Annotated in this window: 51 protein-coding genes, 4 tRNA genes and 1 pseudogene (2 of these 56 cut by a window edge); 42 read left to right on the forward strand and 14 right to left on the reverse strand. The window is 71.6% G+C overall.

Annotation, left to right across the window (positions count from 1 at the left end; genetic code table 11):
- The 3 genes from ACE3UN_RS05740 to ACE3UN_RS05750 form a co-directional block, all read right to left on the reverse strand.
- On the reverse strand, nucleotides 1-1462 hold the 5' portion of the coding sequence (locus ACE3UN_RS05740; RefSeq protein WP_374673967.1) for a putative bifunctional diguanylate cyclase/phosphodiesterase. Its footprint begins 704 nt before the window's first position; the window shows 1462 of its 2166 coding nt (coding positions 1-1462); the start codon lies at nucleotides 1460-1462; its stop codon lies off the left edge, out of view.
- A 101-nt stretch (nucleotides 1463-1563) separates the two neighbouring features.
- Nucleotides 1564-1860 carry a DUF3567 domain-containing protein gene (locus ACE3UN_RS05745; protein WP_374673968.1) on the reverse strand — a complete coding sequence of 99 codons (297 nt, stop codon included), beginning with the start codon at nucleotides 1858-1860 and terminating at the stop codon, nucleotides 1564-1566.
- An 82-nt stretch (nucleotides 1861-1942) separates the two neighbouring features.
- Nucleotides 1943-3130, reverse strand: a complete 1188-nt coding sequence (locus tag ACE3UN_RS05750; RefSeq protein WP_374673969.1) for a DUF3108 domain-containing protein — start codon at nucleotides 3128-3130, stop codon at nucleotides 1943-1945.
- 58 nt (nucleotides 3131-3188) lie between these two features.
- Here ACE3UN_RS05750 and ACE3UN_RS05755 point away from each other — a divergent pair.
- The 9 genes and pseudogenes from ACE3UN_RS05755 to ACE3UN_RS05795 all read left to right on the forward strand — a co-directional run.
- Nucleotides 3189-3362 (forward strand): annotated as a pseudogene (locus tag ACE3UN_RS05755) (fumarylacetoacetate hydrolase); the annotation flags it as partial.
- A 38-nt stretch (nucleotides 3363-3400) separates the two neighbouring features.
- A complete protein-coding gene (locus tag ACE3UN_RS05760) occupies nucleotides 3401-4225 on the forward strand; it encodes a fumarylacetoacetate hydrolase family protein (protein ID WP_374673970.1) in 825 nt (274 codons plus the stop codon).
- The gene (locus ACE3UN_RS05765) at nucleotides 4222-5250 is read left to right on the forward strand and encodes a TraB/GumN family protein (protein ID WP_374673971.1); all 1029 of its coding nucleotides are present in this window, start codon (nucleotides 4222-4224) and stop codon (nucleotides 5248-5250) included. The genes ACE3UN_RS05760 and ACE3UN_RS05765 overlap by 4 nt, the downstream gene beginning before the upstream one ends.
- A 95-nt stretch (nucleotides 5251-5345) precedes the next feature.
- Nucleotides 5346-6095: a PhaM family polyhydroxyalkanoate granule multifunctional regulatory protein gene (locus ACE3UN_RS05770; protein ID WP_374673972.1), complete on the forward strand. Its 750-nt coding sequence runs from the start codon at nucleotides 5346-5348 to the stop codon at nucleotides 6093-6095.
- Nucleotides 6096-6176: 81 nt separating this feature from the next.
- Entirely contained in the window at nucleotides 6177-7685 is a 1509-nt protein-coding gene (locus tag ACE3UN_RS05775) for an FAD-linked oxidase C-terminal domain-containing protein (RefSeq protein ID WP_374673973.1), read from the forward strand.
- A gap of 5 nt (nucleotides 7686-7690) precedes the next feature.
- Entirely contained in the window at nucleotides 7691-8818 is a 1128-nt protein-coding gene (gene glcE / locus ACE3UN_RS05780; protein WP_374674144.1) for a glycolate oxidase subunit GlcE, read from the forward strand.
- 35 nt (nucleotides 8819-8853) lie between these two features.
- The gene (locus tag ACE3UN_RS05785; protein ID WP_374673974.1) at nucleotides 8854-9492 is read left to right on the forward strand and encodes a class I SAM-dependent methyltransferase; all 639 of its coding nucleotides are present in this window, start codon (nucleotides 8854-8856) and stop codon (nucleotides 9490-9492) included.
- Between the two features lie 4 nt (nucleotides 9493-9496).
- Nucleotides 9497-10756, forward strand: a complete 1260-nt coding sequence (gene glcF / locus ACE3UN_RS05790; RefSeq protein WP_374673975.1) for a glycolate oxidase subunit GlcF — start codon at nucleotides 9497-9499, stop codon at nucleotides 10754-10756.
- A 42-nt stretch (nucleotides 10757-10798) separates the two neighbouring features.
- Nucleotides 10799-11506 carry an expansin EXLX1 family cellulose-binding protein gene (locus tag ACE3UN_RS05795; protein WP_374673976.1) on the forward strand — a complete coding sequence of 236 codons (708 nt, stop codon included), beginning with the start codon at nucleotides 10799-10801 and terminating at the stop codon, nucleotides 11504-11506.
- A 33-nt stretch (nucleotides 11507-11539) separates the two neighbouring features.
- Here ACE3UN_RS05795 and ACE3UN_RS05800 read toward each other — a convergent pair whose 3' ends face one another.
- Both ACE3UN_RS05800 and ACE3UN_RS05805 read right to left on the reverse strand, forming a co-directional pair.
- The gene (locus ACE3UN_RS05800) at nucleotides 11540-12295 is read right to left on the reverse strand and encodes a 5'-methylthioadenosine/adenosylhomocysteine nucleosidase (RefSeq protein WP_374673977.1); all 756 of its coding nucleotides are present in this window, start codon (nucleotides 12293-12295) and stop codon (nucleotides 11540-11542) included.
- Between the two features lie 35 nt (nucleotides 12296-12330).
- Nucleotides 12331-13605 carry an alanine racemase gene (locus ACE3UN_RS05805; RefSeq protein WP_374673978.1) on the reverse strand — a complete coding sequence of 425 codons (1275 nt, stop codon included), beginning with the start codon at nucleotides 13603-13605 and terminating at the stop codon, nucleotides 12331-12333.
- A gap of 71 nt (nucleotides 13606-13676) precedes the next feature.
- Between ACE3UN_RS05805 and ACE3UN_RS05810 the strand changes: the two genes are divergently transcribed.
- Nucleotides 13677-15269 carry a diguanylate cyclase gene (locus ACE3UN_RS05810; RefSeq protein WP_374673979.1) on the forward strand — a complete coding sequence of 531 codons (1593 nt, stop codon included), beginning with the start codon at nucleotides 13677-13679 and terminating at the stop codon, nucleotides 15267-15269.
- Here ACE3UN_RS05810 and ACE3UN_RS05815 read toward each other — a convergent pair.
- From ACE3UN_RS05815 to ACE3UN_RS05825, 3 genes are all read right to left on the reverse strand, one after another.
- Nucleotides 15257-16225, reverse strand: a complete 969-nt coding sequence (locus ACE3UN_RS05815) for a DMT family transporter (RefSeq protein ID WP_374673980.1) — start codon at nucleotides 16223-16225, stop codon at nucleotides 15257-15259. The genes ACE3UN_RS05810 and ACE3UN_RS05815 overlap by 13 nt on opposite strands.
- A gap of 97 nt (nucleotides 16226-16322) precedes the next feature.
- Entirely contained in the window at nucleotides 16323-17177 is an 855-nt protein-coding gene (locus ACE3UN_RS05820) for an AraC family ligand binding domain-containing protein (RefSeq protein WP_374673981.1), read from the reverse strand.
- A gap of 23 nt (nucleotides 17178-17200) precedes the next feature.
- Nucleotides 17201-19954, reverse strand: coding sequence for a TonB-dependent receptor (locus ACE3UN_RS05825; protein WP_374673982.1), 2754 nt, complete (start codon nucleotides 19952-19954; stop codon nucleotides 17201-17203).
- A 208-nt stretch (nucleotides 19955-20162) separates the two neighbouring features.
- On the opposite strand from ACE3UN_RS05825, the gene ACE3UN_RS05830 reads away from it, so the two are divergent.
- The 7 genes from ACE3UN_RS05830 (at nucleotide 20163) to ACE3UN_RS05860 (ending at nucleotide 26505) form a co-directional block, all read left to right on the forward strand.
- The gene (locus ACE3UN_RS05830; protein ID WP_374673983.1) at nucleotides 20163-21539 is read left to right on the forward strand and encodes a cyanophycinase; all 1377 of its coding nucleotides are present in this window, start codon (nucleotides 20163-20165) and stop codon (nucleotides 21537-21539) included.
- Nucleotides 21540-21575: 36 nt separating this feature from the next.
- Nucleotides 21576-22379: an ABC transporter substrate-binding protein gene (locus tag ACE3UN_RS05835; protein ID WP_374673984.1), complete on the forward strand. Its 804-nt coding sequence runs from the start codon at nucleotides 21576-21578 to the stop codon at nucleotides 22377-22379.
- Between the two features lie 23 nt (nucleotides 22380-22402).
- Nucleotides 22403-23092 (forward strand): ABC transporter permease, encoded by a 690-nt coding sequence (locus ACE3UN_RS05840; protein ID WP_374673985.1) that lies wholly within the window; start codon nucleotides 22403-22405, stop codon nucleotides 23090-23092.
- Between the two features lie 7 nt (nucleotides 23093-23099).
- Nucleotides 23100-23798 (forward strand): ABC transporter permease, encoded by a 699-nt coding sequence (locus ACE3UN_RS05845; protein ID WP_374673986.1) that lies wholly within the window; start codon nucleotides 23100-23102, stop codon nucleotides 23796-23798.
- A gap of 32 nt (nucleotides 23799-23830) precedes the next feature.
- Nucleotides 23831-24955, forward strand: coding sequence for a succinylglutamate desuccinylase/aspartoacylase family protein (locus ACE3UN_RS05850; protein ID WP_374673987.1), 1125 nt, complete (start codon nucleotides 23831-23833; stop codon nucleotides 24953-24955).
- Between the two features lie 111 nt (nucleotides 24956-25066).
- On the forward strand, nucleotides 25067-25858 hold the full coding sequence (locus ACE3UN_RS05855) for an ABC transporter ATP-binding protein (protein ID WP_374673988.1): 792 nt from the start codon (nucleotides 25067-25069) through the stop codon (nucleotides 25856-25858).
- A gap of 17 nt (nucleotides 25859-25875) precedes the next feature.
- A complete protein-coding gene (locus ACE3UN_RS05860; RefSeq protein WP_374673989.1) occupies nucleotides 25876-26505 on the forward strand; it encodes a hypothetical protein in 630 nt (209 codons plus the stop codon).
- 88 nt (nucleotides 26506-26593) lie between these two features.
- On the opposite strand, the gene ACE3UN_RS05865 is transcribed toward ACE3UN_RS05860, so the two are convergent.
- Nucleotides 26594-27832, reverse strand: coding sequence for a murein transglycosylase A (locus ACE3UN_RS05865; RefSeq protein WP_374673990.1), 1239 nt, complete (start codon nucleotides 27830-27832; stop codon nucleotides 26594-26596).
- Between ACE3UN_RS05865 and ACE3UN_RS05870 the strand changes: the two genes are divergently transcribed.
- Nucleotides 27831-27977 (forward strand): hypothetical protein, encoded by a 147-nt coding sequence (locus ACE3UN_RS05870; protein ID WP_374673991.1) that lies wholly within the window; start codon nucleotides 27831-27833, stop codon nucleotides 27975-27977. The two genes, ACE3UN_RS05865 and ACE3UN_RS05870, sit on opposite strands and share 2 nt — an antisense overlap.
- On the opposite strand, the gene ACE3UN_RS05875 is transcribed toward ACE3UN_RS05870, so the two are convergent.
- Together ACE3UN_RS05875 and apaG are read right to left on the reverse strand one after the other, a co-directional pair.
- The gene (locus ACE3UN_RS05875; RefSeq protein ID WP_374673992.1) at nucleotides 27978-30089 is read right to left on the reverse strand and encodes a site-specific recombinase; all 2112 of its coding nucleotides are present in this window, start codon (nucleotides 30087-30089) and stop codon (nucleotides 27978-27980) included. It abuts the gene before it with no gap.
- On the reverse strand, nucleotides 30089-30463 hold the full coding sequence (gene apaG / locus ACE3UN_RS05880; protein ID WP_374673993.1) for a Co2+/Mg2+ efflux protein ApaG: 375 nt from the start codon (nucleotides 30461-30463) through the stop codon (nucleotides 30089-30091). The genes ACE3UN_RS05875 and apaG overlap by 1 nt, the downstream gene beginning before the upstream one ends.
- 87 nt (nucleotides 30464-30550) lie before the next feature.
- Between apaG and rpe the strand changes: the two genes are divergently transcribed.
- A complete protein-coding gene (rpe, locus tag ACE3UN_RS05885) occupies nucleotides 30551-31231 on the forward strand; it encodes a ribulose-phosphate 3-epimerase (RefSeq protein WP_374674145.1) in 681 nt (226 codons plus the stop codon).
- On the forward strand, nucleotides 31228-31908 hold the full coding sequence (gene gph, locus ACE3UN_RS05890; RefSeq protein WP_374673994.1) for a phosphoglycolate phosphatase: 681 nt from the start codon (nucleotides 31228-31230) through the stop codon (nucleotides 31906-31908). The genes rpe and gph overlap by 4 nt, the downstream gene beginning before the upstream one ends.
- A gap of 6 nt (nucleotides 31909-31914) precedes the next feature.
- Here the strand turns inward: gph and ACE3UN_RS05895 are convergent, their stop codons facing one another.
- A complete protein-coding gene (locus ACE3UN_RS05895) occupies nucleotides 31915-32682 on the reverse strand; it encodes a TonB family protein (protein WP_374673995.1) in 768 nt (255 codons plus the stop codon).
- A 168-nt stretch (nucleotides 32683-32850) separates the two neighbouring features.
- Entirely contained in the window at nucleotides 32851-33471 is a 621-nt protein-coding gene (locus ACE3UN_RS05900) for a chalcone isomerase family protein (RefSeq protein WP_374673996.1), read from the reverse strand.
- A 393-nt stretch (nucleotides 33472-33864) separates the two neighbouring features.
- Here ACE3UN_RS05900 and trpE point away from each other — a divergent pair, with 393 nt between their 5' ends.
- The 19 genes from trpE (at nucleotide 33865) to rpoC (ending at nucleotide 53882) form a co-directional block, all read left to right on the forward strand.
- Nucleotides 33865-35352, forward strand: a complete 1488-nt coding sequence (gene trpE, locus ACE3UN_RS05905; RefSeq protein WP_374673997.1) for an anthranilate synthase component I — start codon at nucleotides 33865-33867, stop codon at nucleotides 35350-35352.
- An 18-nt stretch (nucleotides 35353-35370) separates the two neighbouring features.
- Nucleotides 35371-35970 (forward strand): aminodeoxychorismate/anthranilate synthase component II, encoded by a 600-nt coding sequence (locus tag ACE3UN_RS05910; protein ID WP_374673998.1) that lies wholly within the window; start codon nucleotides 35371-35373, stop codon nucleotides 35968-35970.
- Nucleotides 35967-37028, forward strand: coding sequence for a low-specificity L-threonine aldolase (gene ltaE / locus ACE3UN_RS05915; protein WP_374673999.1), 1062 nt, complete (start codon nucleotides 35967-35969; stop codon nucleotides 37026-37028). Before ACE3UN_RS05910 ends, ltaE begins: the two co-directional genes overlap by 4 nt.
- Nucleotides 37029-37056: 28 nt before the next feature.
- The gene (gene trpD / locus ACE3UN_RS05920; protein WP_374674000.1) at nucleotides 37057-38094 is read left to right on the forward strand and encodes an anthranilate phosphoribosyltransferase; all 1038 of its coding nucleotides are present in this window, start codon (nucleotides 37057-37059) and stop codon (nucleotides 38092-38094) included.
- Nucleotides 38095-38107: 13 nt separating this feature from the next.
- Complete coding sequence (trpC, locus tag ACE3UN_RS05925; RefSeq protein ID WP_374674146.1) at nucleotides 38108-38896, forward strand: indole-3-glycerol phosphate synthase TrpC; 789 nt, start codon at nucleotides 38108-38110, stop codon at nucleotides 38894-38896.
- Nucleotides 38896-39648: a uracil-DNA glycosylase gene (locus ACE3UN_RS05930; RefSeq protein WP_374674001.1), complete on the forward strand. Its 753-nt coding sequence runs from the start codon at nucleotides 38896-38898 to the stop codon at nucleotides 39646-39648. Before trpC ends, ACE3UN_RS05930 begins: the two co-directional genes overlap by 1 nt.
- 86 nt (nucleotides 39649-39734) lie before the next feature.
- Nucleotides 39735-39820 (forward strand) — tRNA-Tyr (locus ACE3UN_RS05935).
- A 53-nt stretch (nucleotides 39821-39873) separates the two neighbouring features.
- Nucleotides 39874-39947, forward strand: a tRNA-Gly gene (locus ACE3UN_RS05940).
- Between the two features lie 99 nt (nucleotides 39948-40046).
- Nucleotides 40047-40121, forward strand: a tRNA-Thr gene (locus tag ACE3UN_RS05945).
- Between the two features lie 55 nt (nucleotides 40122-40176).
- Nucleotides 40177-41367, forward strand: coding sequence for an elongation factor Tu (gene tuf, locus ACE3UN_RS05950; RefSeq protein ID WP_374674002.1), 1191 nt, complete (start codon nucleotides 40177-40179; stop codon nucleotides 41365-41367).
- Nucleotides 41368-41401: 34 nt separating this feature from the next.
- A tRNA-Trp gene (locus tag ACE3UN_RS05955) sits at nucleotides 41402-41477 on the forward strand.
- 215 nt (nucleotides 41478-41692) lie between these two features.
- Complete coding sequence (gene secE, locus ACE3UN_RS05960) at nucleotides 41693-42079, forward strand: preprotein translocase subunit SecE (protein ID WP_374674003.1); 387 nt, start codon at nucleotides 41693-41695, stop codon at nucleotides 42077-42079.
- 44 nt (nucleotides 42080-42123) lie between these two features.
- Entirely contained in the window at nucleotides 42124-42702 is a 579-nt protein-coding gene (gene nusG, locus ACE3UN_RS05965) for a transcription termination/antitermination protein NusG (protein WP_374674004.1), read from the forward strand.
- 116 nt (nucleotides 42703-42818) lie between these two features.
- Nucleotides 42819-43250, forward strand: coding sequence for a 50S ribosomal protein L11 (gene rplK, locus ACE3UN_RS05970; RefSeq protein WP_374674005.1), 432 nt, complete (start codon nucleotides 42819-42821; stop codon nucleotides 43248-43250).
- Nucleotides 43251-43961 carry a 50S ribosomal protein L1 gene (gene rplA, locus ACE3UN_RS05975; protein WP_374674006.1) on the forward strand — a complete coding sequence of 237 codons (711 nt, stop codon included), beginning with the start codon at nucleotides 43251-43253 and terminating at the stop codon, nucleotides 43959-43961.
- A 323-nt stretch (nucleotides 43962-44284) separates the two neighbouring features.
- Nucleotides 44285-44809, forward strand: a complete 525-nt coding sequence (gene rplJ / locus ACE3UN_RS05980) for a 50S ribosomal protein L10 (protein WP_374674007.1) — start codon at nucleotides 44285-44287, stop codon at nucleotides 44807-44809.
- A gap of 47 nt (nucleotides 44810-44856) precedes the next feature.
- Entirely contained in the window at nucleotides 44857-45234 is a 378-nt protein-coding gene (gene rplL, locus ACE3UN_RS05985; RefSeq protein ID WP_374674008.1) for a 50S ribosomal protein L7/L12, read from the forward strand.
- A gap of 290 nt (nucleotides 45235-45524) precedes the next feature.
- Nucleotides 45525-49646: a DNA-directed RNA polymerase subunit beta gene (gene rpoB / locus ACE3UN_RS05990; RefSeq protein ID WP_374674009.1), complete on the forward strand. Its 4122-nt coding sequence runs from the start codon at nucleotides 45525-45527 to the stop codon at nucleotides 49644-49646.
- 12 nt (nucleotides 49647-49658) lie between these two features.
- Nucleotides 49659-53882, forward strand: coding sequence for a DNA-directed RNA polymerase subunit beta' (gene rpoC, locus ACE3UN_RS05995; RefSeq protein WP_374674010.1), 4224 nt, complete (start codon nucleotides 49659-49661; stop codon nucleotides 53880-53882).
- Nucleotides 53883-53959: 77 nt separating this feature from the next.
- Here rpoC and ACE3UN_RS06000 read toward each other — a convergent pair whose 3' ends face one another.
- Nucleotides 53960-54385, reverse strand: a complete 426-nt coding sequence (locus ACE3UN_RS06000) for a putative toxin-antitoxin system toxin component, PIN family (RefSeq protein ID WP_374674011.1) — start codon at nucleotides 54383-54385, stop codon at nucleotides 53960-53962.
- 220 nt (nucleotides 54386-54605) lie between these two features.
- Here ACE3UN_RS06000 and rpsL point away from each other — a divergent pair, with 220 nt between their 5' ends.
- From rpsL to fusA, 3 genes are all read left to right on the forward strand, one after another.
- The gene (gene rpsL, locus ACE3UN_RS06005) at nucleotides 54606-54983 is read left to right on the forward strand and encodes a 30S ribosomal protein S12 (RefSeq protein WP_058088974.1); all 378 of its coding nucleotides are present in this window, start codon (nucleotides 54606-54608) and stop codon (nucleotides 54981-54983) included.
- A gap of 186 nt (nucleotides 54984-55169) precedes the next feature.
- Nucleotides 55170-55640: a 30S ribosomal protein S7 gene (gene rpsG / locus ACE3UN_RS06010; protein WP_374674012.1), complete on the forward strand. Its 471-nt coding sequence runs from the start codon at nucleotides 55170-55172 to the stop codon at nucleotides 55638-55640.
- A 71-nt stretch (nucleotides 55641-55711) separates the two neighbouring features.
- A protein-coding gene (gene fusA / locus ACE3UN_RS06015) for an elongation factor G (RefSeq protein WP_374674013.1) crosses the window boundary here: on the forward strand, nucleotides 55712-55782 show its 5' end (the start). It continues 2032 nt past the right edge of the window; only the first 71 of its 2103 coding nucleotides appear in the window; it begins with the start codon at nucleotides 55712-55714; its stop codon lies beyond the right edge, outside the window.

A 55782-nucleotide genomic window follows, 5' to 3' on the forward strand; every position in this document is an offset into this window, starting at 1 on the left:
CCAGCGCCTCCACGCCGGTGATCTGGCCGGAGCGGCCATCCACCTTGGGCTGGTAGTACAGCGCCAGCTCGCCCCGCTCGATGGCGCCCCGCAGTTCATGCTGCATCTCCAGCTGGGTGCGGCTGTCGTGCTCCATGCCCGGCTCGAACACCGCGAAGCCCGCGCCGCCCGCGCGCTTGGCGGCGTACATGGCCGCGTCGGCACGGGCCAGCAGCTTGGGCGCCGGGCCATGCTGCGGGTACAGCACGATGCCCACCGAGCCGGAAAGCCGCACTTCCGTGCCATCGGGCAGGTGGCAGGGCTGGGCCAGCGCCTGGATCACGCGCTGGGCCAGCATGCCCGCGCCCACGGCGCCCCCGGGCTGCTCGGCCAGCAGCACGAACTCGTCGCCACCGACGCGCGCCACGACGTCGCCCTGGCGGGTGAGGCCCTGCAGGCGCAGGCCGATCTCGCGCAGCACCGCATCACCGGCGTGGTGGCCGAAGGAGTCGTTCACCGGCTTGAAGCCGTCGAGGTCGACGAACATCACCGCGAGATGGCGGTCCGACGGGCCGGCGGGGTCGTCGACGAGGTCGAGCGCCTCGGCGAGCTTTTCCTCGAACAGCAGCCGGTTGGGCAGGCGGGTGAGCGGGTCGGTGAGCGCCTGCTGGCGCAGGCGGCGGTTGGCCTCGTTGAGGGAGTCGGTCAGCAGGCGGTGACGGTGGGCGGCGCGCGAGTCGATGAGCACGCCGAACAGCCCGAGCATCAGCGCCACCGCCGCGGCGCCGCCCACCCACGGCAAGGCCAGCGGGCCCAGGCGGGCGAGGGCGGCGGGCTGCGCCACCTCGACGAAGCCCAGCGAACCGAGGCTGGTCGCCTGGGCCACGCCGGACACGAGGCCGCAGGCGACGGCGGCCGCGGCCAGGCGGTGGCCGAAGCGCCCCCGGTCGGCCCAGCGTGGTGCGAACAGGAAGAGCAGGGCGGCGACCGACACGGCGGCCATCAGCCCCAGCGGCAGCAGCGACCAGCCGGTGCCGAGCCGGCTCTCCACGGGCGGGTCGGCCAGGCTCACCAGCGCCAGGCGCTGCACCAGCGCCCACAGCACACCCATGCCCAGGCCCTGCACCACCAGGCGCGGCGTGTCGGCCCAGGGCAGGCGCGCCGTGGCCAGCACCGCCGCCAGCCCGGTGGCCGCCACCAGCGCGCTGGCGGCGAGCGGCCAGGTGCGGGCCTGCAGCTCCCAGGGCAGCCTCAGGCTCGTCAGCCCGGCGACGTGCACCGCCCACAGCCCGGCGCCGCCGGCCACGGCGCCCGCCGCCCACCAGCCGAGTGCCGTGAGGGTGTCGGTGGAGCGCAGCTTGCGCAGCCCGTGGCCGAACAGCCCGAACAACAGGGCGGCCACCACGGCGGCCAGCGCGAGCGTGGGGCCGTGCAGGGCGGGCTCGCTGAAGGCGGGCAGGGGGGTGGCGAGGGGCGATGGCATGCGGGTGCGGCGGCGGCCGGCGGATTATTCGCCGCCAGCCGCCACAGCGCCATGCCACTTTCGTGGGGACACCCCGCCCCCGCGCGATCGGCGCAGGCCGTTCAGTGCAGGCCCAGGGGCTGCTGCGCCAGGGCGGTGTAGCCGGCGATGTAGGCGTCGATCTCCTCGACGCTCGGCTCGTGGTCGCGGGCCAGCGCCTGCACCCCTTCGCGGAAGTGCCGGGCCATGGGACCGGCCAGGTAGATGCCGCGGCGGGCGAACTTGTCGACGATCTCGTAGCCGCCGTGCGACTGCGGCGCGTCGGTGGAGGCCACATCGGTGGCCGGCGCGGTGCTCGCCTCGCCGTCGAGCGAGATCTGCACGACGGCGTAGCTGTCGGAGTTGTAGACCAGGTTCATGGGGCGTGGGATGCAGGCAGTGACAGGGGCCGCGGGGCGGGCCCGATGCCCTGCACATGGGGCCCGGGGCCGCACTTTCAAGCTAGCGCGACGGGCGCGGCGCCGGCAGGCGGCCGTGCAGCCAGTAGGCCTCCGACACTCGGCCCGGCACCGTGGTCAGCCGCAGGCCCACCGGCAGGTGGCCCGCCTCGGCCGCGAGCCACACCTCCACGCGCTGGTCGTAGGGCACCTCCGGCTCGCGCACCAGGTGCACGGTCGGGATCGCGTGGCCGGCCGGCTCGATCACCGGGCGCCCGGCGACCGTGAATGCCCACTCCGTTGCCAGGCCCCGAGTGCCGGCCACCTGCACACGCACCGACTGGCCCGCCGAGAGCGGCTGCGGCTGGCCCTGGGCGATCGCCATGAGCTGCAGCATCAGGCTGACCCGGTCCTGCGCGCCGGGAAACAGGGCCAGCGCGCGGGGCGAGCTGGAGAACGTGATCACGCCCTTGTCGCGCTGGAAGTTGATGGCCTTGCTGCCGCGGCCGCGCACGCGCTCGACCAGGCGCTCGGGGGCGAAGCCGCCGGGGTCGAAGCCGCCGTGCGACTCCCAGTCGTGCAGAGGGCGTTCGGCGCCGCCATCGGCCGGCCGCACGATGCCGACGAAACGCGCGCGGTAGCGGCCGCCTTCCAGCGGCTCGAAGGCCAGCATGCCGCGGCCGCCGTCGTCGCCGCGTTCGAGCCGGTAGTCCACGCGCACCGGCTCGCTCGGCAGCTGCGTGGTGTACAGCGGCGGCCGCCCCCCGGTGGCCGCCGAGACGCTGGCCACGGTCTGCGGCGCGGGCAGCTCGGGCCCCGGCGCGTCCTCCGGCGGGGGCTCCAGGCCCGACACGACGTCCGGCGGCCGCGGGCCGGCGAACGGGTCCACGGGACCTTCGGGCAGGGTGTCCTCGGCCCGCAACGGTTCCGTCGCCGGCGCGGCGTCCGGCGGCGGCTCCTTCGTCGGCGCGGGGGCGGCCACGGCGGGCGTGTCGTCGGCCGCCGCCGGCGGCGCCAGGGCCGGCACCGCCGGTTCCGCCGGCGGGGCGGCCGTCTCCACCGCCAGGCCGAGCACCTGCACGACCGGCGGCCGGGCGGGTGGCACGCCGGCGTGCTGCCCGCGGGGCGCGATGAGCCAGGCATGGCCGACCAGCACCATGAGCACCACGCCCGCCAGGCGCCAGCGGCGCGAGGACGCCCCATCGCCCGCCGGGAAGGCGGGTGGGGTCGGAATGCGAAGAGGCCGGGCCATCGGACAATGGTGCCATCTCCTCACGGCCTGCCCGGCGCCACCGGCAGCGCCTTACCGCATGAAACTCGCCACCTACCGCGACGGTTCACGCGACGGCCAGCTCGTGGTCGTGTCGCGTGACCTGGCCACCGCCCATTACGCCACCGGCATCGCCACCCGGCTGCAGCAGGTGCTGGACGACTGGAACTTCCTCTCGCCCCAGCTGGAAGACCTGTCCACGGCGCTCAACCAGGACAAGGCGCGCCACGCATTTCCCTTCGACCCGGCGATGTGCATGGCGCCGCTGCCCCGCCCCACGGGCCGCCTGACGGCGCTGGCCTGTCCGGCCGTGCTGGAGCGCCGCCTGCAGGCCCAGGGGCAGCCGGGGCCCGCGGGCGCGGGTGGCACGCCGCTGCTGCGGGCGGCGGGGGCCGGGGCGGGCCCCGCCGCGGGGCCCCGCCCGAGCGGGTCACCGGCGCGGCCGACGACCTGGCGCTGGCCCACCCGGCGGGCGAGCTGGACATGGAAGCCGGCCTGGCCGTGCTCACCGGCGACCTGCCGGCTGGCGCGCCGCCGGCCCGTGCGCTGGAATCGGTGCGGCTGCTGCTGCTGGCCGGCGACGCGGTGCTGCGCGCGCTGGAGGCGGCCGAGGCGGCGGAGGCGGCCACCTGCGCAGGTGCCGCGGGCACGGTGCTGGCCCGCCTGGGCACCCACTGCAGCCCCGTGGCCGTGACGCCGGACGAGCTGGGCGCCGCCTGGCAGGGCGGGCGGGTGCAGCTGCCGCTGGCCATGGCGCGCGGCGGGCGCGCGGTCGGCCCGATGACCCTGGCCGAGGGGCGATTCCACGTCGGCCAGCTGCTGGCCCAGGCCGCCCGCACCCGGGCGCTGGGGGCGGGCACCCTGGTCTTCTGCGGCCCGGCCGGCGCCTCGGACACGGCGGGTGGCGCCGCCAGCCTGGCGGACCAGCGCGCCGCGGAGACCCTGGCCGACGGACAGGCGCGCACCACGTGGCTGCAGCCGGGCGACCGCCTGCGCGTGGAGGCCAAGGGCGCGGACGGCCGCAGCGTGTGGGGCGCCATCGACTTCACCGTGGTGGCCGCGGAGGCGGACGCATGACCGCCCGCGTGGGGACATGGCATGCCTGGCGCCGCACGCTCGGCGCGTGGGCGCTGGCATGGGCGGGCGTGGTGGCCGGCGGGCCGGCGCAGGCCCAGGCGCAGGAACACGCGCAGGGACAGGCGCAGGAACAGGCGCAGGAACAGGCGCCCGTCTGCCCGCCACCTCCGGCACCGCTGACCGCGGCCGAGCTGGCGGGCGCCCAGGCGGCACCCGACCGGGGGTTCCTGTGGCACCTGCGGCGCAACGGGCGCAGCGCCTGGCTCTACGGCACGGTGCATGTGGGCCAGCGCGACACCTGGGCACCGGGGCCGCGCGTGCGCGCCGCCCTGGCGCGCGCCGATGCGCTGGCGCTCGAGATCGACCTCACCGACCCGGCGATCGGCGAGCGGATGGTCCGCGGGCTGGCCACGATGCCCGCCGCGGCCCCGCTGCCCGAGGCGCTGCGTCAGCGCTTGCACACCCAGGCGCGCGCCGTCTGCGCCGGCCCCGAGCTGGCGCAGCTGCGCCCCGAGATGCAGGCCGTGACGCTGGGCGTGCTGCTCGGCCGGCAGCTGGGCTACGAGCCCGCCTTCGGCATCGACCTGCATCTGGCGCTGCACGCGCGCCGCATCGGCAAGCCGGTGCTGTCGCTGGAGAGCCCGGAGTCGCAGCTGGACGCCCTGCTGCAGCCCACCCCGCAGGCCACGGCCGCCTTCGTGGAGCGCACCGTCACCGACATGGAATCGGGGCGTGCGGGGCCGATGCTGCGGCGCCTGGTGTCGTCCTGGACGCGCGGCGACTGGGACGACATGTCGCGCTTCGCGCAGTGGTGCGACTGCCTGGAGACGGCCGAGGACCGCGCCTTCATGCGCCGCCTGATGGAGGACCGCAACCTCACCCTCGCGGCCGAGATCGACCGCCGTCACGCGGCCGGTGCGGCACTGTTCGTGGCCGTCGGCGCCCTGCACATGGTGGGCCCGGAAGGGCTGCCCGCGCTGCTGGCCGCGCGCGGCTTCGAGGTGGAGCGCCAGGGCGCCCGTTGAACCCCCATGGCCGTGGCCGGGCGGCCGGGCTACCATGGCCCGGTCCACGGCAACGGCAGGGGAACACGATGGCGGATGCAGCGGGTTTTGCGAAGATGGTCCCGGGGTTCGAATTCCTCCAGGGCCTGGTCAAGAACGCCGGCGCGGCCCTGCCCAACATGGGGCAGTGGGTGGCCCCCACGCTGAACCCGGAGGAGCTGGAGAAGCGCATCGAGGAGCTGCGCACGGTGCAGTTCTGGCTGGAGCAGAACGCGCGCATGCTGGGCGCCACCATCCAGGCACTCGAGGTGCAGCGCATGACGCTGTCCACGCTCAAGACCATGAACGTGCAGATGGGTGAGCTGCGCGACGCGATGAAGATCCCCATGCCGGAGATGCCCATGCCCAGGGCGCCGGCCGCGGCCGACGAGGCAGACGAGGCCGACGAGGCCGACGCACCGCAGGTACACGCCGCCGCGCCCGGTCGGTCGCGCCGGAAGTCCGCTGCGGCCCCCGGCGTGCCGCCCGCGGGCGCCGTCGACCCGATGCAGTGGTGGGGCGCGCTCACCAAGCAGTTCACCACCCTGGCCGCCACGGCCATGAAGGACAGCGCCACCGACGCGGCGCGCAACCTGGCCGGCAGCATGGTCAAGCAGAGCTTCGACGCGGCCGGCGAGACGCTGAAGAAGGCCGTCGAGCTGGGCACCCAGCCGGTCAAGATGGCCGGCAAGGTGGCCGCCACCGCCGCCGAGGGCGCCAAGGGGGCAGCCCGGGCGGCCGCGGGGGCCCGCCAGGCCGCCCGGCCATCGACCAAGCCGGCCACCAAGGCGCCGCGGCGCGCAGCCGCCCCACGCAAGCGCAGCTGAGCGACGCAAGGCCCCTCCCCCGGGCCAGGGTCCGGCCCGGTTCAGGCCGGGTTCAGGACCCCGCAGTACAGTGGGCGGGCCATGCCCGAGACCCTTGCCGCCCCCCCGGCCCCTGCGGCCGCCGTGTCCCGGCCGGTGCGCCAGGCCGATGTCGTGGCCGCCTTGCGCGCCGTGCTGCCTGCGCACGCGGTGCTGTGGCAGCCCGAGGACACCACGCCGTACGAATGCGACGGCCTCACCGCCTACCGCCAGCGCCCGCTCGCCGTGGCGCTGCCCGAGACCGAGGAGCAGGTGGCCGGCGTGCTGCGCGCCTGCCATGCCCTGGGCGTGCCGGTGGTGGCCCGCGGGGCCGGCACCGGCCTGTCCGGCGGGGCCATGCCCCATGCGCACGGTGTCACGCTGGGGCTGGCGCGCTTCAATCGCATCCTGCAGCTCGACGCCTTCAGCCGCACGGCCGTGGTGCAGTGCGGGGTGCGCAACCTGGCCATCAGCGAGGCGGCGGCGGCCCATGGGCTGTACTACGCGCCCGACCCCTCCAGCCAGATCGCCTGCACCATCGGCGGCAACGTGGCCGAGAACTCCGGCGGCGTGCACTGCCTGAAGTACGGGCTGACGCTGCACAACGTGGTGAAGCTGCGCGGCTTCACCGTGGAGGGTGAACCGGTCAGCTTCGGCGCCGACGCGCCCGACGCGCCGGGCCTGGACCTGCTGCCGCTGGTGGTGGGCAGCGAGGGCATGCTGGCGGTGGTCACCGAGGTGACCGTCAAGCTCACGCCCAAGCCGCAGGTGGCGCGCTGCATCATGGCCAGCTTCGACGACATCCGCCGCGCGGGCGACGCGGTGGCCGCCATCATCGCCGCGGGCATCATCCCGGCCGGGCTGGAGATGATGGACAAGCCCATGACGGCGGCGGTGGAGGATTTCGTCCACGCCGGCTACGACCTCTCGGCCGCCGCCATCCTGCTGTGCGAGAGCGACGGCACGCCGGAGGAGGTGGCCGAGGAGATCGACCGCATGATGGCCGTGCTGGCCGGCTGCGGCGCCACGCGCATGGAGGTGAGCGCCGACGAGGCGCAGCGCCTGCGCTTCTGGAGCGGCCGCAAGAACGCCTTCCCGGCGTCCGGGCGCATCAGCCCCGACTACATGTGCATGGACTCCACCATCCCGCGCAAGCGCCTGGCCGACATCCTGGTGGCGATCGCCGAGATGGAGGTGAAGTACGGCCTGCGCTGCTGCAACGTGTTCCATGCGGGCGACGGCAACCTGCACCCGCTGATCCTCTTCGATGCCAACGACGCGGACCAGCTGCACCGTGCCGAGGCCTTCGGCGCCGAGATCCTGGAAACCAGCGTCGCCATGGGCGGCACGGTCACCGGCGAGCACGGCGTGGGCATCGAGAAGATCGGCTCCATGTGCGTGCAGTTCAGCCCCGCCGAGATCACCCAGATGCAGGCCCTGAAGACCGCCTTCGACCCGGCCGGCGGCCTGAACCCCGGCAAGATGCTGCCCACCCTGAACCGCTGCGCCGAGTACGGCCGCATGCTGGTGCGGCGCGGGCTGCTGGCCTTTCCCGAACTGGAGCGGTTTTGAGCGACGTGCTGGACAAGGACACGCCGGCCGAGGCGGCTGCGTCGGCACTCACGGCGGTGCCGGCGGCCCGCCACCTGGTCGAACGCGTGCGCGAGGCCGCGGCGGCGCGCACGCCACTGCGCATCGTCGGCGGCGGCAGCAAGGATTTCTACGGTGGCGCGCTGCAGGGCGAGCCGCTGGACGTGCGGCCGCTGGCGGGCGTGCGCGACTACGAGCCGAGCGAGCTGGTGGTCACCGTGCTGGCCGGCACGCCGCTGGCCGAGCTGGAGGCCGCGCTGGCCGTGCAGGGCCAGTGCCTGCCCTTCGAGCCGCCGCGCCTGGGCGCCGGGGGCACCGTGGGTGGCATGGTGGCCGCCGGCCTGGCCGGCCCGGCGCGCCCGGCCGCCGGTGGCGTGCGCGACTACGTGCTGGGCGCCACGCTCATCAACGGCCGCGGCGAGCTGCTCAGCTTCGGTGGCCAGGTGATGAAGAACGTGGCAGGCTACGACGTCTCGCGTGCCCTGGCCGGCTCGCTGGGCCGCCTGGGTGTGGTGCTCGAGGTCTCGCTCAAGGTGCTGCCGGCGCCCCCGGCGCGGGCCACGCTGCGCTTCGACATGGACCAGGCCAACGCTCTGCGCCATCTCAACGAATGGGCCGGCCAGCCGCTGCCGCTGGCGGCCAGCGCCTGGTGGGACGGCGCGCTCATCCTGCGCCTGCAGGGGGCGCACGCCGCCGTGGCGGCAGCGGCGCAGCGCCTCGGCGGCGATCCGGTGCCGCCGTCGCTGGCCGACGCCTTCTGGGACGGCCTGCGCGACCAGCGCGACGAGTTCTTCGCCCAGGCGGCCCAGGCCGTGGCGCAGGGTGCCCGGCTCTGGCGCCTGGCCGTGGCGCCCACGGCTCCGCGCATCGACCTGCCGTGCGACCAGCTGGTCGAGTGGCATGGCGGCCAGCGCTGGCTGGTCACCGAGGCACCCACCGACCAAGTACGGGCCCTCGCCGAAGAGGCGCGCGGCCATGCCACGGTGTTCCGCGGCGACAAGGCCGCCGGCGTGTTCCACCCCCTGCCCCCCGTCCAGCAGCGCCTGCAGCGCGCGGTGGCGGCCGCCTTCGACCCCCACGGCCTGTTCAACCCGGGCCGGCTGGACTGCCTGTGACGCGCGCCGCGGCAGACCCCGCCACGCCGGCCAGCATGGCCGCGTACTACGCGCGCCGTGCGGCGGAGTACGAGCAGGTCTATGCCAAGCCCGAACGCCAGGCCGACATCCGTGCGCTGGAGGCGGCCCTGCCCCCGCTGTTCGACGGCCGGCATGGGCTGGAAGTGGCGTGCGGCACTGGCTGGTGGACCCCGCACGCGGCCGCCCGTGCCGCTAACTGGCTGGCCACGGACCTGAACCCCGAGACGCTGGCGCTGGCGCGAACGAAGCCGATGCCGCCGGCGGTGCGCCTGCGGGTGGTCGATGCCTACACCTGGGCCGGGCTGGCGCCGGGTGAGCGGTTCGACGCGGCGTTCGCGGGGTTCTGGTGGTCCCATGTGCCGCTGGAGCAGCTGGGCGCGTGGCTCACCCGCCTGCACGACCGGCTCCTGCCGGGCGCGCGCGTCGCCTTCTGCGACAACCGCGAGGTGCCTGGCAGCACCACCCCGGTGTCGCGCCGGGACGCCCATGGCAACACCTACCAGCAGCGCCGCCTGGCCGACGGCAGTGCGCACGAGGTGCTGAAGAACTTCCCCACGCGCCCAGAGGCCGAGGCGCTGCTCGGGCCCCGGGCCACAGGCGTGCAGTGGATCGAATCGACCCACTACTGGCTGCTGACCTACGAATTGAACTGACCGCATGCAGACCACCCTGTCCCCGGAATTCCGCGGCACGCCCGATGGCGACGCCGCCGAGGCCATCCTGCGTGCGTGCGTGCACTGCGGCTTCTGCACGGCCACCTGCCCCACCTACCAGCTGCTGGGCGACGAGCTGGACGGCCCGCGGGGCCGCATCTACCTCATCAAGCAGGTGCTAGAAGGCGCCCAGCCCACGCGCGCCACCCAGCTGCACCTGGACCGCTGCCTGACCTGCCGCAACTGCGAGAGCACCTGCCCGAGCGGCGTGCGTTATGGCGAGCTGGTGGAGATCGGCCGCCGTGTGGTGGACGCCAAGGTGCCTCGCCCGCGCGCGGAGCAGGCCAAGCGCTGGCTGCTGCGCGAAGGCCTCACCTCGTCCGCCTTCGCGCCCGCGATGAAGCTCGGCCAGTGGCTGCGCCCCCTGCTGCCCGGCCCGCTGAAGGCCAAGGTGCCGGCGGCCGCGCCCTCCGCCCCGCACCGCTGGCCCACGCAGAGTCACCAGCGCAAGGTGCTCATGCTGATGGGCTGCGTGCAGCCGGCGATGATGCCCAACATCAACTCGGCCACCGCACGCGTGCTCGACGCCGCCGGCATCCAGACCCTGGTGGCCGACGGCGCCGGCTGCTGCGGCGCCATCCGTGCGCACCTCGGCGACCATGACGGCGGCCTGGCCGACGCCCGCCGCAACATCGACGCCTGGTGGCCGCTGGTGGAGGGCCTCACCGACGCCGGCCGCGTGGAGGCCATCGTCGTCAATGCCTCGGGCTGCGGCCTGCAGGTCAAGGAATACGGCCACGCGCTGGCACACGACGCGGCCTATGCCGACAAGGCGCGCCGCATCAGCGAGCTGGCACGCGACCTGAGCGAGCTGCTGCCCGACCTGGTGCCGGCGCTGGCGCCCCGCCTGGCGCAGCGCCGCCCGGCCGGCGCACCGCCCACCCCGCTGGCCTACCACCCGCCCTGCACCCTGCAGCATGGCCAGAAGCTGCGCGGCGGCGTGGAGACCCACCTCGCCGCGCTCGGCTTCGATGTGCGCCTGGCCCCGGTGGAAAGCCACCTGTGCTGCGGCTCGGCGGGCACCTACTCGGTGCTGCAGCCCGAGCTGTCCACGGCGCTGCGTGACCGCAAGCTCAAGGCGCTGGGCCATGTGAGCGCGGACACGGTGGTCTCGGCCAACATCGGCTGCATCCAGCACCTGGGCGCCGCCAGCGGCCGGCCCGTGCGGCACTGGGTGGAGGTGGTGGACGAGGCGCTCGGGTGACCGCGTAGGATCACGGCAGCGCCACCGGTGCCGAGGTCCACGATGACACTTCTCGCTCTCATGCGCGCTGCCCGGCTGGGGCTCGCGCCCGCTGCCCTGGCCGCCGGCCTGCTCGCGACGACCCCCCCCGCCTTGGCCCAGGGCGGCTACGACCGCGTCCACAGCGGCGATGCCACCTTCTACAGCTATTCGGGTGGCGGCAACTGCAGCCTGCCCGTGCCGGCCATGCCCACGGCGGCGCTGAACGCGGCCGACTACAACGGCGCGCAGGCCTGCGGCGCCTGCCTGCGGGTGACCAACCCCGCCAACGGCAAGGCGGTGGACGTGCGGGTGGACGACAGCTGCCCCGAGTGCGCCGTGGGTGACGTGGACCTGGACGACGATGCCTTCGCCGCGATCGCCGAGCCGTGGCTGGGCCGCATCCCCGTGACCTGGCAGTACATCGCGTGCCCGGCGCCGCGCCTGTCGATCTTCTTCCGCCCCGAGTCCAACCCCTGGTGGACACAGGTGCAGGTGCGCGACCACCGCTACCCGGTGAAGACGTTCGCCTGGCGGCCGGCGGGCACGCAAGCGGCCTTCACCCGGCTGCCGCGCGAGAGCTACAACTACTTCACCGCCGCCAGCGGCCTGGGCAGCGGCGCGGTGGACCTCAAGCTCACCGACGTCTACGGCCAGGTGGTGCGCGTCAACGGCGTGGTGCCCGAGCCGGGGTCCACGGTGCCCACCAAGAAGCAGTTCCCCTTGCGTTGATGGCCCGCGCCTGGGCGCCGCCGCGGCGGCGCGTCAGGCCTGCATGACGCGCTGCACGATCTCCCGGCCCAGCGGCCCCGCCACCTGGCGCAGGAAGGCCGGGAAGTCGAGGTGGGCGGCGTCGTCGGCGCGGTCGCTGATGCTGCGCACCACCGCCAGCGGCACCCCGAATGCATGGCAGACCTGGGCGACGGCGGCGCCCTCCATCTCCACGGCCAGGGCATCGGGCAGGCGTTCGCGCAGGGCGGTGCCTTCGGCGGCGGTGGCCACGAAGCGGTCGCCGCTGAGCACCAGGCCGCGGTGCACACGCGGCGTGCGGCCGACGAAGGCGGCCACCTCCTGGTGGGCCTGCAGCGTGGCGATGCTGGCGCGCTGCACGGCGTCGGTGAAGCCCGCATCCGCGGGAAAGCGCGACAGGCCCGTCAGCGGCACCTCGTGGCGCGGGAACAGCGGCGAGGCGTCCATGTCGTGCTGCAGCAGGGCGTCGGCCACGACGATGTCGCCCACCTGCACGCCCGCGCCGATGCCGCCGGCCACGCCCACGAACAGCACGCGCGCGGCACCGAAGTGGCTGACGAGCAAGGTGGTGGTCAACGCGGCAGCCACCTTGCCGATGCCCGACAGCACGGCCAGCACCGGCTGACCGGCCAGCGTGCCGCGCCAGAACGTGCGGCCGGCCAGGGACTCGGGGCGGGCCGCTTCCAGCGTGGACAGCAGGGCATCGAGCTCCTCGGGCAGGGCGGCGATGAGTGCGGTGACGGGCGCAGGGGCGCGGGCGGCGGGGGTCATGCGCGGATTGTGGTGTCTCGCCGGCCGGCTGGCGCTCAGAACCAGGTCACGATGGCATCGACGACCGCCAGCGTCTCATCCACCACCGGCATCCAGCGCCACTTGTCGAAGGTCGTGCACGGGTGCGAGATGCCCAGCGCAAGGCGGTCGCCCACGCGGGGCGCTGTCGAACCGTCGGCCACGCGCAGGTAGGCGTGCTGGTCGTTGAGCTTCTCGACGGTCCAGCCCGGCGGGCAGGCCAGCGGCGACTCGGCGCCGGCCGGGGCCCAGGCCACCGGCACGGGCAGGCCCCAGTCCGTGGAGACGTCGCGCTTGCCGGCGTTCAGCACGGCCAGGCCCGGCTCGGGGCAGGACTGCACGAGGCACCACACCTGCAGGGCCGCCTGCAGGCCGGCGGCCTCGGCGCAGCCCAGCCGGCGGTTCACCACACTGGCGTAGCGCTGGTAGGCGCCGTCGTCGTGGGTGACGTAGCAGCCCGACCGCAGCAGCGCCAGGCGCTGCCCCTGCGACGCCAGGGTGCCCAGGCCGGCGGCCACCAGGTCGAACACCGCCGAGCCGCCGGCGCTCACCAGGGGGCGGTCGGTCTCGAACAGCGCCTGCGCCTGCGCGGTGCGCAGGAAGGCGTCGAGCCGGCCCAGCACCGCGTCCACGAGCTGGCGGTCGGTGTCGTCGTCGCCGGTGGCCCACAGGCCCTCGTAGGCTTCCACGCCCACCAGCCGCACGGCGGGGCTGGCGCGCAGGCGGCGGGCCAGGGCCAGCGCCTCGGCGTCGTCGCGCACGCCGGTGCGGCCGCCGGGCAGGCCGAGCTCCACCAGCACCTCGAACACGGCGCCCGCCTGCGCGTGCTCGATGGCGGCGAGCTGCGCGGGCGAATCCACCAGGAACGGGGCGCGCAGGTCGGGATGGGCCCGCTGCAGCGCCGCCAGGGCGTGCAGGTCGGCGGCCTGCAGCACCTGGTTGGCGATCAGCGCCCGCCGCACGCCGCTGGCCACGCCGATGGCCAGCTGCGACACGCTGGCGAAGGTGATGCCCCAGGCCCCGGCCGCCAGCTGCGCCTGGAACAGCGCAGGCGCCATGGTGGTCTTGCCGTGCGGCGCGAGCGACACACCGGCCCGCTCGGCCAGCGTCTGCATCCAGCCCAGGTTGCGGGCCAGCCGACCCCGGTGCAACACGGCCAGCGGCAAGGGAAGCCCGCCCCCCAGCACGCGCCAGCCGCGGCCGGCCACCTCGCTGCGCAGGCACGGCGGCGCCTGCAGGGGCCAGCCCTTCAGCCAGGGGCCGAGCTCGGGGTTGTGCAGGTCAGGCGTCATGGGGCCGATTCTGGACCCGCCGACTCGGCAGTCAGCCCCATGCAACCGCCGCGCTGGCAGACTCCGGCCCCATGAGCACGCCGGCCGCTTCACCCACCGACGACATCGAGCAGCAGGTGCGCCGCCTCGTGGGGGCGGGCCGCATCGACGAGGCGCTGGCCCTGGCCGGCGAGGCCACGCGTGGCGCCGAGGGGCACGAGCGCGCCCAGGCGCTGCGTGCGCTGGCGTCGGCCGCCCTCAGTGCCGGCCGCTTCACCGACTGCCTGCGCGCGGCGATCACCGCCGAGGCGCTGTGCCGGGAGTCGCAGGACGCCGTGGGGGCCGACGAGGCCCTGGTGCTGTGTGCCGGCGCGCTGCGCGCTGCCGGTGACCACGCCGCGGCGCTCGAGATGCTGGAACGCGTGGAAATCTCCGCCCGGGCCCAGGGCGAGCCGCTGCGCCTGCTGCGCGTGCTGCGGCAGATCGGCGTGGCCGCCTCGCTGCTGGGCCGGCACCAGCATGCCTTGTCGTGCCTGGGCGAGGCGGCGGCGCTGGGTGCGGGTCGCGCCCTGGGCGAGGAGGCCCTCAGCCTGCGCCTGTCCTGGCTGAACGCACGCAACCGCCATGCCGAATCCTTGCCCGCCGGCGACCCCGCCCGCCAGGCCACCCATGTGGCGCTGCTCGGCGACTGGCAGGCCCTGGCCGCCGACTGCCGGGCCCAGGGCGCGGCCCGCCTGCAGGCCATGGCCGAGGGCAACCACGCCATCACGCTGCACCTGGTGGGGCGCGACGAGGAAGCGGCCGCCGCGCTGCGCGCGCTGCTGCCGGTGTACCAGCGGCTGGGCATGGCGCCCAATGCCGGCCTGTGCCTCACCGAGGAGGCACGCTGCCTCGCGGCCCTGGGCCGCCACGCGGAGGCCGCCGAGCGCCACGGGCAGGCGCTGCAGGTGCTGCAGACCCACGGCACGCTGGAGGACCGCTGTGCGGCCCTCGAAGGCCTGGCCGATGCGCGCGAGCGGCTGGGCGACGCGGCGGGGGCGCTGGACGCCCTGAAGCGGCTGCGGGCCCTGGAACGCGAGAGCACCGCCGAGCGGGCGCAGGCGGCCGTGCGGCATCGCGAGCTGCGCCTGGAGCTGGCGCGCCTGACCCACCAATGGGCCCGCGAGGCCACCGAGGACGCGCTGACCGGCCTGGGCAATCGCCGCGCGCTGCAGGCCTGGCTACACGAGCACCTGCCCGGCGACGAGGTGCACGGCGACGGGCTGGCGCTGGTGCTGGTGGACCTGGACCACTTCAAGCAGGTGAACGACCGCCATGGCCACGGCGTGGGCGACGAGGTGCTGCGCCGCGTGGGCCGCCTGCTGGCCGCCAACTGCCGCGCCCGCGACCGGGCGGTGCGCTATGGCGGCGAGGAGTTCGTGCTGGGCCTGGCCGGCGCCACCCGCCAGTCCGCCGCCGACGTGGCCGAGCGCCTGCGCCAGGCCATCGCCGCCCAGCCCTGGCCCGAGGTGTCGCCTGGCCTGCGGGTGACCGCCAGCCTGGGTGTGGCCGACGCCAGCGAGGCCGCCGGCGCCCAGGCGCTGCTCACGCTGGCCGACCAGCGCCTGTACGCCGCCAAGCTGGGCGGGCGGGACCGGGTGGTGGCCGCGGAGCCGGCCCCGGCCGAGGCCGCTCAGGCCGGGTGAGCGTCCGCCGCCGCGGGCTCGGGCTCCACGCGCAGCGCCCAGGCGACGCCGGCCACCAGCAGGGCGATGCCGGCCAGCGTGGCGGGCCCTGGCCACTGGCCGCGCAGCAGGAACGCGTAGGCCAGGGCCGAGAGCGTCTCGAAGACGATGAGCTGGCCGCTCAGGTGCGTGGGCAGGCGCTGGCTGGCCTCGTTCCAGCACAGCGTGCCCAGCCACGACGACAGCAGGCCGATGGCCAGCATCAGGCCCACGTAGGCGGCAGGGCGCGGGCCGAAGGGCATGTCCCACGGGGCGCCCGTGGCACCGAACCAGGCCCAGGTGGCCGCGAAGCCCACGGCCGCCAGCGGCAGCGTCGCCACGCCCTGCGCGGTGGCCCAGCCGCGCGGGCTGCGGTCGGGGTGGGCGCGCAGCCAGTCCGCGTTGCGCAGCGGGTACCAGGTCCAGCAGACCACCGCGCCCACCGCCAGCAGCGCGCCCAGGGCGTAGCGCGCCAGGTCGGCTTCCGGGTCGGCGCGCATCGCGGCCCATTCGGCCTGGTTCACCAGGCCGATGCCCAGCGCGATGAGGCCCAGCGACGGCGCCAGGCGCCGCCAGGGCAGCCGGCCGTCGCGGGCCGCGTTGCGCCAGTTGGCGCAGGTGGCGATCACCACGGGCAGCGTGCCGATGACCATGGTGGGCAGTGGGGCGCCGGCGCGCTGGATGGCGGATGACAGGAACAGGTAATAGACGACGTTTCCCACCAGGGCGAGCTTCAGTGCCTCGATCCAGTCGGCCCGCGTCAGGCGGCGCAGGTGCGCGCGGTCCCACCAGGCCAGGGGCAGCGCGATCAGGCCGAAGGCCAGGTAGCGGCCGAACGACAGCATCACCGCCGGGTAGTCGGCCAGCATCAGCGGTCCCACGAACACCAGGCCCCACATCAGCCCCGCGGCCAGCGCGAACATCACTCCGATTCCCATGCGGCCATGATGCCGGTCGCGGCTGACCCGGTCTTGAACGGTGTTGCGGTGGCGGCGCTGGGACGGCGGCGCTGGGGCGGCGGACGGCCCGGCGCGCTCAGGCGGCGCGCAGCCCGCGCTGGTAGCGCGCAGGGGTGATGCCGTACATGCCGGCGAAGCGGCGGGTGAGGTGCGCCTGGTCGGCCAGGCCGACGGCCGCCGCCACCGCCGCGGGGGGCTCGCCGCGCGCCAGCAGCCGCTTGGCCTCGGCCAGGCGCAGTGCCATGCGCCACTGGTGGGCGCTGACGCCGTGCGCCGCCTGGAAGGCCCGCTGGAAGTGGAACGGGCTCAGGCCGGCGAGCGCGGCCAGCTCGGCCAGGCGCCAGTCGCGCGGCAGGTCCGCGTGCAGCGCGTCCACCACCGAGGCGAAGGGGCGCGCGTCGGCCGGGAGGGCGGCGGTGCGGTCGGTCGGGCGGGAGGTCAACGGCGCGAGCGCGGCCAGGGCGTCGGCCAGGGCGGCGTCGGCCGCGAGCGATTCGCCCGCGTCGACGGCGTCCCACAGGCGGGCCAGCGTGGCGGCGAGGTCGCGCGCGCGGGCCGGCTCCTCGTGCACGGCGCGCTCGAACACCCAGTCGCCCGGCGCGCCGTCCCCGAGCTGGGCGCGCAGGGTCGGGGCGTCGAGGTAGAGCATGCGGTAGCGCCAGCCGCCCGGCGCCGCGGGGCCACCGGTGTGCAGCTCGCCCGGCTGCATGAGCACGATGGCGCCCGCCGCAGCCAGGTGCTCGCGGCCGCGGTAGCGGAAGCGCTCCGCGCCGGCCTCCACCACGCCCAGCCCGTAGCCATCGTGCAGGTGGGGCGCGAAGTGGTGGTGGACGATGTGCGCCCGGTACAGCTCCACGCCCGGCCAGCCCGCCGGGCGGCGGAACGCCGCGCGGTCGGGGGCCTGGTCGAAGTGGTCGGGCACGCCGTGCATGCCCGCCAGCATACGGGGCGCGCTTACTTGAACTTGTAGTTCAGGCTGGCGTAGAAGAAGCGGCCGCGCGGGTCGGTGTAGCTGGGGTCGTAGCCGGAGATGAAGAAGTAGGCCTGGTTGGAGAACGGCGGGGCGGTGTCGAAGAGGTTCTTCACGCCGGCGCGCACGGTGAGCTGCGTGTCCACCGCCCAGGCGCCGGACAGGCCCCACAGCGAGTACGCCTTCACCCGGTTGGGGGCGGTGTACTCGCCCGAGTTGGGGTCGGGGGCGAGGTTCTGGTCCTCGTAGGCGGACAGGTAGGTGTTGTCCACGGTCACCGACCACGGGCCGTGCTCCCAGTCGACCGCCAGGTTGTGCCGCCAGCGCTGCACCACCCCGTCGGTGACGAAGCGGCCCAGGTTGCTCACGAAGGGATCGCCGTCGCCTGTCTGCTTCTCGGACTGCAGCATCCACGTGCCCACCAGGCGGGCGCCGAAGCGGCCCCACGCGCCGGGGCGGCCCTGCCAGTCGAGCACCACGTCGAGGCCGGCCGCCCGCTCCGCGCCGCGGTTCTCCTTGTGCATCTCGATGTAGCAGATCGCCGGATCCTCGGGGTCGTAGTCGCACAGCCCCTCGTCCTCGTTGTAGCGGTGGATGAGGTGCTCGTACTTCTCGTGGTTTGCCAGGATCACGTCGTCGCCGAGCTCGCTGATGAGGTTGGACTTGCGGATCTGCCAGTAGTCGAGGCTGATGTTCCACTGGGGACTGGGCGCGAGCACCATGCCCAGCGAGAACTGGCGGGACTTCTCCGGCTTCAGGTCGGGGTTGCTGTAGCGCTGGGTGGTCCAGAAGTCGGAGCAGTCCCAGACGTTGTAGTCGTCCTGCTCCAGGCACACCGGGTCCAGGAGGATGGACGTGGAGCCGGCCTGCGGCGGGCGGTACAGGTCGGACAGGGAGGGGGCGCGGAAACCCGTGCCGGCCGATCCCCGCAGCGTGACGCCGGGGAGGGCGGTGTACTTGGCGCCCACCTTCGGGTTGGTGGAGCCGCCCACCCCCTGGTAGTGGTCGTGCCGCAGGGCCGCCTGCAGCTCGAGCGCCTTGGTGACGGGGGCCTGCACCTCGGCAAAGACGGCGGCCACCTTGCGGGAATCGTCGGTGGCGCGCGCATCGAAGGGGGTGCTTTCGCCCAGGATGTTGTCCGTCAGCAGCAGGGCAGACGGGCGGAATTCGGCGCGCTCCCGGCGCAGCTCGGCACCGAGCGCGAGTCCCATGTCGCCACCGTCCAGCCGCATCAGCGGGCGCGAGAGCTTCAGGTCCGCGGAATCCATGGTGCCGCGGGCGCGGCGCACGGTGTCGGTCACCTGGAAGCTGTCCAGCAGGGCCCGCGCATCGGCGTCGTTGTCGCGCAGCACGCTGATGCGCCCGTCCTCGATCGCCCCCAGCAGCTCGTTGTAGAGCAGGTAGCCATCGACCACCTTGTCCTTCACGGTGTTGACGCTGTGGTTGTAGGCCGCGTCGTAGTCCCAGCCAGCGACCAGGCCCTGCACCCCCAGCACGTAGCGCTCACCCGTGCTGGTGAGTTCGCTCTTGCGTCGCCCGGCCTCGAGCAGCCGGGCGCGCACGGTGATGGTGTCGTCGTCGGCCAGGCCATAGCCCTGCAGCTCGGGGATCAATGGCACCGGCACCTCGGCGTCGATCCGGTTGGACGTGCCCACGTACCAGGTCTTCGCGTCGGCGTAGGTGACTTCGGCGAACAGCTGATGGTCGCCGCCGAGCTGCCAGGTGCCACGGCCCAGGAAGCTGGTCTTCTCGGAGGCCGGGTAGAGCTCCAGGTCGCGCATGAAGTCGTAGGTGCAGGCCTGGTCGCTCACGCCCTGCTCGAGGAACAGCGAGTGCGGCGGGTTGCACTCAGGCGCCGCCAGACTGATGGTGCGGTTGTCCACCACCCGACCATTGACCATGAAGCCGTTCTCCGCCAGGGTGTCCAGCTGCGAGCCGGACAGCCGCAGGTTGCCCGGCCATGGGGCGCTGGACAGCAGGTGCGGCAGGCGCTCGGGGATGCGCAGGTCGCTGATGAACTGGCGCTGGTTGGTGGACAGGCGCTCCGTGCGCTGCAGGTCCACCACGCCGAAGACGTTGAAGCCGTTGTCGGCCATGCTGCCCCATCCCGCCGCGATGGACGCGCCCGACTTGCCGCCCCCGCCCTCCTCGGTCATGCCGCCGTGCACGCTGACCTCCACCCCGCTCCAGTCACGGCGGGTGATGAAGTTGATCACGCCGCCGATGGCGTCCGTGCCGTAGATGGCGGAGGCGCCGTCCAGCAGGATCTCCACCTTGTCGATGGCGGCGGCCGGGATGTTGTTGAGGTCCACGCCAGCGTCGTCGCCGGGCGAGGCGAAGTTCGCCATGCGGCGACCGTTCAGCAGGACCAGGGTGGACGACACCCCGATGCCGCGCAGGTTGGCGCCGTTGAAGCCAGTCTGGTCGTGGAAGCCGCCGGTCTGGATGCTGCCGCCGTCGGTGAGGTTGTTGGCGGTGGCCGCCACCCGGGACAGCAGTTCCGCGGCGGTCGTCACGCCGACCTTCTGGATCTCCTCGCGCGTGATCGTTTGCAGTGGCAGCGCGGAGTCGCCGTCCACGCGCTTGATGGCCGTGCCCGTCACCTCCACCCGCTGCACCTTCACGGGCTCCTCGGGGGTGGGAGCGGTCTGGGCGCGGGCGGCGGGGCTCGCGGCCAGGGCCAGCAGGGCGGCCTGGGCGAGCCAGTGGAGGGCAGGGCGGCGGCAGGGGCGTGTCATCGGGTGCGCTTTCTGTGGGTGGACGAGGGCGGGGAACACGACACCCCGGGCGAACAGCCATGCCCGGCATGCGGTCGGCAGGTATCCTCAGGGCTTCGCCAGTCTAGGGAGGCTGGCCGGCTTAGGAAACTTGCACGCTACATTCGCGTCGCATGGCAGCAACTTTGCATGCACCGTGCCGGCCTGCGGCCAGGCCCCTTGTCCCGGAATGACACAGATTCGAACCGCGCCCTCCCTTGTCGCCTGCCTGGCCTTCTGCGTCGCGGCTGCCACGCTGGCCCTGACGCCTGCGTCGCGGGCCGCGCCGGCCGCGTCGGCCCCGGCGGCCAGCACCCCGGTGGTGCAGGTCACGGCCCCCTCCGGTGCATCGAACCGCGCTGCCATCGCCCGTGCGCCCAAGGTGGGCGAGCCGGTCAAGGGCTACGCCGTGATCATCGGCGGTGCACTCAAGGCCGACAACGACGAGATCTGGGAGCGCATGGTCACGCTGGCCGGCGGCAAGGGCTCGCGCTGGGTCGTCTTCGGCACCGCCTCGCAGACGCCCGACCGCACCTCGCGCCGCGTGGTGCAGCTGCTGGAGCAGCGCGGCGCCGTGGCGGAGGCCATGCCGGTGGCGCCGCAGCTGCGCTGGGTCGACCTGGGCAAGGCCGTGCGCGACCCGCAATTGCTGGAGGCCGTGCGCAACGCCGACGGGGTGTTCTTCACCGGCGGCGCCCAGGAGCGCATCGTCGACACCTTCAAGCCGGGCGGCCAGAACACGCCCATGCTCGACGTCATCTGGGACGTCTACCGCCGCGGCGGCGTGGTGGCGGGCACCTCCGCGGGCGCTGCCATCATGAGCAGCGTGATGTTCCGTGACGCGCCCAGCGTGCTGGGCGTCATGAAGGGCGCGCTGCGCCCCGGCAAGGAGGTCGACAGCGGCCTGGGTTTCGTCGGCCCCAACCTCTTCGTCGACCAGCACTTCCTCAAGCGCGGGCGCTTCGGCCGCATGCTGCCCCTGATGATGGCAAAGGGCTACAAGCTGGGCCTGGGCATCGAGGAGAACAGCGCCGCCATCGTGCAGGGCGACTATGTCGAGGTCGTGGGCGGCAAGGGCGCGCTCATGGTGGACCTCAACGACGTGGTCACCGACCCCAAGGTGCCGGCGTTCAACCTCACCGGCGCGCGGCTCACCTACCTGGACCGCGGCGACCGCTACGACCTGGGCCTGCGCCGCATCGAGCCGTCCGAGCGCAAGCAGCGCGGCCAGCTGCTCGACCCCAACTCGCCCGGCTTCAAGCCCGAGTACACCACCGAGCCGTTCTACATCGACATGCTGGGCGACTCGACCATCTCCAACGCCATGGGCTTCCTGATCGACAGCAACCAGAAGGAAGTGCGCGGCCTCAGCTTCGACCCCCGCGCGCCCGAGAAGGACCCGCTGGCCGACCTGGGCTTCTCCTTCCGGCTGTACAAGGGGCCGGACAGCATGGGCTGGTACTCTGACGAGTCCGGTGGCGAGGAGTACTCCGTCGCCAACATCTACCTCGACGTGCAGCCGGTGCGCATCAGCCGGCCACTGTTCACCCCCTGGCGCGGCCGCTGACCGCACCGTTTCCATCCCCTCCACCGCATCGCCACCATGACCACCACCCGCCGTACCCTGGCCGCCGCGATCGCCGGCCTGCTCACCAGCGTGCTCACCCTGGCTGCCGTGCCGGCCCATGCGCAGGCGCCGGACTGGAAGAAGGTCCGCATCGCCGTGGAGGGCGCCTACCCCCCGTTCTCCGAGATCGGCCCCGACGGCAAGATCAAGGGCTTCGACATCGACATCGCCAATGCGCTGTGCGCCGAGATGAAGGCCGAGTGCACGCTGGTGCAGGCCGAGTGGGACGGCATGATTCCCGCGCTGCAGGCGCGCAAGTTCGACGCCATCGTGGCGCAGATGTCCATCACCGAGGAGCGCAAGCGTTCGGTGGCCTTCTCGGACAAGTACGCCAACACGCCCGCCTGGCTGGTGGCCAAGGCCGGCGCCCCGGCGGCGCAGACGGCCGAGGCCTGGAAGGGCAAGCGCATCGGCGTGCAGCGCACCACCACCCATGACCGCTACGCCACGGCCCACTTCAAGCACAGCGAGATCATCCGCTATGCGAAGCAGGACGAGCTCTACCTCGACCTGGCCGCCGGCCGCATCGACGCGCTGCTGGCCGACTCGGTGGCGGTGGACCTGGGCTTCCTGAAGACGCCGGCCGGCAAGGGCTTCGCGCAGGTGGGGGCGGCGATCGACGACCCGGTGATCTTCGGCATCGGTGCCGGCATCGCGGTGCGCAAGGCTGACACGGCCCTGGTGCAGAAGCTCAATGCGGCCATCAAGGCCATCCGCGCCAACGGCACCTACAAGAAGATCCAGGACAAGTACTTCAGCTTCGACATCTACGGCGGCTGACCGCTCGCCCGCCCGACCGACCGATGCTGCACGGCTACGGCCCCAGCCTGCTCGAAGGCGCCCTGCTGACGCTGGGCGTGGCGCTCGCGTCGCTGGCCATCGCCCTGGTGCTGGGCCTGGCCGGCGCCGTGGCCAAGCTCTCGAGCGTGCGGCCCCTGCGCTGGCTGGCGCAGGGCTACACCACGCTCATCCGCGCGGTGCCCGACCTGGTGATGATGCTGCTCATCTTCTACGGCGGGCAGGTGCTGGTGAACCACGTGGGCGACCGCACCGGCTGGTGGGGCTACGTCGACGTCGACCCCTTCGTCGCCGGCGTGCTGACGATCGGCTTCATCTTCGGCGCCTACTTCACCGAGGTGCTGCGCGGCGCCTTTCTCGCCGTGCCGGCGGGCCAGAAGGAAGCGGCGCTCGCCTTCGGCATGACGTCGGCGCAGGTGCTGCGCCGCGTCACCGGGCCGCTCATGCTGCGCCACGCGCTGCCCGGCCTGTCCAACAACTGGCTGGTGATGATCAAGAGCACCGCCATCGTCTCGGTGATCGGCCTGTCCGACCTGATGAACCGCAGCGCCCAGGCCGCCGGCGCCACGCGCGAGCCCTTCGTGTTCTATCTCGCCGCCTGCGGCGTGTACCTGGTGTTCACGACGCTGTCCGAGCTGGCCTTCGCCTGGCTGCAGCGCCGGCTGGCCATCGGCGTGCGGCGCGTGGCGCTCTGACCGACGCATGGACTTCGAGGTCATTGCCGAGAACCTGCCGCTGTATGGCCAGGGCCTGCTCGTCACGCTGGCGCTGCTCGTGCTGTCGCTGGCCTTCGGCATGCTGTTCGCCCTGCCGCTGGCCATGCTGCGCAGCATGCCGTCCGCCTGGGCGTGGCGGCCGGTGTGGCTGTTCACCTACGTCATCCGCGGCACGCCGCTGCTGGCGCAGCTGTTCCTGCTGTACTACGGCCTGGCGCAGTTCGAGGCCGTGCGCGAGAGCCTTCTCTGGCCCTACCTGCGCTCGGCCTGGTTCTGCGCGGTGGCGGCCTTCACGATCAACACCTGCGCCTACACCACCGAGATCCTGCACGGCGCCATGCGGGCGCTGCCGGCCGGCGAGATCGAGGCGGCGCAGTCGCTGGGCATGTCGCGCTGGGTCATCCTGCGCCGCATCGTGCTGCCGCACGCGTTCCGCCGCGCGCTGCCCGCCTATGGCAACGAGGTGGTGCTGATGCTGCACGCCACCTCCCTGGCCAGCGTGGTCACGCTGTACGACCTCACTGGCGCCGCGCGCGAGATCCACTCGCGCTACTACATGCCCTTCGAGGCCTTCATCACCGCCGGCGTGGGCTACGTGCTCATCACCGTGGTGCTGGTGGCGCTGTTCCGCGCCGCCGAGCGGCGCTGGCTGGCGCCGCTCATGGCCCATGGCGCGCGCGGCTGAGCGTGCCGTCCGCCTTCCCGACCTGCCTGCCCATGCGCACCGAACACCACGTCCTGCTGCCGGCCCACCCCGGTCAGCGCCACGAGCTCGTCAGCCTGCACCACGGCACGCCGGGCGCTGGCCCCAAGGTGGTCATCCAGGCCTCGCTGCACGCCGACGAGACACCGGGCATGCTCGTGGCCCATCACCTGCGCAGCCGGCTGGCCGAGCTCGACGCGGCCGGCCGCGTCACCGGCGAGGTGGTGCTGGTGCCGGCGGCCAACCCCCTGGGGCTGGGGCAATGGTCGCTGCGCACGCACCAGGGCCGGTTCGACCAGGCCGGCGGCGAGAACTTCAACCGCCACTTCGCCGACCTCACCGAGGCGGTGCTTGAGCGGGTGGGCGAGGCGCTGGGCGGCGACGCCGCCGCCAACACCGCCATGGTGCGCCGGGCGCTGCGCGAGGCGGCCGCGGCGCAGCCGGCCAGCACCCCGCTGGAGGACCTGCGCCGCACCCTGCTGGGCCTGGCGATCGACGCCGACACGGTGATCGACCTGCACTGCGACGGCCAGGCCCTGCTGCACCTGTACACGACGCCCGCCACCTGGTCGCCCGCGGGCGAGCTGCTGGCGCGCTGCCTGGGCGTGGAGGTGGCGCTGCTGGCCGACCGCTCCGGTGGCGACCCCTTCGACGAGGCCTGCTCGATGGTGTGGGTGGACCTGGCCGCGCGGCTGGGCCCGGCCAGGCCGCTGCCGCCGGCCTGCCTGGCCGTCACGGTGGAACTGCGCGGCGAGCACGACGTGACGCACGAGCTGGCCACGCGCGATGCCGACGCGATCATCACCTACCTGCACCACCGCGGCGTGCTGCAGCTGCCCGATCCGCCGGCGCTGCCGTCGCGCTGCTGCGAGCCCACGCCGCTGGCCGGCTCCATGCCCATGCATGCGCCGCACGGCGGCGTGCTGGTGTTCCTGCGCGACCTGGGCGACGTGGTGCGCCGCGGCGAGCCCATCGCCGAGCTGATCGACCCCATCACCGGCCGCGCGAGCGTGGTCGCCAGTCCGGCCGACGGCCTGTTCTTCGCCCGTGAATGGCGCCGCTTCGCCTACGCCGGCATGGCCATCGGCAAGGTGGCCGGCCGCGATGCCGTGCGCAGCGGCGCCCTGCTGTCTCCCTGAAGGAAGAGCCATGTCGTTTGACGCGCCGCGTGACGAGCGCCGGGCCGCTCCCAAGCCGGCCCGTATTCCCTGGGAGGATCGGCCGATGTACCCATCGGACGAAGGGCTCGCATGACCCATCCACCGCATCCCACGGCCCATGTCGGGCTGTCCGTCGACAACCTGCACAAGCGCTTCGGTGACCGCGAGGTGCTGCGCGGCGTGTCCCTGGCCGCCAAGCCGGGCGACGTGGTGGCGCTGATCGGCGCCAGCGGTTCGGGCAAGAGCACCCTGCTGCGCTGCCTGAACCTGCTGGAGCAGCCGCACGAGGGCACGCTGCGCCTGGGCCCCGAGACGCTGCAGCTCAAGCGCGACCGCGATGGCAGCCTGACGGCGGCCGACACCACGCAGCTGCGCCACTGGCGCACGCGGCTGGCCTTCGTCTTCCAGAGCTTCAACCTGTGGCAGCACCGCACGGCCATCGACAACGTGACGGAGGCGCCCATCCACGTGCTGGGCCGCCCGCCGGCCGAGGCGCGCGAGCGGGCGCGCGAGCTGCTCGCCCGCGTGGGCCTGTCGCACCGCGAGAACACCTACCCGGCCCAGCTGTCCGGCGGCGAGCAGCAGCGGGTGGCCATTGCCCGCGCGCTGGCAGTCGACCCCGAGGTGATGCTGTTCGACGAGCCCACCTCGGCGCTCGACCCCGAGCTCGTGGGCGAGGTGCTCAAGGTCATGCGCGGGCTGGCCGAAGAAGGTCGCACCATGCTCGTCGTCACCCATGAGATCGGCTTCGCCCGGGAAGTCGCCAGCCAGGCGATCTTCCTGCACCAGGGCGTGATCGAGGAGCAGGGCGCGCCGCGGGAGGTGCTGGTGCGTCCCCGCAGCGAGCGCCTCACCCAGTTCCTGTCCGGCGGGCTGAAGTGAGGTCCTGCCGCCGCGCCGTGGCCACGGCCCTGCTGGGGCTGGTGGTGTGCGCGGCGGACGCCGGGGCGGCCGGGTCGGCGGCGGCAGCGCCGCGCGCTGCCGAGCCGCTGCCGGCGGTGAACCTGCTGGTGCAGTGGCGGCTGCAGCCCTGGCCCGGGCCGGCGCTGGCCGCCCACGCGCCGGGCAGCGTCGTCGTGGGCACCGCCACCGGCAGCAGCCCTGCCGCCGCCGCAGGGCCGGACGGCGTGGTCGTGCGCACGGCGCCAGCGGCGGACCCGCCCTCCGCCGTGCGCGTGCGCAACGGCGGCCAGGCCCACTGGCGGCTGCTGCGCGACGAGCCCGAGGCGGGCGTGGCGTGGGTGTGGACACCCGAGGGCGCGGGTCTGGCGGGCGGCACGGTGCGCCATGGCCGGGTACTGGGCCTGCAGGTCCAGGTGCGTTGGCCGGGTGGGGCGGCCCCCGCCTGGGTGGCGTGGCAGTTCGAGCAGCCCCTGCCCGACGAAGCGGACGGCCGGCGTGGCGCCGCGGCCCGGCAGGCGGGCGGCGAGCTGCACCTGCCGCTGGACAGCTGGCAGCCGCTGGGCCGCTGGACGCAGCCGGACGGCAGCGGCGAGATGCTGGAGCTGCGCATCATGCGGCTGCCGTAGGCGGCCGGATGTGGGTCATCTACCGGCGGCCGTGGGCAGCCGGGTGCGGGTCATCCACCGGCGGCCTGTGGCAGCCGGGGGCGCGTCATCAACCGGTGGCCTTGACGACAGCCGCCGCGGCGGCCGGCCCCGCGCCGTCGCGCGGCCACAGCACCCACACGCGCAGCGCCTGCTTGGTGCGCCCGGCCTGCTGCTCGGCGTCGTCGCCCCAGCCCCAGAAGTAGTCCGCGCGCACCGCGCCCACGATGGCGCCGCCGGTGTCCTGCGCCATCACCAGGCGCTGCAGCGGGCGGCTGGACAGCGGCTCGGTGGCATCCAGCCACACCGGCGTGCCGTAGGGCACCGACTGCGGGTCCACCGCGATCGAGCGCCCCGGGGTGAGCGGCACGCCCTGCGCCCCGCGCGGCCCGAGTGCCGGGTCGGGCAGCGGCTCCTCGCGGAAGAACACGGTGCGCGGGTTCTGCCAGAGCATCTCCTGCACGCGCTTCGGGTGGCGGCGCGCCCAGTCCTTGATGGCCGGCCAGCTCGCCTCGCCCGGCGCCAGCTCGCCCTGGTCGATGAGCCAGCGGCCGACCGAGCGGTAGGGCTGATCGTTGTGGCCGGCAAAGGCCAGGCGCACGAGGCGGGTGCTGCCGTCGGCCTCGGTCAGCCGCAGGCGGCCCGAGCCCTGGATCTGCAGCACCAGTGCGTCCAGCGGGTCCTCCACCCAGGCGATCTCGCGGCCCTTCAGGGCGGCCTGCGCGGCGGGCAGCGTGTCCAGCTCCTGGCGTGTCCAGTACGGCTTGCGCTGGCCCAGGTCGGCGGGCGCGGCATGCAGCGGCACGCGGCGTGTGCGCGTGGGCTTGCGGCTGGCCTCCACCAGCGGCTCGAAGTAGCCGGTCAGCAGTCCGGTGGGTTCGCCCTCGTGCGATTCCACGCGGAACACCCGGAAGCGCTGCTCCACCCACAGCCGCGCCTGCACGTCGTCGGTGGGGAAGAACTGCCGCACCTGCTGGCACACGCCGCCCCACGCCGGGTCCACCGCCACCGGGCCCTGGCCCGCCGCGGTGGCGCACGACAGTCGCAGCGCGGGCCAGAGCTCGGCCACGCGGTCGCTGCCCCAGCCCGGCAGCTCGCCGAAGGCCGCCGGCACCCAGCGCGAGCGCGCGCGCTGCAGCGTGCCGGGCGGCGGCGGGGCCGACACCGCGGAGGCGGCGGCCGCGGGCGACTCGGCCCCGCGCTGCTCCACCGGCGCGGGCGCCTGCCGGCCCAGCCCCATGCAGCCGGTGAGGACGAGGCCCGCCAGCACCGGCACGACGCGGCGGGCTTGAGGTGAAATCCGGCCCATGACCTGGTTGATCCTGGAAGCCCTCGGCGCGGGCGCGCTGCTCGTGTTCATAGTCTGGTGGACGATGTTTGCCGGGCGGCGTGGTGGCGAGAAGCCGCCGGAGGATCCCGGCCGGCCGGACGACCCGCCGCCGCCCGTGCGCTGATCAGGCGGTCGTCGTCGGGATGGCCGCGGCCTCGCGCGGCGGCAGGAAGAAGCTCAGCGGCGCGCGCCGTGCGCGCCGGCGCAGGGCGGCGTAAAGGCGGCCGCGCTCATGCACGCGCAGCCCGCGGGCGCTGACGGCCAGGCGGAAGGCCAGGCTGAAGCTCACCGCCAGGTTCAGCACGCCCACCACCGGGATGGACGCCAGGCACCACCAGAAGGCGGGCGCATGCAGCAGGGCGGTGCCCTCGGCGCCGAGCGCGGCCGCCAGCTGGCCCATGGACAGCGTGACGTGGCGCACCTCCAGCGGCAGGCCGAAGAAGGCGCCCACCACGGGCACCACGCCCAGCATGAAGCCCAGCGACACATTGGCCGCGACGCCGGAGATGTGCTTGCGCCACCAGGCCGCCCAACGGCCGGCGCGCGCAGCGCCCAGGCGGTCGCGCAGGCGGGGGTTCCAGGCCATGGCGCTGTCCAGCCGGTGGAAGACGAACCAGTTCTCCACCCAGCCCGCGATCAGGCTGGACGCGAACAGCAGCACGCCCGTGAAGGCCGCGTAGAGCGCGGTGGGGCCCAGCAGGTGCAGCGAATGCAGCACGTACTCCGCCTGCGCCGGCCCGACCACCGGGCGGCCGCCCAGCCACCAGCCCAGCGCCTGCACCGCCAGCACCACCGGCACCACCAGGGCCAGGTTGCCCACGATGCCGGCGAACTGGGAGCGCAGCAGGTGGGCCACCTCGTCCACGAAGTCCTCCACCGCCTCGTCGCTGGCGGCCACGCCCTCCAGCCGCGCGGCCAGGGCCGGCGCGGTCATGGCCGGCTGCTTGGTGGCCACCGTCCAGTGGGCCAGGTAGATGAGCAGGAAGCTGAACGCGTAGTTCAGGCCCGCGGCGAAGCCGGCCCAGAACGCCGACAGCGCCAGCGTGCCCAGCAGGAACTTGGCGAGGGTGGTGAACCCGATCACCGCGCCCCCGCCGGCCGCGTGCGCCAGCATGGCGCGGAACTCGGCCCGGCTGCGGGTGATGTAGTGCTCGCCCGTCTCCGCGCTGCGTTCGGTGACCTTGCGCGCGAGCAGCGCGTAGTGGCGCCGGAACAGGGCCGTGAGCGAGCGGCGTTCCTCCGCACAGCGCACCAGGCCCAGCAGCAGGTGGTGCAGTTCCGCCGCCGCGTCGGGGCGGCTGCCGGGTGGCTCGCCGCCGGGCACGATGTCGCTCACCAGGCAGTCGAGCAGGGCCTCGATGCGCTCGCCCCGCGCCTGCAGCTGGGCCACCTGGAACACCAGGTCCACCGAGATGCCATGTTCGTCGAGGTGGCCGCGCACGCTGGCGGCCGCCGTGCGGCAGGCGGCGAGCACGGCGCGCAGGTAGTGCGCCTGCTGCAGGCGCGCGGCGTCGTCGACGCCGTCCAGGTGGCCGGCACGCAGCGCCTCGGCCGCCTGCACCACCTGGTGGAACGGGCGGTCCGCCAGCAGGGCGTCGTCCATGCGCTGACGCATCGCACCGGACAGGCCGGCTGCGCGGATCTGGCTGGCCAGCAACTGGATGGACTCGACCATCGCGGCGCGCCAGGCCTCGGCGCCCGCCGGGGACGCGTCGGGGGGCAGCACGATGCGCAGCAGGCGCCCGGCGGTCGTGGCGTCCACGGCTGCCAGCCAGCGGGCGTCCTCCTGGCCGCGGAACAGCAGCGGGAACAGTGCGCCCAGGTCGGTGGTCTGCGGGGTGCCGGGCAGCCAGCCCAGGCGCAGCCGCTCGGCCACCTCGCTGAGAAAACCCTGGCGCGGCGCAAAGCCGAAGTCCGCGAGCAGGCCGGTGGCGTCCAGCCGGGCGAACACCCGGCGCAGCAGCGCGCCCACTTGCGCGTGGTGCTCCGGGTGGCGCTCCACCACGTCGACGAACAGGCGCAGGCGCCGCACCGGCCACGGCGTGGCGGCGGCGCCGGCGGAGGCCGTGTCCTCGGCGGCGGCGCCTTCGCTGGGGGGGCCGGGCTGGCGCAGCCAATCCAGCCAGCGGATCAGCCACAGGTGCTGCTCGGCCGCGTCGGCCAGCGGGTCGGCGGCGTTCAGCAGCGCCGTCAGTTCCCAGCGCCCGCGGCCCGGGCGCGCGGCGCGCCGCCCCATCAGTGCAGCGCCTGGGCCTGGGAGAGCTCGAAAGGCGCCACCGGGGTGTCGAACCAGTGGGCGTCCTCGGTGATGCAGAAGAAGGTGCCGTGCATGCGGCCGCGCGGCGTGGCGATGCGGGCCCAGCTGGTGTACTCGAAGGTCTCGCCTGGTTTGAGCAGCGGCTGGTGGCCCACCACGGCCAGGCCGCGCACTTCTTCCACGTGGCCGGCACTGTCGGTGATGACCCAGTGGCGGGCGATCAGCTGCGCCGTCACGTCCCCGGAGTTCCGGATGGTGACGGTGTACGCGAAGGCATAGACGTCCTCGTTGGCGGACGACCGATCCGGCAGGTACTGGGTGAGCACCGAGACGGTGAACTGGGGTGAGGGCATGCCGCGATTGTGCCGCCTGCCCCTTGGCAGACGGCGGCAAGGGGTGGCCGCCTAAAATTGGCGGTTTCCCGCCCCCCCGTGCTCACCATGGCCACCTACCGCATCGCCCCCAGCATCCTGTCCGCCGATTTCGCCCGCCTGGGGCAGGAAGTGCGCGACGTGCTGGCCGCCGGCGCCGACTGGATCCACTTCGACGTGATGGACAACCATTACGTGCCGAACCTCACCTTCGGCCCCATGGTGTGCCAGGCGTTGAAGTCCCACGCGGTGAAGCCGGACGGCACGCCGGCGCCCATCGACGTGCACCTGATGGTGCAGCCGGTGGATGCGCTGGCGCAGGCCTTCGCCCAGGCGGGGGCGGACATCATCACCTTCCACCCCGACGCGTCCACCCATGTGGACCGCACGCTGCAGCTGATCCGTGGCGCGGGCTGCCAGGCCGGCCTGGTGTTCAACCCGGCGATGCCGGTGGACGTGCTGGAGTGGGTGATCGACAAGGTCGACGTGGTGCTGCTGATGAGCGTGAACCCGGGCTTCGGCGGCCAGAGCTTCATCGACAGCACCCTGCGCAAGGCCGAGCGGGTGCGCCGCCTCATCGACGCCTCGGGCCGCGACATCCGCCTGGAGGTCGACGGCGGCATCAAGACCGACAACATCCGCCGTGTGGCCGACGCGGGCGCCGACACCTTCGTCGCCGGCAGCGCCATCTTCGGCCAGAAGGACTACCGCACGGTGATCGACGCCATGCGCGCGGAACTGGCGCGGTGAGCCGCCTGGACGGCGTGCGTGCCGCGCTGATCGACCTGGACGGCACGCTGGTCGACACCCTCGGCGATTTCGAGGTGGCGCTGGGCCGGACGCTGGCCGCGCTCGGCCTGCGGGCGGTGGGCCGCGACTTCATCGCCCGCACCGTGGGGCAGGGCTCCGAGCACCTCATCCGCCACACGCTGGCCGAGGCCGGCGGCGACCCGGCCGTGCAGTACGAGGCGGCCTGGGCGCTCTACCAGCGCCACTACCGCGACGTCAACGGCCGCCACGCCGACGTCTTCCCCGGCGTGGCCGAGGGGCTGGCTGGGCTGCGGGCGGCCGGTTGGCCGCTGGTGTGCCTGACCAACAAGCCCACGGCGTTCGCGCGCGACCTGCTGGCGGCCAAGGGGCTCGCCGACGCCTTCGCCCATTGTTTCGGCGGCGACGCCTTCGAGCGCCGCAAGCCGGACCCCCTGCCGCTCCTGCGGGCATGCGAAGCGCTCGGCACGGCCCCCGCCGAGACGCTGATGGTGGGCGATTCGCGCAACGACGTGCAGGCGGCACGCGGCGCGGGCTGCCCCGTGGTGCTGGTGCGCCATGGCTACAACCATGGCGAGCCCGCCGAGGCGGCCGGCGCCGACTGGGTGATCGACCGCCTGGACGACCTGCTCGCCGAACTCCCGGTGGCCGGGCGCTGATCCGGGTCAGCCGTCGAGGTCGAAGCCGAGGTCGACCACCGCGGTGCGCGGGGCCTTGACCGGCTTGAACTGCCAGGCCTGCACGGCCTGTACCGCCGCGGCATTGAGGCCGCGGTGGCTCGTCTGCACGACCGAGGCCTCGGCCACGCGGCCGTCCGGCTGCACCTCGAAGCGCACCTGCACGTTGCCCCTGCGCAGTTTGCGCATCATGGCGGCGGGGAACTCCGGCTCCCCGGCCGCGAGCAGCGACAGCGGCTCGGCCTCCTCTGACTCGTCGGGCGGCGGCAGCAGGTCGGGCCGGGGTGCCGAGGCCGCGCTCGGCAAGGCCAGCGCGGCCGTGGCGGCAGCGGCCGCGGCGGCCACCTCGGCCGGGCTGGCCAGCGGCGCTGGGGCGGCCAGGATGGCGGTGGCTTCGCCCTCGGCCTCGCGCCGCGACACCGCCGCCGACCCCGGCGTGCCGGCGGACGGCCGGGACGCGATGGCGGGCGCGGTGGCGCCGGAGGGGGCGACGCTCGCGGCGACCGGACGCACGGCGGGCGCCGTGCGCACCTCGGTGATGCGTGGCGCAGCCGGACGTGAGGCGCCATCGGCCTTCTGCGCGTTCAGTCGGATCCAGTACAGCGGGCTGGCCGCGTCCTTCTTGACCCGCTCGCTCACCTTCTCATCGGCCACCGGGGCGGGTACCGCCGGCGCCTGCGCCCAGGCAGGGCACGCCCCGGCCAGCAGGGCCAGGCCGGCGGTCGCGAGGGGGTGGCGTCCAACGAAGGCAATCATGGGCGTCATGTCCAGGGACAGCCGCCGCGCGGATGAGGCGGCGGGCATCGGGTGGAAGAGGGCGCTGCGGGTGGATCACACCTGCGGCCGCCGCTGCCGGGCCGGGCCGCGACGGGCGCCGGCATGCAAGAAGTGTTCGCGCGGGCGCTCGCGGGCCCGCCGCGCTGTTCAGGAGTCGCCGCCGCGCGCCGCCCGGGCCTTGCCCAGCAGCGCGTCCTTGAGCTGGGTGTCGGCGGGGGAGGGGCCGAGCCAGATGCTCATCAGGGCGGTGTAGAACTCCGGCTCCTTGATGGGCTCGAGCTCCGGCTTGCCGTTCACCGAGATCACCGTGCCAGTGCCAGGGATCCAGTCGACGCTGAAGCTCTCGCCGGTGGCGAGCTTCTTGCGCTTGGAGAACAGGTCGGCCATCTTGATGGTGCCGTTGATCGACTTGGCGAAGACGTCGCGCGGCGAGTTCTTCTCCATGCCCTGGGTGAACAGCTTGCCGAGCTCGTTGCCGTCGATGTCGCGCAACATCGTGATGTGGATGCGGCGGGGGCTGCCGGTGGCGCCGTACACCGCCTCGGGCGTGCCCATCTTGGTGGGCAGGTACAGCGCCGCGGCGTAGACCTTGAAGATGGCCTTGTAGCGGATGCCCGCACCGTTGAGCTGCAGTTTCTGCCCGGCGACCTGCTCGGTCGTTTCGTACTTGATGCCGGCCAGCTCGACCGTCTGCGCGTGGCTTGCCGCCACCGCCCCCAACGCCATACAGCTGCCGAGCACCAGGCTCGAACCCCAACGTCGCCACATGGTCTGCAGACCTTTCTGGATATCCTGGATGCAGCGCCGGCTCCGTTCGCCCAGGGCGTCGGACCGGCGGGAAGAGGCGGCAAGTGTGACGCAGCGTTACGGGGCTGTCCATGCGTCGCAACCCCGATGCCAGCGCCCCGACTGCTACACTTTCCACACATGTTCACTTCGCGCAGAGGGTTGGCGTTGTCGCACGACCGGGGAGCCTGGCCCTGGCGTCGCTCGATCGTCCCTGCCCATCTGCCGCTGGCACGCCCCGGGCGCTAACGCGCCCGTCCGCTGCCCGGTACCCCCGGCGGCCGGCCCATCCGGCCGTGCCCCCCACCGATACCCTGCCGCCTTCCGCGCCGCGCCTGCCGGCGCGCCGGCCCGGCACCCGGAGGACCGCTTGTCGTGATCACTGAACTCGAATTCCAGAGCCTGGCCGCGGACGGCTACAACCGCATCCCGCTCATCGCCGAGGCCTTCGCCGACCTCGAGACGCCGCTGTCCCTGTACCTCAAGCTCGTCGGCGGTGCGCGCCACGGCTTCCTGCTCGAATCCGTGGTCGGCGGCGAGCGTTTCGGCCGCTACTCGTTCATCGGGCTGCCGGCGCGCACGCTCATCCGTGCCACGGGCCACCACTGCGAGGTGGTCACCGCCGGCGAGGTGGTGGAGACCCACGAGGCGAACCCGCTGGACTTCATCGCGGCCTACCAGCAGCGCTTCCGGCCGGCCCTGCGGCCGGGCCTGCCGCGCTTCTGCGGCGGCCTGGCCGGCTACTTCGGCTACGACAGCGTGCGCAGCATCGAGCCGCGCCTGGCCGGCGTCAGCAAGCCCGGCGGCATCGGCACCCCCGACATCCTGCTGCTGCAGACGGAGGAACTGGCCGTCATCGACAACCTCTCGGGCCGGCTGTACCTCATCGTCTGGGCCGACCCGGCGCGCCCCGAGGCCTACTTCCACGGCAAGAAGCGCCTGGCCGAGCTGACCGACAAGCTGCGCTACAGCGTGACCGCGCCGCAGGTGCGGCGTGGCCAGAGCCACGCCGTCGAGCGCGAGTTCGACAAGGCCGCCTTCGAGGCGGCGGTGCGGCGCGCCAAGGCCTACATCGCCGCCGGCGACTGCATGCAGGTGGTGCTGGGCCAGCGCCTGAAGAAGCGCTTCACCGAGAGCCCCCTGAGCCTGTACCGCGCGCTGCGCTCGCTCAACCCCAGCCCCTACATGTACTACTACGACATGGGGGACTTCCAGATCGTCGGCGCCTCGCCCGAGATCCTGGTGCGCCAGGAGACGCGCACGGCCGCGGGACGTTCCGACGAGGTGGTCACCATCCGGCCCATCGCGGGCACCCGGCCCCGCGGGGCCACGCCGGAGGCGGATGCCCGACATGAGCAGGAACTGCTGGCCGATCCCAAGGAGCGGGCCGAGCACCTCATGCTCATCGACCTGGCCCGCAACGACATCGGCCGCATCGCCCAGACCGGCTCGGTGAAGGTCACCGAGGCCTTCGGCATCGAGCGCTACTCGCACGTGATGCACATCGTGAGCAACGTCGAGGGCGTGCTGCGCCCGGGCTTGAGCAGCCTGGACGTGCTCAAGGCCTCCTTCCCGGCGGGCACGCTCAGCGGCGCGCCCAAGATCCGTGCGATGGAGATCATCGACGAGCTGGAGCCCACCCAGCGCGGCATCTACGGCGGCGCCTGCGGCTACCTCAGCTTTGCGGGCGACATGGACGTGGCCATCGCCATCCGCACCGGCGTGGTCAAGGACCAGACGCTGTACGTGCAGGCCGGCGCCGGCGTCGTGGCCGATTCCGTGCCCGAGGCCGAGTGGCAGGAGACCGAGGCCAAGGCGCGCGCGGTCATCCGCGCCGCCGAGCTGGTGGAAGAAGGTTTTTGAGGGACGCAGGAGACGACCATGCTGCTGATGATCGACAACTACGATTCCTTCACCTTCAACCTGGTGCAGTACTTCGCCGAGCTGGGGCAGGACGTGAAGGTGGTGCGCAATGACGAGATCACCGTGGAGGGGATCGGGGCGCTGCGGCCGGACCACCTGGTGCTGTCGCCGGGCCCGTGCTCGCCGGCCGAGGCCGGCGTGTGCGTGCCAGCCATCCAGGCCTTCCTCGGGCGGCTGCCCATCCTGGGCGTGTGCCTCGGCCACCAGAGCATCGGCGCGGCGCTGGGCGGCCGCATCGTGCGGGCCCAGGTGCAGATGCACGGCAAGGTCAGCCGCATCACCACCGACGGCCGGGGCGTGTTCCGCGAGCTCCCACGCGCGTTCGACGTGGTGCGCTACCACTCGCTGGCCATCGAGCGGGAGACGCTGCCGCCCGAGCTCGAGGTCAGCGCCACCACCGACGACGGCGAGATCATGGGCGTGCGCCATCGTGCGCTCGCCGGCACCGCCACGCCGCTGGAGGGCGTGCAGTTCCACCCCGAATCCATCCTCTCGGAGCACGGCCACGCCATGTTGCGCAACTTCCTCACCCTCGGCCTGACGCAGGTGCCCGCATGACCGCCGTCGCCTACGGCACGACGGCGGCGCCGGGCGGGCCAGGGGCCGCGCGGACCATCGACCTGCGCAGCGACACCGTCACCCGGCCCACGCCCGCCATGCGCGAGGCCATGCTCGCGGCACCACTCGGCGACGACGTCTTCGGCGACGACCCCACGGTGAACGCGTTGCAGGAGCGCATCGCCGGCCTGCTGGGCTTCGAGGCTGCGCTGTTCATGCCCAGCGGCACGCAGAGCAACCTGTGCGCGCTGCTGGCGCACTGCGGCCGCGGCGACGAGTACCTGGTGGGCCAGATGGCCCATTGCTACCGCTATGAAGGCGGCGGCGGTGCGGTCTTCGGCAGCCTGCAGCCGCAGCCCCTGCCCACCCAGCCCGACGGCACGCTCGCCCTGGCGGACATCGCCGCAGCCATCAAGCCCGACGACCCGCACTTCGCCCGCACCCGGCTGCTGTGCCTGGAGAACACCTGGAACGGCCACGTGTTGCCGGCGGCGTACGTGGCGCAGGCCACCGGGCTGGCCCGCTCGCGCGGCCTGGCCACGCACCTGGATGGCGCCCGGCTGTTCAATGCCGCGGTCGCCTCCGGCGTGCCGGCGCGTGAGCTCACCCGGCACTTCGACAGCGTCTCGGTGTGCTTCAGCAAGGGCCTGGGGGCGCCCGTCGGCTCGGCCCTGTGCGGCAGCCGCGAGCTCATCGCCCGCGCGCGCCGCGTGCGCAAGATGGCCGGCGGCGGCATGCGCCAGGTGGGCCTGCTGGCCGCCGCTGCGGACCACGCACTCACCCACCACGTGGACCGCCTGGCCGACGACCATGCCCTGGCCCGGCGCCTGGCCGCGGGCCTCACGGGGCTGCCCGGGCTGCGCGTGACGCCGCCGCAGACCAACATCGTCTTCGCCGAGGTGGAGGACGGCCGCGGTGCGGAGCTGCTGGCCCACCTGGCCTCGCGCGGCGTGCTGGCCACCGGCCTCATCGGCCTTCGGTTCGTCACCCACCTGGACGTGGATGCCGAGGGCATCGACGTCGCCATCGCCGCCGTGCGCGAGTTCCTCACGGCCTGACCTTCCCGCCCGCCACCGAGCCCCACCCATGACGATCAGCAACACCGACGCGCTGGTGCGCGTCATCGAGCACCGCGAGATCTTCCACGACGAGATGCTGGCCCTGATGCGCCGCATCATGAGCGGCGAGATGTCGCCCGTGATGATCGCGGCGCTGGCCATCGGCCTGCGGGTGAAGAAGGAGACCATCGGCGAGATCGCCGCCGCCGCGCAGGTGATGCGGGAGTTCGCCACGCCGGTGCCGGTGGATGACCGCACCCACCTGGTGGACCTGTGCGGCACCGGCGGCGATGGCGCCCACACCTTCAACATCTCCACCGCCGCCATGGTGGTGGCGGCCGCTGGCGGCGCACGCATCGCCAAGCACGGCGGCCGCAGCGTGTCGTCCAGCACGGGCAGCGCGGATGTGCTGGAGGCGCTGGGGGCGTACATCCAGCTTACGCCCGAGCAGGTGGCCGAGTGCCTCCAGGCCTGCGGCATCGCCTTCATGTTCGCGCCCAACCACCATGCATCCATGAAGCACGCCGCGCCGGTGCGCAAGGAGCTGGGCGTGCGCACGCTGTTCAACATCCTGGGTCCGCTGACCAACCCGGCCGGGGCCCCGAACCAGCTCATGGGGGTGTTCCACCCGGACCTGGTCGGCATCCAGGTGCGCGTGCTGCAGCGACTCGGCTCCGAGCACGTCATGGTCGTGTACGGCATGAACGGGATGGACGAGATCTCCCTGTCCGGGGAGACGCTGGTGGGCGAGCTGAAGGACGGCGAGGTGCGCGAGTACGTGGTGCACCCGAGCGACTTCGGCCTGCCGGTCTACGACTCGCGGGTGCTGCGAGTGGCCAGCAAGGAGGAGTCGGTGCAGTGCATCCAGCGCGCCCTGGCCAACGAGGACGGGCCGGTGCGCGACATCGTGCTGCTCAACGCCGGCGCGGCGCTGTACTGCGCCAACGTGGTGGGCTCCATCGCCGACGGGGTCAAGCGCGCCCGGGAGGCGGTCGCCTCCGGGGTGGCCCTGGCCAAGCTGAGCCAGTTCGTGCAGGCCACCAACCGCTACCGCCCTGCGGCCTGACGCGATGAGCGCCATTCCCGACATCCTGCGCCGCATCGTCGAGGTCAAGCACGAGGAGGTGGCCCGCGACCGCGCGGCGCGCCCGCTGTCCGCCCTGCGGGCGGCCGCCGAGGCGCGGCGCGACCAGCGCGGCTTCGGCCGCGCGCTGCGCGAGGCCGTGGCGGCGGCGCGGCCGGCCGTCATCGCGGAGGTCAAGAAGGCCAGCCCCAGCAAGGGCGTGCTGCGCGAGGATTTCAAGCCCGCCGACATCGCTGTCAGCTATGCGCGCCATGGGGCCGCCTGCCTGAGCGTGCTCACCGACGAACGGTTCTTCCAGGGTTCGGCGCAGTACCTGCGCCAGGCCCGCGCGGCGTGCGCCCTGCCGGTGCTGCGCAAGGACTTCATGGTCGACGACTACCAGGTCGCCGACGCCGGCGCGATGGGGGCAGACTGCATCCTGCTCATCGCCGCCTGCCTGGACGACGCGCAGATGGCCGACCTCGAGGCTGCGGCGTTCGCGTACGGGCTGGATGTCCTGGTGGAGGTGCACGACGCCGCGGAGCTCGAGCGCGCCCTGCGCCTGAAGACGCCGCTGGTGGGCATCAACAACCGCGACCTGCGCAGCTTCGAGGTCACCCTGCAGACGACGCTCGGCCTGCTGGGCCAGGTGCCGGCCGATCGCCTGCTGGTGACCGAATCGGGCATCCTGAGCGCGGCGGACGTGCGCCGCATGCGCCACGCAGGGGTGCACGCCTTCCTGGTGGGCGAGGCCTTCATGCGGGCAGACGACCCCGGGGCCGCGCTGCGGGCGCTGTTCGGCTGATGGCCTCCGCGCACCGACCGGCGGCACCGCCGCCCGACAACCGGCTGCGCGAGCCCCTGCCGGTGCTGCTGGACCGGGTGCCGACCGACTGGCAGCCGGTCACCCAGGCCTGGCGCGACAGCCCCGCCGGGCGGAGGCTGCTGGACTTCATCGCGGCGCGCCAGGCCGCCGGGGCCACCATCTACCCGGCGGATCCCCTGCGGGCGCTGGCGCTGGCGCCGCTGTCGGAGGTGCGCGCGGTCATCCTCGGCCAAGACCCGTACCACGGCGCCGGCCAGGCGGAGGGTCTGGCGTTCTCGGTGCCCGAGGGCGTCAAGCCGCCCCCCAGCCTGCGCAACATCTTCGCCGAGCTCGAACGCGACCTGCGGCTGCCCCGGCCGTCCCATGGCCACCTCGGCGACTGGGCGCGCCGCGGGGTGCTGCTGCTCAACACCTGCCTTACCGTCGAGGACGGCCAGCCGGCCAGCCACGCCGGCCAGGGCTGGGAGGAGCTCACCGACGCGCTGATCGCCGCCGTGGCGGCCCGGCCGCGCCGCGTCGTCTTCCTGCTCTGGGGCGCACACGCCCAGGGCAAGGGGCCGCTGGTGGAACGCACCGCACCCGGGCGCCACCGGTTGCTGACGGCCAACCACCCCTCGCCGCTGTCGGCACGGCGGCCGCCCCAGCCCTTTCTTGGCTGTGGCCATTTCGGCGTCCTCCGCGAGGAGGGGCTGGCGCTCGGCGACAGTGCGCAGGGGCCACACGCCCCCTGACGCGCCTGACGCACGTGACAGGGGGCACGGCCGTGCAGAACCTCGCGCACAGCCAAAAAACCGTGCTATAGTCTCAGGCTCGCTGCGGAGGGGTGCCCGAGTGGTTAAAGGGGGCAGACTGTAAATCTGTTGGCTTACGCCTACGCTGGTTCGAATCCAGCCTCCTCCACCACAGCGACCGAATTCGACTTCAGCACGAGAACGAGTCCCGGATGTCGAGTCCGAGCGGGAGTAGTTCAATGGCAGAACCTTAGCCTTCCAAGCTAATGACGCGGGTTCGATTCCCGTCTCCCGCTCCAGTGAAGCAAGGCTAAGTCAGTGGTGTGGCGTTGTCGCCACAGGCTTGGGTGAACAGCCCCTCGGGTCAAGGCCCGGCTGGCGTCCAGTCCTGTGTCGATGCCCATGTGGCTCAGTGGTAGAGCACTCCCTTGGTAAGGGAGAGGTCGCGCGTTCGATCCGCGCCATGGGCACCACCCCTCTCAACTGCGTAGGCAGTTTTTCTGAACCGACAAGGCCTAGGAGCGCAAGATGGCAAAGGGCAAGTTTGAGCGGACCAAGCCGCACGTCAACGTGGGCACGATCGGTCACGTGGACCATGGCAAGACGACGCTGACGGCGGCGATCACGACGATTCTGGCCAAGAAGTTCGGTGGCGAGGCCAAGGCCTACGACCAGATCGACGCGGCGCCGGAAGAGAAGGCGCGCGGCATCACGATCAACACCGCGCACGTCGAGTACGAGACGGCCAACCGCCACTACGCGCACGTGGACTGCCCGGGCCACGCCGATTACGTGAAGAACATGATCACGGGTGCGGCGCAGATGGACGGCGCGATCCTGGTGTGCTCGGCCGCTGACGGCCCGATGCCCCAGACGCGCGAGCACATCCTGCTGGCCCGCCAGGTGGGCGTGCCCTACATCATCGTGTTCCTGAACAAGTGCGACATGGTGGACGACGCCGAGCTGCTGGAGCTCGTCGAGATGGAAGTGCGCGAGCTGCTGAGCAAGTACGACTTCCCCGGCGACGACACCCCGATCGTCAAGGGCTCGGCCAAGCTGGCCATGGAAGGCGACACGGGCGAGCTGGGCGAGCAGGCCATCATGAAGCTGGCTGACGCGCTGGACAGCTACATCCCCACGCCCGAGCGCGCGGTGGACGGCACGTTCCTGATGCCCGTGGAAGACGTGTTCTCGATCTCGGGCCGCGGCACCGTGGTGACCGGCCGCGTCGAGCGCGGCGTGATCAAGGTCGGCGAGGAAATCGAGATCGTGGGCATCAAGGCCACGCAGAAGACCACCTGCACGGGCGTGGAGATGTTCCGCAAGCTGCTGGACCAGGGCCAGGCGGGCGACAACGTCGGCATCCTGCTGCGCGGCACCAAGCGCGAGGAAGTCGAGCGCGGCCAGGTGCTGTGCAAGCCGGGCTCCATCAAGCCGCACACGCACTTCACCGCCGAGGTGTACGTGCTGAGCAAGGAAGAGGGCGGCCGCCACACGCCGTTCTTCAACAACTACCGTCCGCAGTTCTACTTCCGCACCACCGACGTCACCGGCGCTGTCGAGCTGCCGCAGGACAAGGAAATGGTGATGCCGGGCGACAACGTGTCGATCACCGTCAAGCTGATCGCCCCGATCGCCATGGAAGAAGGCCTGCGCTTCGCCATCCGTGAAGGCGGCCGCACCGTCGGCGCCGGCGTCGTGGCCAAGATCATCGCCTAACTCGCCCACCACAGCGAACGCAGGAAAGGACCGCAGGGGTATAGCTCAATTGGCAGAGCGTCGGTCTCCAAAACCGAAGGTTGGGGGTTCGATTCCCTCTGCCCCTGCCAAACCCGGCATGCTGGCCTGACGAGGTCGGTTCCCGGGTTTGATTCTCCGGACACCCGCCGCCTACGGGCGGCGGCCCGGTCCGGACAGGCCCTCCCAGGCGCAGCCCGCAGCGACATGTTCGCCGCGGGCTTTGCTGCTGATAGGGCCCGCCTGTTGCGAGCGGTGCCTGCAGTGAACCGAAGCGCCGCGAACGGATCCCTCTGAAGTGAAAACGATGTCCACCTCCCCACAAGTGCAAACCGTGACCACCGGCGCCGACAAGGCCAAGCTGGCGGCTGCGGCGCTGCTGCTGCTCGGCGCGGTGGTGGCCTTCTACCTGCTGGCCGAGCAGCCGCTGTGGCTGCGCGTGATCGCGCTGCTGGTGGGGGTCGCCGCGTCCGTGGGTGTGTTCTTCACCTCCGAAAGCGGGCGCCAGCTCATCGCCTACGGGCGCGAGTCGGTGCGCGAGGTCAAGAAGGTCGTCTGGCCCACCCGCAAGGAGGCCACCCAGATGACGCTGTACGTTTTTGCCTTCGTCGTCGTCATGGCCCTGTTCCTCTGGATCACCGACAAGACCCTCGAGTGGGTCCTGTACGACCTGATCCTGGGCTGGAAGCGCTGAAGACGCTGCCGCCCGCCCCCAGACCAGCGAAGGTTCCCACGAGCATGAGCGAACACGCCCCCACCGAAGCCCAAGCCGGCGCAGCCCCCAGCGGCCTGCGCTGGTACGTCGTGCACGCCTACTCGGGCATGGAGAAGGCCGTCGAGCGCAACCTGCGCGAGCGCATCGACCGCGCCGGCATGCAGGCCAAGTTCGGCCGCATCCTGGTGCCCACCGAAGAGGTGGTCGAGCTCAAGAACGGCAAGAAGTCCGTCACCGAGCGCCGCTTCTTCCCCGGCTACGTGCTCGTGGAGATGCTCATGGACGACGAGACCTGGCACCTCGTCAAGCACACCAGCAAGGTGACTGGTTTCGTCGGCGGCGCGCGAAACCGGCCGGCGCCCATCTCGGAAGCCGAGGTGATGAAGATCGTCAACCAGATGCAGGAAGGCGTCGAGAAGCCCCGGCCCAAGGTCGAGTGGGAGGTGGGCGAGCTGGTGCGTGTCAAGGAAGGCCCGTTCACCGACTTCAACGGCGCGGTCGAGGAAGTCAACTACGAGAAGTCCAAGGTGCGCGTGTCGGTCACCATCTTCGGTCGCGCCACGCCGGTGGAGCTCGATTTCTCGCAGGTCGAGAAGGTCTGAATCCCTTTCGCTGCAGGCGTGCCCGACCCGGCGCCTGCGGCCTGCAATCCACGGGTCGTTTGACGAGGAGCTGAGGCGGCCCTGGCCGCCGAGGCGTTGGAACTCGAGGAGCCATCATGGCAAAGAAGATCGTCGGCTACATCAAGCTGCAAGTGCCGGCCGGCAAGGCCAACCCCTCTCCCCCCATCGGTCCGGCGCTGGGTCAGCGCGGCCTGAACATCATGGAGTTCTGCAAGGCGTTCAACGCCCAGACCCAGGGCATGGAGCCCGGTCTGATGCTGCCCGTGGTGATCACCGCCTACGCGGACAAGTCCTTCACGTTCATCATGAAGTCGCCCCCGGCGACCGTGCTGATCAAGAAGGCCATCGGCCTCGGCAAGGGCTCCGACAAGGCGCATCTGAACAAGGTGGGCAAGATCACGCGCGCCCAGCTGGAAGACATCGCCAAGGCGAAGATGAAGGACCTGAACGCCGCTGACCTCGATGGCGCGGTGAAGATCATTGCCGGTTCCGCCCGCTCGATGGGCGTGATCGTGGAGGGCGTGTAAATGGCCAAGCTCACCAAGAAAGCCAAGGCCCAGCAGGGCAAGGTCGACAGCCTGAAGCTGTACTCCATCAACGACGCCCTGTCGCTGGTCAAGAGCTGCGCCACCGCCAAGTTCGATGAATCCATCGACGTGGCCGTGCAGCTGGGCATCGATGCCAAGAAGTCGGACCAGGTGGTGCGTGGCGCCGTCGTGATGCCCAACGGCACCGGCAAGACCAAGCGCGTGGCCGTCTTCGCCCAGGGCGCCAAGGCCGAGGAAGCCAAGGCCGCCGGGGCCGACCTGGTCGGCATGGAAGACCTGGCCGAGCAGATCAAGGCCGGCAACATCAACTTCGACGTGGTCATCGCCTCGCCGGACACGATGCGCGTCGTCGGTACCCTGGGCCAGATCCTGGGCCCGCGTGGCCTGATGCCGAACCCCAAGGTCGGCACCGTCACGCCGGACGTGGCCACCGCGGTCAAGAACGCCAAGGCCGGCCAGGTGCAGTTCCGCGTCGACAAGGCCGGCATCATCCACGGCACGATCGGCCGTCGTTCGTTCGAGGACGACAAGCTCATCGGCAACCTGGCCGCGCTGCTGGAGGCCCTGAACAAGGCCAAGCCGGCGTCGTCCAAGGGTGTGTACCTGCGCAAGGTGGCGGTGTCGTCCACCATGGGCGTGGGTGCGCGCGTCGACATCTCGTCCGTCACGCTGGCTCCGGCCAACGCCTGACGGCATGTACACGGGGTCCGGCGCAGCGGTCTTGATGCGCCGACCGACCCCTTGAATTGGTGGGCCGCCGCCCGCTCCCCCCGGGGATCGGATGGCGGGCCATCCAAGACCGCTGGCGGCGCCGGCGTTCCCCTGTGGAGCGTCGGTGCCTTAATCGGTGCCTCCGGGTGCCACCCAGCGCAGATGGCGTCCCCGCCGTGAGGAACGCGAGGTTCATTGTGTGTGGCACAGCGAGCCCCCTTTTCCGAAGCGGCAAGGTCGCTGCAACCCGTTGTGCCGGGTCGCCGCAAGGTGCCTGGCACGTCAGAAGTGAGGAGTAGACCTTGAGTCTCAACCGCAACGAGAAGGCGGCCGTGATCGAGGACGTGGCAGCGCAGGCTGCCAAGTCCCAGACGCTGGCGATCGCCGAGTACCGTGGCCTCACCGTCGAAGCCTTGAACAAGCTGCGCGTCGACGCGCGGTCCAAGGGTGTGTACCTTCACGTGCTGAAGAACACCCTGGCCCGTCGCGCCGTCACCGGCACCCCATTCGAGGTCGCGGCGGAGAGCATGGTCGGCCCGCTGATCTACGGCTTTTCCGAAGACGCCGTGGCCGCGGCCAAGGTCATTGCCGATTTTTCCAAGGGCAATGACAAGCTGGTCATCAAGGGTGGGGCCTATGCCGGCAAGGCGCTGAACGCCGATGGCGTGAAGGCCCTGGCCGCGATCCCCAGCAAGGAAGTGCTGCTGTCGCAGCTGGCCGGACTGCTCAAGTCCCCGGTCCAGCGCACCGCTGCCGTCCTGGCCGCCCTGGCCGAGAAGAAGGGTGGCGGCGCCGAAGCGGCCGCCCCCGCCGAAGCCGCTGCCTGAAGCCGCTTCGCACCACACACTGAACCATTGACATCGAGGTAATCCAAATGGCTTTCGACAAAGACGCCTTCCTGACCGCCCTGGACAGCATGTCCGTGATGGAACTGAACGACCTGGTCAAGGCGATCGAAGAGAAGTTCGGCGTGTCCGCCGCTTCCATGGCTGCCCCCGCCGCCGGCGGCGGCGGTGCCGCTGCCCCGGCCGCTGAAGAGAAGACCGAATTCAACGTCGTGCTGCTCGAAGCCGGCGCCAACAAGGTCGGCGTGATCAAGGCCGTGCGCGAGCTGACGGGCCTGGGCCTGAAGGAAGCCAAGGACATGGTCGACGGCGCTCCCAAGAACGTGAAGGAAGCCGTGGCCAAGGCCGACGCCGAAGCCGCCGTGAAGAAGCTGGTGGAAGCCGGCGCCAAGGCGGAAATGAAGTAAGCGAGACGGAGAGCGGGACTCGAAGCGCGATGCGCTTCGAGCCCTTTCCGGTGACGGGCCTTCGGCCCGTCGTCGGAGACCACTTGCAAGGGTCGACGCCGGTTCTTGCAAGTGTTCTCTGATCCGACTGCAGAAGAACCGGTTTGGTCGGGCTCCGGTGCAACGCCGGGGTTGTCCGCCAGCGGTTGGTAGTGGCCAACCACCAAGCCTCGAACGCCCTTGTTCGAGTAGCCAGTCGCCCCGAGGAGGTGCGTGCACGGCCGGCGCGCACCCTCACCACGGAGTCCTTCATGGCGCAAGCAACCCCCTACAGCTACACCGAGCGCAAGCGTATCCGCAAGAGCTTCGGCAAGCGCGAGAGCGTACTCAACGTTCCCTACCTGCTGACGATGCAGCGGGAGTCCTACGTCGCATTCCTGCAGAAGGACACCCCACCGCAGCAGCGCAAGCCCGAGGGCCTGCAAGCCGCCTTCCTGTCCGCGTTCCCGATCGTCTCGCACAACGGGTTCGTGGAGATGAAGTTCATCGAATACAACATCGCCAAGCCCACGTTCGACGTGCGCGAGTGCCAGCAGCGCGGCCTCACCTTCGCCGCCGCGGTGCGCGCGAAGCTGCAGATGATCATCTACGACCGTGAGTCGCACCCCGCGAAGGTCGTCAAGGAGATCAAGGAGCAGGAGGTCTACATGGGCGAGGTGCCCCTGATGACCGACTACGGCTCGTTCATCGTCAACGGCACCGAGCGCGTCATCGTCAGCCAGCTGCACCGCTCGCCCGGCGTGTTCTTCGAGCACGACAAGGGCAAGACCCACTCGTCGGGCAAGCTGCTGTTCTCGGCGCGCATCATTCCCTACCGCGGCTCCTGGCTGGACTTCGAGTTCGACCCGAAGGACATCCTGTACTTCCGCGTGGACCGTCGCCGCAAGATGCCGGTGACCATCCTGCTGAAGGCCATCGGCCTGAACCCGGAAGCCATCCTGGCGCACTTCTTCAGCAACGACACCTTCCGCCTGATGGACACGGGTGCCCAGCTGGAGTTCGTGCCCGAGCGCCTGAAGGGTGAAGTGGCCCGCTTCGACATCACCGACAAGTCGGGCAACGTCGTCGTCGAGAAGGACAAGCGCATCACCGCGCGCCACGTGCGCCAGCTGGAGCAGGCCGGCACGAGCTTCATCTCGGTGCCCGAGGACTTCCTCGTCGGCCGCATCATCGCGCGCAACATGGTCGACCCGGACACCGGCGAGATCATCGCCAAGGCCAACGACGAGGTGACCGAGTCGCTGCTGAAGAAGCTGCGCGCCGCCGGCATCAAGGACCTGCCCTGCCTGTTCACGAACGAGCTGGACCAGGGCGCCTACATCAGCCAGACGCTGAGCCTGGACGAGACGGCCGACCAGCTCGCGGCCCGCGTGGCCATCTACCGCATGATGCGCCCCGGCGAGCCGCCGACCGAGGACGCCGTGGAGGCCCTGTTCGGCCGCCTGTTCTACAACCCGGACACCTACGACCTGTCGCGCGTGGGCCGGATGAAGTTCAACGCCCGTGTCGGCCGCGACGCGCCGGACGGCCCGATGACCCTGACCAACGAGGACATCCTTGACGTGGTCAAGATCCTCGTCGAGCTGCGCAACGGCCGCGGCGAGGTGGACGACATCGACCACCTGGGCAACCGCCGCGTGCGCTGCGTGGGCGAGCTGGCCGAGAACCAGTACCGCTCTGGCCTCGCGCGCATCGAGAAGGCCGTCAAGGAGCGCCTGGGCCAGGCCGAGACTGAGGCCCTGATGCCGCACGACCTGATCAACTCCAAGCCGATCTCCGCGGCACTGAAGGAGTTCTTCGGGGCGAGCCAGCTCTCGCAGTTCATGGACCAGACCAACCCGCTGTCCGAGATTACGCACAAGCGTCGTGTCTCGGCCCTGGGCCCGGGCGGTCTGACCCGCGAGCGCGCCGGCTTCGAGGTGCGCGACGTGCACCCGACGCACTACGGCCGCGTGTGCCCGATCGAGACGCCGGAAGGCCCGAACATCGGCCTGATCAACTCGCTGGCCCTGTACGCCCAGCTCAACGAGTACGGCTTCCTGGAGACGCCGTACCGCCGGGTGGTGGATGGGGAGGTCACCGACCAGATCGACTACCTGTCGGCCATCGAGGAGGGCAAGTACGTCATCGCCCAGGCCAACGCCACGCTGGACGCCCAGGGCAAGCTCACCGACGAGCTGGTCTCCGCGCGTGAGAACGGCGAATCGGTGCTGACCTCCCCCGAGCGAATCCAGTACATGGACGTGGCCCCGACGCAGATCGTGTCGGTCGCGGCCTCGCTGGTGCCGTTCCTGGAGCACGACGATGCGAACCGCGCGCTGATGGGCGCGAACATGCAGCGCCAGGCCGTGCCGACCCTGCGTCCCGAGAAGGCGCTGGTGGGCACCGGGGTCGAGCGCGTCGCCGCGGTCGACTCCGGCACCGTGGTGACCGCCCGACGTGGCGGCGTGGTCGACTACGTCGACACGAACCGCGTGGTGATCCGCGTCAATGACGACGAGACGGTCGCCGGCGAAGTAGGCGTCGACATCTACAACCTGATCAAGTACCAGCGCTCGAACCAGAACACCAACATCCACCAGCGCGCCATCGTGCGCCGCGGTGACAAGGTGGCATCGGGCGACGTGGTGGCCGACGGCGCCTCCACCGACCTGGGCGAGCTCGCGCTCGGCCAGAACATGCTGGTCGCGTTCATGCCCTGGAACGGCTACAACTTCGAGGACTCGATCCTCATCAGCGAACGTGTCGTCGCCGAAGACCGCTACACCTCGATCCATATCGAGGAGCTGGTGGTCAACGCGCGCGACACCAAGCTGGGCGCCGAGGAAATCACCCGCGACATCCCCAACCTGTCCGAGCAGCAGCTGGCTCGCCTGGACGAGTCGGGCATCGTCTACATCGGCGCCGAGGTGAACCCCGGCGACGTGCTGGTGGGCAAGGTCACGCCCAAGGGCGAGACCACGCTGACGCCGGAAGAGAAGCTGCTGCGCGCGATCTTCGGCGAGAAGGCGTCCGACGTGAAGGACACCTCGCTGCGCGTGGACCAGGGCACCTCCGGCACCGTGATCGACGTGCAGGTCTTCACCCGTGAAGGCATCCAGCGCGACAAGCGCGCCCAGCAGATCATCGATGACGAGCTGAAGCGCTTCCGCCTGGACCTGAACGACCAGCTGCGCATCGTCGAGGCCGACGCCTTCGACCGGATCGAGAAGCTGCTCGCCGGCCGCGTGGCCAATGGCGGCCCGCAGAAGCTGGCCAAGGGCACGGCGATCACCAAGGAGTACCTGGCGGGCATCGACAAGTACCACTGGTTCGACGTGCGTCCGGCCGAGGACGAGGTGGCCAACCAGCTGGAGTCGATCAAGAACTCGCTCGAGCAGACGCGCCATGGCTTCGACCTCGCCTTCGAGGAGAAGCGCAAGAAGCTGACGCAGGGCGACGAGCTGCCGGCCGGCGTGCTGAAGATGGTCAAGGTGTACCTGGCCGTCAAGCGCCGCCTGCAGCCTGGCGACAAGATGGCCGGCCGCCACGGCAACAAGGGCGTGGTGTCCAAGATCGTGCCAATCGAGGACATGCCCTACATGGCCGACGGCACGCCGTGCGACATCGTGCTCAACCCCCTGGGCGTGCCGTCGCGCATGAACGTGGGCCAGGTGCTGGAAGTGCACCTGGGCTGGGCGGGCAAGGGCATCGGCCAGCGCATCGGCGACATGCTGCAGCGCGAGGCCGCCGTGGCCGACCTGCGCAAGTTCATGGACGAGCTCTACAACCAGTCGGGCGGCAAGACCGAGCGCCTGGACGACCTGTCCGACCGTGAAGTGGTCGAGATGGCGCGTGAGCTCACCAAGGGCGTGCCCTTCGCCACCCCGGTGTTCGACGGTGCCAAGGAAGAAGAGATCCGCGGCATGCTGAAGCTGGCCTACCCGGACGACATCGCCGCGCGCAAGGGCCTGACGGCCACCCGCACGCAGGCGTCGCTGTTCGACGGCCGCACCGGCGAGCAGTTCGAGCGCCCGGTGACCGTGGGCTACATGCACGTGCTGAAGCTGCACCACCTGGTGGACGACAAGATGCACGCCCGCTCGACCGGCCCGTACTCGCTCGTCACCCAGCAGCCGCTGGGCGGCAAGGCGCAGTTCGGCGGCCAGCGCTTCGGCGAGATGGAAGTCTGGGCCCTGGAAGCCTACGGCGCGTCCTACGTGCTGCAGGAGATGCTGACCGTCAAGTCCGACGACGTGAACGGCCGCACCAAGGTCTACGAGAACATCGTCAAGGGCGAGCACGCCATCGACGCCGGCATGCCGGAGTCGTTCAACGTGCTGGTGAAGGAAATCCGTTCGCTCGGTATCGACATCGAGCTTGAGCGCAACTAAAGGAGAAAAGGCATGAAGGGACTACTCGACCTTTTCAAGCAGTTCACCCCTGACGAACACTTCGACGCGATCCGCATCGGGCTGGCCTCGCCCGAGAAGATCCGCTCCTGGTCGTTCGGCGAGGTGAAGAAGCCCGAGACCATCAACTACCGCACCTTCAAGCCGGAGCGGGACGGCCTGTTCTGCGCCAAGATCTTCGGGCCGATCAAGGACTACGAGTGCCTGTGCGGCAAGTACAAGCGCCTGAAGCACCGCGGCGTGATCTGCGAGAAGTGCGGCGTCGAGGTCACGCAGACCAAGGTGCGCCGCGAGCGCATGGGTCACATCGACCTGGCGGCGCCGTGCGCGCACATCTGGTTCCTGAAGTCGCTGCCGTCGCGTCTGGGCCTGGTGCTCGACATGACGCTGCGCGACATCGAGCGCGTGCTGTACTTCGAAGCCTACGTGGTCGTGGACCCGGGCATGACGCCCCTGAAGAAGTTCTCGATCATGACCGAGGACGACTACGAGGCCAAGCGCGTCGAGTTCGGTGACGAGTTCATCGCCCTGATGGGCGCCGAGGGCATCAAGAAGCTGCTCGAGGAGATGGACCTCGACGTCGAGATCGAGAAGCTGCGCGGCGACATGACCGGCTCGGAGCTCAAGGTCAAGAAGAACTCCAAGCGCCTGAAGGTGATGGAGGCCTTCAAGAAGTCGGGCATCAAGCCGCACTGGATGGTGCTGGACGTGCTGCCGGTGCTGCCGCCGGACCTGCGTCCGCTGGTGCCGCTGGACGGCGGCCGCTTCGCCACGTCCGACCTGAACGACCTGTACCGCCGCGTCATCAACCGGAACAACCGGCTGGCGCGCCTGCTCGAGCTGAAGGCGCCCGAGATCATCGTGCGCAACGAGAAGCGCATGCTGCAGGAGGCGGTGGACTCGCTGCTGGACAACGGCCGCCGCGGCAAGGCCATGACGGGCGCGAACAAGCGCGCGCTGAAGTCCCTGGCCGACATGATCAAGGGCAAGAGCGGCCGCTTCCGCCAGAACCTGCTGGGCAAGCGCGTCGACTACTCCGGCCGCTCGGTCATCACCGTGGGCCCGACGCTCAAGCTGCACCAGTGCGGCCTGCCCAAGCTGATGGCGCTCGAGCTGTTCAAGCCGTTCATCTTCTCGCGCCTGGAGGCGATGGGCATCGCCACCACCATCAAGGCGGCGAAGAAGGAAGTCGAATCCGGCACGCCGGTGGTGTGGGACATCCTGGAAGAGGTGATCAAGGAGCACCCCGTCCTGCTGAACCGCGCCCCGACGCTGCACCGCCTGGGCATCCAGGCGTTCGAGCCGGTGCTGATCGAAGGCAAGGCGATCCAGCTGCACCCGCTGGTCTGCGCGGCCTTCAACGCCGACTTCGACGGCGACCAGATGGCCGTGCACGTGCCGCTGTCCATCGAAGCGCAGATGGAAGCCCGCGCCCTGATGCTGGCCTCGAACAACGTGCTCTTCCCCGCCTCGGGCGAGCCGTCGATCGTGCCGTCCCAGGACGTGGTGCTGGGCCTGTACTACGCCACCCGTGAGCGCACCAACGGCCGCGGCGAGGGCATGGTCTTCGCCGACCTGGGCGAGCTGCAGCGTGCGCTGGACAACGGCGTGGTGGAGATCACCGCCAAGGTGTCGGTGCGCCTGACCGAGTGGCTCAAGGACGCCAATGGCGACGTGCAGCCCAGCACCAAGCTGGTGGAGACGACGGTCGGCCGCGCGCTGCTGTCGGAGATCCTGCCCAAGGGCCTGCCCTTCAGCAACATCAACAAGGCGCTGAAGAAGAAGGAGATCTCCCGTCTCATCAACACGGCTTTCCGCAAGTGCGGCCTGAAGGAGACGGTGGTCTTCGCCGACAAGCTGCTGCAGTCGGGCTTCCGCCTGGCCACGCGCGCCGGCATCTCGATCGCCATCGACGACATGCTCGTGCCGCAGCAGAAGCACGACCTCATCGAGCGCGCCGAGAAGGAAGTCAAGGAGATCGAGCAGCAGTACGTCTCGGGCCTGGTGACCGCCGGCGAGCGCTACAACAAGGTCGTGGACATCTGGGGCAAGACCGGCGACGAAGTCGGCAAGGTCATGATGAGCCAGCTGTCCAAGCAGAAGGTCATCGACCGCCACGGCAAGGAAGTCGACCAGGAGTCCTTCAACTCCATCTACATGATGGCCGACTCCGGCGCGCGCGGCTCGGCCGCGCAGATCCGCCAGCTGGCCGGCATGCGGGGCCTGATGGCCAAGCCCGATGGCTCGATCATCGAGACGCCCATCACCGCGAACTTCCGCGAAGGCCTGAACGTTCTGCAGTACTTCATCTCCACCCACGGCGCCCGCAAGGGCCTGGCGGACACGGCGCTGAAGACTGCGAACTCGGGCTACCTGACGCGCCGTCTGGTGGACGTGACGCAGGACCTGGTGGTCACCGAGGAAGACTGCGGCACGGAGCATGGCTTCGCCATGCGCGCGCTGGTCGAAGGCGGTGAAGTCATCGAGTCGCTGCGCGACCGCATCCTGGGCCGCGTCGCCGCGGTCGAGGTGCTGCACCCCGAGACCCAGCAGACCGTGATCCCGGCCGGCACCATCCTCGACGAGGACCTGCTCGACGTGATCGAGGCCGCCGGCGTCGACGAGGTGAAGGTGCGCACGCCGCTGACCTGCGAGACCCGCTTCGGCCTGTGCGCCAGCTGCTACGGCCGTGACCTCGGCCGCGGTGGCCGCGTGAACGTGGGTGAAGCGGTGGGCGTGATCGCCGCGCAGTCGATCGGCGAGCCGGGCACGCAGCTGACCATGCGCACGTTCCACATCGGTGGTGCGGCGTCGCGTGCGGCGGTGGCGTCCAGCGTGGACGCGAAGTCCGATGGCTTCATCGGCTTCAACCCCACGATGCGCTACGTGACCAACGGCAAGGGCGAGCTGGTGGTGATTTCGCGTTCCGGCGAGATCGTCATCAGTGACCAGCATGGCCGCGAGCGCGAGCGCCACAAGGTGCCGTACGGCGCCACGCTGAACATCAAGGCCGACCAGCAGATCAAGGCTGGCACGGTGCTGGCCAACTGGGACCCGCTGACCCGCCCGATCATCACCGAGTTCGCCGGCAAGGCGAAGTTCGAGAACGTCGAGGAAGGCGTCACCGTCGCCAAGCAGGTGGACGAGGTCACCGGCCTGTCCACGCTGGTGGTGATCGACCCGAAGCGCCGCGGTGCGGCCAAGGTGGTTCGTCCGCAGGTGAAGCTGCTGGACGCGGCCGGCCAGGAGGTGAAGATCCCCGGCACCGACCACTCGGTGACCATCGGCTTCCAGGTTGGCGCGCTGATCCAGGTGCGCGATGGCCAGGACGTCGCTCCGGGCGAGGTGCTGGCGCGCATCCCGGTGGAAGGCCAGAAGACCCGCGACATCACGGGCGGTCTGCCGCGCGTGGCCGAGCTGTTCGAAGCCCGCAGCCCCAAGGACAAGGGCACGCTGGCCGAGATCACCGGCACGGTGTCCTTCGGCAAGGAGACCAAGGGCAAGGTGCGCCTGCAGATCACCGACCCGGACGGCAAGGTGTTCGAGGAGCTGGTGCCCAAGGAGAAGAACATCCTGGTGCACGAAGGCCAGGTGGTCAACCGTGGCGAGCTGATCGTCGACGGCGCGGCGGATCCGCAGGACATCCTGCGCCTGCTGGGCGTCGAGGAGCTGGCGCGCTACATCGTCGACGAGGTGCAGGACGTCTACCGCCTCCAGGGCGTGAAGATCAACGACAAGCACATCGAGGTGATCGTTCGCCAGATGCTGCGGCGCGTGCAGATCGTCAACCCGGGCGATTCGAACTACATCGCCGGCGAGCAGGTGGAGCGCTCCGAGCTCTCGAACACGAACGACCGCCTGCGCTCCGAGGGCAAGCTCACCGCCACCTACGCGGACGTGCTGCTGGGCATCACGAAGGCCTCGCTGTCGACCGACTCGTTCATCTCCGCGGCCTCCTTCCAGGAGACCACCCGCGTGCTGACCGAAGCGGCGATCATGGGCAAGCGTGACGAGCTGCGCGGCCTGAAGGAGAACGTGATCGTCGGCCGCCTGATCCCTGCCGGCACCGGCATGGCCTTCCACCAGGCCCGCAAGGTGAAGGAGGAGATGGACGAGTCCGAGCGTCGCGCCATCGCCATGCAGGAGGCCGAGGAACTGGCGTCCGCCCAGCTCGCGCAGCTGGACGCGGCGCAACCGGACGAGGGCGACGCCGCCTGACGCGCGCGCGGCCTCGTGCCCGGAGGGCCGGCCCGCTCACGCGGGGCCGGCCCTTTTTTCTTCTGCGGCGCGTCGGCTCAGGCGGGCGGCGCCCAGCGCGAGGGCGGCAGGATCCTCACGTCCAGCGCCGCCGCACGGCGCGAGAGGGCCAGCACGGCGCGGTCGCGGCTGACGAGGCAGCTCGGGGCCAGCGCCACGGCCAGGTCGATGAACTTCTGGTCGTCCGGGTCGCGGCAGGCCAGCCGGCGGGCCATGTCCGGGGCAAGCGCCGCGGTGGCGCACGGCGAGCTGTGGGCGTCGAAGAAGTGCAGCACGTCGTCCGCGGGCGTTGTCCATCGTGCATCGAAGCCGCGCCGCAGCACATGCGCGAGCTCCTCCCGCATCGCGGCGGTGGCAACCCAGTGCCAGGAGGCCCCGGGCAGCGACCAGTCCGCCAAGGCGCGGTCGCCGAAATACCGCCAGTCGAGCACCACCTGGGTGTCCAGCACCACCCGCGGCGGCATGTCAGAATGGAAGTGGTTGCTCACACAAATTAACTGAAGGGGCGCGTCGCGGCCCCTCGGGTGTCCCGGTTGCGGGCTCGGTCGGGCTCCACTATAATCGAGGGCTTTTCGGCAGATTTTGCCGTGCCTTGCTGCGCGCCTACGGGCTGCCGCGGCCTTGCTGGCATGGCGCGTCCGGAAAGAACGAACCCACGTAACTTCAAACGGGAACAAGTTACCCATGCCCACCATCAACCAGCTCGTGCGCCACGGCCGTCAGGTCGAGGTCACCAAGAGCAAGTCGCCTGCGATGCAGAACTGCCCGCAGCGCCGCGGTGTCTGCACCCGCGTCTACACCACCACCCCGAAGAAGCCGAACTCGGCGCTGCGGAAGGTCGCCAAGGTGCGCCTGACCAACGGCTTCGAGGTCATCTCCTACATCGGCGGTGAAGGCCACAACCTGCAGGAGCACTCGGTGGTGCTCGTGCGCGGCGGCCGTGTGAAGGATCTGCCGGGCGTGCGCTACCACATCGTGCGCGGCTCGCTGGACCTGCAAGGCGTCAAGGACCGCAAGCAGTCGCGTTCCAAGTACGGCGCCAAGCGCCCCAAGAAGGCCTGATCACCGGCGTTGCCGGTGTGCTGAAACAAGGTCGTCATGCCGGGCTGCGAGGCTCGGGGTGGCGAAAAGGCGGCTCGGAGCGGGTGCTCCAGCCGAGTAAGTGAAAGACCCCCGCCAGGTTGGCCACAGTGGTCTTTCGCGGTGCGGGCCCCGGCCTGTGCCAACTGAAGATGAAGGAAGAGTGAGATGCCACGTCGTCGCGAAGTCCCCAAGCGCGAGATCCTGCCGGATCCGAAGTTCGGTTCCGTTGACCTGTCCAAGTTCATGAACGTTGTCATGGAGTCGGGCAAGAAGGCCGTCGCCGAGCGCATCATCTACGGTGCGCTCGAGCAGGTCGAGAAGAAGGCCAACAAGGACCCCCTCGAGGTCTTCATGACCGCGCTGAACAACGTCAAGCCGATGGTCGAGGTCAAGTCCCGCCGCGTCGGCGGTGCGAACTACCAAGTTCCCGTGGAAGTTCGCCCCGTGCGCCGGATGGCCCTGGCCATGCGCTGGCTGAAGGACTCGGCCCGCAAGCGCGGTGAGAAGTCGATGGCCGCCCGCCTGGCCAACGAACTGCTGGAGGCCTCGGAAGGCCGCGGCGGCGCGATGAAGAAGCGCGACGAAGTGCACCGCATGGCCGAGGCCAACAAGGCCTTCTCGCACTTCCGCTTCTAAGCCCCCCGTATCCCCGGCCGCTTCAGGGTTGTCACCAACCCCGGGGCGGCCCTTCGTATTTGGAGTGAACCATGGCTCGCAAGACCCCCATCGAGCGCTACCGCAACATCGGTATCTCGGCGCACATCGACGCTGGCAAGAC

This window comes from Ideonella sp. (assembly GCF_041918995.1).
Lineage (GTDB): Bacteria > Pseudomonadota > Gammaproteobacteria > Burkholderiales > Burkholderiaceae_C > Ideonella.

Coding starts and splice junctions, on each gene's coding strand:
- ACE3UN_RS05770 (WP_374673972.1), top strand. CDS start 5,346: ATGGTCCCGGGGTTCGAATTCCTCCAGGGCCTGGTCAAGAACGCCGGC.
- ACE3UN_RS05775 (WP_374673973.1), top strand. CDS start 6,177: ATGCCCGAGACCCTTGCCGCCCCCCCGGCCCCTGCGGCCGCCGTGTCC.
- rpe (WP_374674145.1), top strand. CDS start 30,551: ATGGCCACCTACCGCATCGCCCCCAGCATCCTGTCCGCCGATTTCGCC.
- apaG (WP_374673993.1), bottom strand. CDS start 30,463: ATGCCCTCACCCCAGTTCACCGTCTCGGTGCTCACCCAGTACCTGCCG.
- rplK (WP_374674005.1), top strand. CDS start 42,819: ATGGCAAAGAAGATCGTCGGCTACATCAAGCTGCAAGTGCCGGCCGGC.
- ACE3UN_RS05795 (WP_374673976.1), top strand. CDS start 10,799: ATGACACTTCTCGCTCTCATGCGCGCTGCCCGGCTGGGGCTCGCGCCC.
- rpsL (WP_058088974.1), top strand. CDS start 54,606: ATGCCCACCATCAACCAGCTCGTGCGCCACGGCCGTCAGGTCGAGGTC.
- ACE3UN_RS05930 (WP_374674001.1), top strand. CDS start 38,896: ATGGCCTCCGCGCACCGACCGGCGGCACCGCCGCCCGACAACCGGCTG.
- rpsG (WP_374674012.1), top strand. CDS start 55,170: ATGCCACGTCGTCGCGAAGTCCCCAAGCGCGAGATCCTGCCGGATCCG.
- ACE3UN_RS05870 (WP_374673991.1), top strand. CDS start 27,831: ATGACCTGGTTGATCCTGGAAGCCCTCGGCGCGGGCGCGCTGCTCGTG.
- ACE3UN_RS05900 (WP_374673996.1), bottom strand. CDS start 33,471: ATGTGGCGACGTTGGGGTTCGAGCCTGGTGCTCGGCAGCTGTATGGCG.
- ACE3UN_RS05765 (WP_374673971.1), top strand. CDS start 4,222: ATGACCGCCCGCGTGGGGACATGGCATGCCTGGCGCCGCACGCTCGGC.
- rpoB (WP_374674009.1), top strand. CDS start 45,525: ATGGCGCAAGCAACCCCCTACAGCTACACCGAGCGCAAGCGTATCCGC.
- ACE3UN_RS05805 (WP_374673978.1), bottom strand. CDS start 13,605: ATGACGCCTGACCTGCACAACCCCGAGCTCGGCCCCTGGCTGAAGGGC.
- ACE3UN_RS05785 (WP_374673974.1), top strand. CDS start 8,854: ATGGCCGCGTACTACGCGCGCCGTGCGGCGGAGTACGAGCAGGTCTAT.
- secE (WP_374674003.1), top strand. CDS start 41,693: ATGTCCACCTCCCCACAAGTGCAAACCGTGACCACCGGCGCCGACAAG.
- ACE3UN_RS05810 (WP_374673979.1), top strand. CDS start 13,677: ATGAGCACGCCGGCCGCTTCACCCACCGACGACATCGAGCAGCAGGTG.
- ACE3UN_RS05830 (WP_374673983.1), top strand. CDS start 20,163: ATGACACAGATTCGAACCGCGCCCTCCCTTGTCGCCTGCCTGGCCTTC.
- rpoC (WP_374674010.1), top strand. CDS start 49,659: ATGAAGGGACTACTCGACCTTTTCAAGCAGTTCACCCCTGACGAACAC.
- ACE3UN_RS05820 (WP_374673981.1), bottom strand. CDS start 17,177: ATGCACGGCGTGCCCGACCACTTCGACCAGGCCCCCGACCGCGCGGCG.
- ltaE (WP_374673999.1), top strand. CDS start 35,967: ATGACCGCCGTCGCCTACGGCACGACGGCGGCGCCGGGCGGGCCAGGG.
- ACE3UN_RS05855 (WP_374673988.1), top strand. CDS start 25,067: ATGACCCATCCACCGCATCCCACGGCCCATGTCGGGCTGTCCGTCGAC.
- ACE3UN_RS05835 (WP_374673984.1), top strand. CDS start 21,576: ATGACCACCACCCGCCGTACCCTGGCCGCCGCGATCGCCGGCCTGCTC.
- ACE3UN_RS05815 (WP_374673980.1), bottom strand. CDS start 16,225: ATGGGAATCGGAGTGATGTTCGCGCTGGCCGCGGGGCTGATGTGGGGC.
- glcF (WP_374673975.1), top strand. CDS start 9,497: ATGCAGACCACCCTGTCCCCGGAATTCCGCGGCACGCCCGATGGCGAC.
- rplA (WP_374674006.1), top strand. CDS start 43,251: ATGGCCAAGCTCACCAAGAAAGCCAAGGCCCAGCAGGGCAAGGTCGAC.
- ACE3UN_RS05750 (WP_374673969.1), bottom strand. CDS start 3,130: ATGGCCCGGCCTCTTCGCATTCCGACCCCACCCGCCTTCCCGGCGGGC.
- ACE3UN_RS05845 (WP_374673986.1), top strand. CDS start 23,100: ATGGACTTCGAGGTCATTGCCGAGAACCTGCCGCTGTATGGCCAGGGC.
- tuf (WP_374674002.1), top strand. CDS start 40,177: ATGGCAAAGGGCAAGTTTGAGCGGACCAAGCCGCACGTCAACGTGGGC.
- ACE3UN_RS05800 (WP_374673977.1), bottom strand. CDS start 12,295: ATGACCCCCGCCGCCCGCGCCCCTGCGCCCGTCACCGCACTCATCGCC.
- ACE3UN_RS05865 (WP_374673990.1), bottom strand. CDS start 27,832: ATGGGCCGGATTTCACCTCAAGCCCGCCGCGTCGTGCCGGTGCTGGCG.
- ACE3UN_RS05895 (WP_374673995.1), bottom strand. CDS start 32,682: ATGATTGCCTTCGTTGGACGCCACCCCCTCGCGACCGCCGGCCTGGCC.
- ACE3UN_RS05850 (WP_374673987.1), top strand. CDS start 23,831: ATGCGCACCGAACACCACGTCCTGCTGCCGGCCCACCCCGGTCAGCGC.
- rplL (WP_374674008.1), top strand. CDS start 44,857: ATGGCTTTCGACAAAGACGCCTTCCTGACCGCCCTGGACAGCATGTCC.
- ACE3UN_RS06000 (WP_374674011.1), bottom strand. CDS start 54,385: ATGCCGCCGCGGGTGGTGCTGGACACCCAGGTGGTGCTCGACTGGCGG.
- ACE3UN_RS05910 (WP_374673998.1), top strand. CDS start 35,371: ATGCTGCTGATGATCGACAACTACGATTCCTTCACCTTCAACCTGGTG.
- ACE3UN_RS05840 (WP_374673985.1), top strand. CDS start 22,403: ATGCTGCACGGCTACGGCCCCAGCCTGCTCGAAGGCGCCCTGCTGACG.
- ACE3UN_RS05745 (WP_374673968.1), bottom strand. CDS start 1,860: ATGAACCTGGTCTACAACTCCGACAGCTACGCCGTCGTGCAGATCTCG.
- ACE3UN_RS05875 (WP_374673992.1), bottom strand. CDS start 30,089: ATGGGGCGGCGCGCCGCGCGCCCGGGCCGCGGGCGCTGGGAACTGACG.
- ACE3UN_RS05825 (WP_374673982.1), bottom strand. CDS start 19,954: ATGACACGCCCCTGCCGCCGCCCTGCCCTCCACTGGCTCGCCCAGGCC.
- nusG (WP_374674004.1), top strand. CDS start 42,124: ATGAGCGAACACGCCCCCACCGAAGCCCAAGCCGGCGCAGCCCCCAGC.
- trpD (WP_374674000.1), top strand. CDS start 37,057: ATGACGATCAGCAACACCGACGCGCTGGTGCGCGTCATCGAGCACCGC.